Origin of the sequence: Butyrivibrio sp. NC2002 (assembly GCF_000702265.1) — a bacterium.
Lineage (GTDB): Bacteria > Bacillota > Clostridia > Lachnospirales > Lachnospiraceae > Butyrivibrio.
Map to the genome: position 1 here is coordinate 518,034 of NZ_KL370881.1, position 57,671 is coordinate 575,704.

The window sequence follows — 57,671 nt, forward strand, 5'->3', positions numbered from 1 at the left end:
GATAACATGGCATTCGGCCTTAAGCTTCGTAAGGTTCCGAAGGCTGAAATTGATAAGATGGTTAAAGATGCTGCTAAGATCCTTGATCTTACAAATCTCCTTGATCGTAAGCCTAAGGCTCTTTCAGGTGGACAGAGACAGCGTGTAGCTATGGGTCGTGCTATCGTTCGTAATCCTAAGGTATTCCTTATGGATGAGCCTCTTTCAAACCTTGATGCTAAGCTTCGTGTTCAGATGAGAACAGAGATTGCTAAGCTTCACCAGAGACTTGGTACCACAATCATCTACGTTACACATGACCAGACAGAGGCTATGACTCTTGGTACAAGAATCGTAGTTATGAAAGATGGTGTTGTTCAGCAGGTAGATACACCTCAGAACCTCTATGACAAGCCTTGCAACCTCTTCGTTGCAGGATTCATGGGATCACCTCAGATGAACTTCCTTGATGCAGAAGTTGAAGTATCAGGCGACAAGGCTAGCCTCAAGATCGCAGGTCAGTCAATCGAGCTTCCTCCGGCTAAGGCTAAGAAGGTTATCGAAGGTGGTTATGCTGGAAAGACAGTTACATTCGGTATCCGTCCTGAGGATGTTGATGATTCTGAGATGGTTGTTAGCACATCTAAGGCTGTATTTGAGTCAACAATCAACGTATACGAGCTTCTTGGTGCAGAAGTTTATCTGTACTTCGATCTTGCAGGCTTCCCTGTAACAGCACGAGTTGATTCTCGTACAACAGCTCGTCCCGGCGACAAGGTTAAGTTCGCATTCGACGTTGAGAAGATTCACATATTCGACAAAGAGACAGAGAAGGTTATCACAAACTAATCTGGAATTTGATAAAGAATTTAGAGCAGGTACAATCGCAAGGTTGTACCTGTTTTTATGATATAGGAATTTCGGAGAAATTTCCTATATCATAAAAAACGGGGCATGATGCCCCGCTATAAGACTGATCTTAGAATTCTCTTGAATCTACGTATTTCATATAGTTAATAACCATAAGTGCGATCTTGAATGTGAGAGCTTCATCGAAGGTTCTGATATCAAGACCTGTTGCTTTTTCGAGTTTCTCAATTCTGTAAACAAGAGTGTTACGATGTACGAAGAGTTGTCTTGAAGTCTCTGATACATTAAGGTTATTTTCAAAGAATTTATTTATTGTATTAAGTGTCTCTTCATCGAGGTTTTCGGGAATTTCTTTTCCTCCGAAAATTTCATCAATGAAGATTTTGCATAGGTTAATGGGAAGCTGATATATAAGTCTTCCTATTCCTAATGTGTTGTATGCATTTACATGGCGCTCAGCATAGAATATTTTTCCGACATCAAGTGCCATTTTTGCTTCTTTATAGGATTTGCTCAGATCTTTTAATTCGTTTACGATGGTTCCGTAAGCTACTCTTACATCGAGCATTGCCTCAGTATTCATCATAGAAGCGATAGAGGATGCAACTTCTTCGATTTCTGGATAGCCCTCGCCGGTCTTTAGAGATTTAACAAGGATCACACTTGTTTCATCAACAGCTGTGACATAATCTCCGTTTTGGCTTGAGAACATTCCGGAGAGAAGCTCTGAAGCGGTTGAATCTCTTTCTGCTTTGGTTTCAACGATGATAATTACTCTTGGAACTGTGACTTCAATTCGTAATTTTTTTGCTCTGTTATAGATGTCTATAAGGAGCAGATTATCGAGAAGAAGGTTCTGGAAAAAGTTATTTCTGTCATATCTTTCCTTATATGCAACTATAAGATTCTGAAGCTGACTTACGCAGATCTTTCCGACCATGTAGGCATCATCTGACTGACCGCTGGAGAGAAGAACGTACGCAGGATCGCCCTCATCAAGAATCTTTAATAGGTGGTTGTTGCCGATAACCTGAGAATCTACAGGCGAAGAAGCAAAATCAGCGATCATTCCGGCATCAAATGAAGTGATCTCTGAAGTGGATGCGACCACCTTTCCTTTTAAGTCATATACGCAAAGCTGAACTCTTGTAATAGCTGACAATTCATCTATGCTGTTTTGGATTATCTGTGATGTGATCATTTTCGCCTCCACCGGAATACTTGGAATTTATTAACGTGACTTCCTGAATGCAAATAGGAAAAGGCATTTAGGAATCCTGAGTTCTATATTATTGTAACACAATTTGGCAAGACAATAGGAAAAATGATGTCTTGTGCCTTATGCTGAATAAAAACGATCCTGTAAAGGATGCATGCGGCGAATCCAGGCACCCCTACAACACATGAGAAATTCCGCTTAGTGCTGCTTCGTTCCCGACCTGACACGGTTCGCAGGCTCTCATTGCGTAGGACCCGGGTCCGCACAGATGCATGCACCCGTTACAGGACCGTCAATTATTCATGATACTTAGAGATGACATCTTTGTCAACAGTCAATTGGTGCAGAAAGATCTTCATCCTTTATGGTGCGACCGACGAGATCCTTTAATGTAAAGCTGTCAACATAATCGTTAATAGCTTTATCGAGACCTTTCCAGAAGCTGATGGTGGGACATCTGTCAAGTGCAGGACAGATGATATCGTCTCCCTCCAAACATTCGACAGGGGCAAGATCTCCTTCTACAGCTCTTAAAATATCGCCAACCCTGTATTCTTCAGGCTTCTTCTTTAGTCTGTGACCACCGTTGTTGCCGCGCATACTCTTAATTAGCCCGGCTTTTCCCAGGTTTGTGACTATCTGTTCCAAATATTTTATCTTAAGATTCTGTCTTGCAGAAATATCTTTAAGTGCTATGTAATTGCCATCATCATGGAGAGCAAGGTCAATCATGACTCTAAGTGCATAACGCCCCTTTGTGGATATCTTCATTTATAAAAAACCTCTTTAAAAAACTAATACGCTTACGGATTATGGGGAAATTTACTTTTGCCCCATATATCATATATAATTCGTATTACAATATGATAACAAATAAGTACTTCAAATTCTAGTATTTGGGTAGGAATAGAAAATATGATAAGTTCAGACGAAAAATATATGAAGGCAGCCTTGAAGCAGGCGAGAAAGGCTATGGAGCTTGGAGAGGTGCCGATTGGCTGCGTTATAGTATATGAAGATAAAATAATAGGACGTGGCTATAATAGGAGAAACACGGATAAATCCGTACTCTGCCATGCTGAGATCACCGCAATAAAAAAAGCCTGCAAAAAAATCGGAGATTGGAGGCTTGAAGACTGCATACTCTATGTTACTCTTGAGCCGTGCCAAATGTGTGCGGGGGCAATAGTTCAGTCGAGAATACCAAAGGTTGTGATGGGGGCACTTAGCCCTAAATCAGGCTGTGGAGGATCGATTTTAAATATCCTTGAGAACCCTGAATTCAACCATCAGGTAGAGGTGGTAAAGGGAGTTCTGGAAGAAGAGAGCAGTCAGATACTTAAGGAGTTTTTTACCGGATTAAGAAAACGCAATAAGGCTGAAAAAGAAGAAAAGAAGAGGATGCTTGCAAAAAGTGAAGTGTGATTTATTGGACAACTGCATGATCTGCCCAAGAAAATGCGGTGTTAACAGAAATAAGAAAGAGCTTGGTTTTTGTGGCCAAACAGGTAAGATAACGGCAGCCAAGGCTTACCTTCATGCATGGGAGGAACCGTGCATATCCGGCAAAAACGGTTCAGGAACTGTGTTCTTTTCCGGCTGTAATCTGCAGTGCGTATTTTGTCAGAACAGGCAGATAGCTACAGGTGAAGTATCAAAGGAGATTACAAAAGAGCGCCTTAGCGAGATATTTCTGGAGCTTCAGGACAAAAAGGCTTCAAATATTAATCTGGTCACCCCGACTCACTTTGTTCCACTTATTATTCCTGCTATTGAAAGGGCCAGAAATGAGGGGCTAAAGATACCTGTGGTATATAATTCCAGCGGTTATGAGCTTGCAGAAACCTTGAAAAGTCTGGAGGGCCTTATTGATATATACCTTCCGGACTGCAAGTATTATTCAGATGAGATAGCGATAAGATATAGTAATGCTCCAAACTATTTCAATATAGCAATTGCAGCGATAGATGAGATGCTAAGGCAGGTTGGAGAACCTTTATTTGAGATAAAAAGAAGCACAGAGGACAAAAAGACTGAGGGTGGAGAAACCAGCGATAGTTTAAATGATAAAACAATAAGTGCTTCATTATACAATGAATTAATGGAAGATTGTGAGGATGACTATTTAGGACCTCTGATGAAAAAGGGGGTTATAATAAGACATCTGGTTTTACCGGGACAGATTAATGATTCGAAAAATGTTGTTGAAAGGCTTCTTGAAAGGTACAGGGACAAAGTATACCTTAGCATAATGAATCAGTTCACTCCATTTGGGGATTTGAGCAAATATCCCGAGCTTAAAAATAAAGTTGAAGAAAGTGATTACGAAGACCTTATAGATTTTGCGATAGATAATGGAATTGAGAATGGATTTTTTCAGGGAGAAGGTACAGATATGGCGAGTTTTATCCCTGCATTTGACTACAAAGGTTTGTAAGATCAAATGCAGGTTATAAAACGAAAAAGCTCTGAAAAGTCATACTTCTTTTGGAAGAGCGAAATCATCTCTTGTTCGGTACATGTTTCTGAACTCTGTTGGTGTGCAGCCCTTTATTATCTTAAACATCCTGATAAAAGATGACAGCGAAGGGAAACCGCAACAAAGCGATATATCCGTGATCGAGTTTCTGGGCTCCATGAGCAGGATTTCTGCCTTGGCGATCCTTTTCTGATTGACGTATTTATAGAATGATACACCGGTAAACTGCTTGAAACGGCGGGAGAAGTAAAACTTACTAAACCCGGCTTTTGCAGCAACATCGTCGAGATTAAGATCTTCTATGCAGTGTGCTTCAATATAATCACATACTTCAATAAATTTCTCGAAGTATTCATCCCCCTTTTGAAAAGTGGATACATCAAGTTCCGGACTTTCCTTTACGAAGTTTTTCCCGATTAAAGAGAGCATCTGCAAAAGCTTGCAATAGATATCAACTTCAGAGAAGGAACTGCTTTGTCCGTATATTTCATCTATCTCAAGGAAGAGGCTTTTTACCTTATCATGGATATGCGGATAGTTTTCGGGAGAGACCACTATAAAAGGACTCATAACATGTATGAGACTGTCCACATCATGCATAAAGCGAAGAGAAGCGGAATCAGGCTGGAAAATAATGCGCTTTCCCGTTTTGGGAGCAGTTATTGAGTGAATGCAGCCCGGACAGATTATTATGATATCGCCTTCCCTAAGATCTATCTTTTTTCCTGCACAATTTAAGTGATAAGCATTTTCTGTGGGCATTACGATCTCGATCGCAGCATGCCAGTGAGGAGGATAGTTTTCACATTCATCATTATCGTAGAGCTTAATTGATGTGCTCTGTCTGAAGTTTACAGTTTCAACTATGCCGTTAAGTGTTTCAATCATAACTTTTTCCTCTTAATAGTCAATAATTCTATAGTTGATAGCAATATTTTATAATAAAAAGATGCTGTTTGAATTATTAAAAGTTGCTATTATTGAGTTAAATATTGCGGATTAATTTTTCCTTATGATAATTAAAAATGGCGCAGCTACGGGAACGATAAAAAATATCAAGTAAACAAAGACAAAAAAATTTGTGGAAAATCACGGCAATAATTGATAGTTAATTAACAAGTATTAAAATGCTGTGGCAAAGGATATCATGTTATCTTTTTATCTGAAAAGTCAGTTTATATAAATTAGGAGATAGCGATGAGTAAAGAACGTGAGCCTTTAGTTACACATATTTTTACTGCTGATCCTTCAGCACATGTGTTTAACGGCAAAGTATATGTATATCCGTCTCATGATGTTCCGCACGACGGAGAGGACAATGACAATGGTGATGAGTATCAGATGGAAGACTATCACATACTGTCAATGGATAAGATTGGCGGTGAAGTGACAGACCATGGCGTAGCTCTTTCAATGCACGATGTGCCCTGGGTAAGAGATCAGATGTGGGCGCCGGATGCGGTATTTACAAATGATAAATACTACCTGGTATTTCCGGCCAGAGATAAGGAAGGAATGTTCAGACTCGGGGTTGCTGTAAGCGATAAGCCTGAAGGTCCTTTTACACCTGAAGAAAACTATATAGAGGGAAGTTTTAGTATAGATCCATGTTCATTCAAGGATGATGATGGAAAAGTATATGTATATTTCGGTGGTCTCTGGGGAGGTCAGCTTGAAAAGTATAGGACAGGTAAATTCGAAGAAAACGGAACAGAGCCCGAAAAGGATGAGCCGGCTGTATGTCCCAAATGTGCACTTATGAGCGCAGATATGAAGTCGTTTGCAAAAAAGCCTGTGGATATACAGATTGTTGATGAAGATGGAAAGCCACTTCTTGCAGGTGACGAAGAGAGAAGATATTTTGAAGGCCCATGGGTTCATAAATATAACGGCAAGTATTACTTCTCATATTCAACAGGAACTACTCATTATATCTGCTACGGAATATCAGATAATCCGTATGGACCGTTTACCTATAAGGGAAGGATACTTGAGCCTGTTATCGGTTGGACAACGCACCACTCCATAGTAGAGATTGAAGGAGAGTGGTACCTTTTCTATCACGACTGCGAACTTTCAGGTGGCATAAATCACAGAAGGTGTGTTAAATACACAAAGCTTAGCTATAATCCTGATGGAACAATTAAGACCATAAGGCCCTATGAAAAGTAAAAAAATAAAGAAACCTATTACAATTTAAAAATATGCGCAAATACCAACGAAGGCGATATTCCTCATAAGAATATCGCCTTTGTTTAGCTACTTTTTTAGTTTTTTATCTATGACGGATCAGTTTTCTACATCAGTCATGTCGAGATTGCCCATTTGATCAAGGAGCCTCATCTTGGTGTCGTATAGCCTTCTTGAGAGATCGACATGAACCTGATGAGGGTTAAAGAGTCGTCTTGTTTCCTCCCAAAGTGTGTTCTGCTCCTCTAAGCAGTATGAGCGAATATCCATGGTCTTGGGAGATGTGTAAACACACTCACCTTTTTTGAATATGGGAACCATGATCTCGCGGAGAGTATAACTTGAAGCGGGAAGCAGAGTCTTTTTCCAGGGTTCCTGGGGATCGAATAAAAGAAGCTGCTTATCATCTGTAAAGGTCTCATTCTCAAGACAGATCAGGTCAGCCTTGATCTTGCCGCTTGCCTTATCATAAACGCGGTAAATCTTTTTGTTTCCAGGGTTAGTGATTTTTTCAGTGTTTTCCGAAAGCTTTATTTTGGGGACAAAGGTTCCGTTATCATCCATAATTGCGGAGAGCTTATAAACGCCGCCAAATGACGGATTGTCCTTAGCTGTGATAAGATTCGTTCCAACACCCCATGATGTGATTGCTGCTCCCTGAGTTTTTAATGATGAAATAAGGTATTCATCAAGGTCATTTGATGCGGATATCACAGCATCTGTAAAGCCTGCGTCATCGAGCATTTTTCTTGCCTGCTTTGAGAGATATGCAAGGTCTCCGCTATCAAGACGGATTCCGTAAAATGACAAGTCAATACCTTCTTCCTTCATTTCCTTGAATACTCTTATAGCGTTCGGAACACCAGAGCCTAAGGTGTCATAAGTATCTACGAGAAGGATGCATGCGGAAGGATAAAGTTTTGCATAGGTTTTAAATGCAGTATATTCGTCAGGGAAACTCATGATCCAGCTGTGGGCATGAGTTCCTTTTACAGGAACATCAAAGAGCTGACCGCAGAGAACATTACTTGTTCCGATGCATCCGCCTATCACAGCAGCTCTTGCACCATAGGTTCCTGCATCAGGTCCCTGGGCACGTCTTAAGCCAAACTCCATTATTCCATCGCCTTCTGCTGCATAACAGATCCTTGCTGATTTTGTGGCAATAAGAGACTGGTGATTTATGATATTAAGGATGGCGGTTTCGATAAGCTGTGCCTCCATAATAGGAGCGATGACTTTTACAAGAGGCTCTCTGGGGAAAATAATAGTTCCTTCCGGAATAGAATAAATATCGCCGCTGAATTTAAAATCTCTTAAGTATTCGAGGAAATCTTCATCAAAAATGCCGACACTTCGAAGATAATCAATATCTTCTTCGTCAAAATGCAGCTCTTTTATGTACTTAATGAGCTGTTCAAGGCCGGCCATTATGGAATAACCGCCGCCGAACGGATTGTTTCTGAAAAATGCATCGAAAATAACTGTTTCATTCTGGGACTTGTTTTTGAAATAGCCCTGCATCATGGTAAGCTCGTACAGGTCTGTTAGAAGAGTTAGATTTTGTCTGTCCATTGAGATACCCCTGTCATTGTTTTTTCTTTTTAGTTATTATACAATATTTGCTGGTAACCTTTTTTGCGTTACTCACATTATTATAGAAGATTTACTGTATGTATACAAATAAAATCGGTTGGGAGTAGTATGAGCAACATTGACGATTTCATGGAAACGGGAAACAAGATATTAAGTGACGTCAGCAAGGCTGTGGACACAGGGGATTATTCAAGACTTGGCGATCAGATAAGGGTATCTGTACAGAGCGCGGTCAACAAGGCTAAAACCAATCCTTCTTACAATTTTCAGGGTAGAGCTTCTGCGCCAAGGACCACAACTTATGCAAGTGGCTTTAGCTTGAAAACTCCTTTTTTTGCCGGAAAAATAAGTAAGTCAGCAGGTGTGGGGAAAATAATAGGAGGACTCTTCGGAGCAATTCCTTTTGGAATGGGTGCTCTGACAGGTCTTATTCTTTTAATTATTGGTTTTGCAGGAGGTTTCGAATCTTTGGCGATAGCCGGAGCGATTGTTTTGCCGATTACAGGGCTTATAACGGCATTTTTTTCAACTCTTGTCAGCAAAGGCGCTAAGCAGAACAAATTGACCGGAAGCTATTATAAATACGGTAAAATACTTGGAAATTCCGAATACTTTAGCATTAGAGATCTCGCCCGTGTTGCAGGTGAAGACGAGAAGCTTGTCCTGGACAGAATAAAGGAAATGATGAAGCTCGGATTTTTCCCATTTATTAAGTTCGATAATGCAGAATCTACTGTAATGCTAACATGGAGAGCTTTTGATCAGTACGAACAGGCCGAAAGATCAAGGCTTGAAAGAGAAAGCGTGAATGTAGCTGCTTCTATGGAACAGCCTGTAAATAATGCAAGCACAAGCGGAATCCTTGAGGATGGAAAAAACTATCTTAAGACCATAAGAGCTATCAATGACCAGATTCCCGGAGATGAGATGTCAGATAAGCTCTACAAGCTTGAATCGATCATGAAAAAGATATTTACACAGGTTGAGAAAAAACCTGAGTGTGCTGATGATTTAAGAAAGTTTATGAACTATTATCTTCCGACTACAACAAAGCTGCTAAATGCATATGTTGATCTTGCAAAGCAGCCTGAAGCCGGAGAGAATATAACAAAGACAAAGAGAGAAATAGAAGATGCCATGGATGTTATAAATGCAGCTTTTGAAAATCTGCTGGATAGCCTTTTCCAGGATATGGCATGGGATATTTCTTCGGATATATCGGTAATGAAGACCATGATGGCGCAGGACGGTCTTACAGAGAGTGAGCTATTTAGTGCCAGTGCACAGGGAGCTGCTTATCAGGAAGCTCCGGCACAGGCGGTGGCACAAAGTACAGAGGAGAATGCGCAAGGTATAGAACTAAAGTTTTAATTATTATTTTGGGAGGATTAAGTAATGTCAGACGAATTTAAGGAATTTGAGGATTCAACACCCACTCTTTCATTTGGGGAGCCTGTCGCAAGTCAGGCAATGGAGGCTCCGGAGCCTGAGGTAAAGCAAGAGCCTGTAGATTCAGCAGAGGTTAAGCTTTCAGCAGAAGAACTTAAGCAGATAGATGCTTTTGTGGATCAGATCGATATAAAGAATACACAGGCTGTAATGAACTATGGCGCAGGAACACAGAAGAAGATGGCTGATTTTTCAGAGAAGGCCATGGAAAATGTGCGCACAAAAGACATGGGCGAGGTCGGTCAGATGATAGCAGGTCTCGTTACAGAGCTTAAGGACTTTGACATCGAAGAGGATGAAAAGGGAATAAAAGCACTGTTTAAGAAGAGTGCGAACAAAGTAACAGCAATGAAGGCCAAATACGCTAAGGTTGAGACAAATGTTGAAACCATTGCAAGCGAGCTTGAAAAGCATGAGCAGCGCCTTATGAAGGATGCAGCTATGCTTGATACAATGTACGATATGAACCTCAATTATTACAAAGAGCTTTCTATGTACATAATTGCCGGTAAGAAGAAGCTTGCCGAGGTTAGAGAAAATGATCTTGTGAAGGCACAGGAGAAGGCTGCTAGCAGTGGACTTACAGAGGATGCTCAAGCAGCAAAGGATCTTGCTGCTCTTTGCGACAGATTTGAGAAAAAGATCTATGATCTCGAACTTACAAGAACTATTGCTATGCAGACAGGCCCTCAGATCCGTATGGTACAGAGCGCTGATACAACAATGGCTGAAAAGATCCAGTCCACTATTGTTAACACAATTCCGCTTTGGAAGAATCAGATGGTCATTGCTATCGGAATAGAGCATTCAGCACAGGCAGCAAGAGCAGAGCGTGAGGTTAACGATATGACAAACTCACTTCTTAGAAAAAATGCTGACGCACTTAAGATAGCTTCTGTAGAAGCAGCAAAAGAATCTGAGCGCGGAATTGTTGATATGGAGACACTTAAGCATACAAACGAAACTCTTATTTCTACATTGGATGAAGTAATGAAGATCCAGACAGAAGGAAAAGAGAAGAGAAAAAATGCTGAGGCAGAGCTTTCTCAGATAGAAGGTCAGCTTCGCCAGAAACTCATGGAAGCAGCTAAAAACTGATATCCGTGATATTTTAGGGAACGTTTGGGCAAAATAGTTGGAGGTATTTTAGAAAGATGGATCAGAACATGAAAGACAAAGTCCTTGAAGGATTTGAGAAAATTTACGGCAAAAGAGATGATGTAAAGGCTTACTTTGCTCCCGGAAGAGTTAACCTTATCGGAGAGCATACTGATTACAATGGTGGTCATGTTTTTCCCTGCGCACTTACAATAGGAACATACGCAGCTTGCGCTAAGAGAGATGACAGAAAGCTTCGCTTTTATTCTATGAATTTTGATAATGCGGCTGTTGTGGAGGGATCACTTGATAATCTCGATCCTGAAAACAATCCCGGATGGACAGCATATCCCAAGGGAGTTGTATGGGCTTTTGAAAAGAAAGGCTTTAAACTTGATAAGGGATTTGATCTTGTGATTTACGGTAATATTCCCAATGGATCAGGTCTTTCATCATCAGCTTCTCTTGAAGTACTTACAGGATATATTTTAAGAGATTTATACGGATTTGATGTTACAAATCAGGATCTTGCTCTCATCGGACAGTATTCCGAGAACAACTACAACGGTTGCAACTGCGGAATAATGGATCAGTTCGCAGTAGCTATGGGTAAAGAAGATAACGCAATTTTCCTTGATACTGCTGATCTTTCATTTGACTATGCGCCTATCAGCCTTAAGGGATGCAAGATAGTTATCGCAAATACTAATAAGAAGCACAAGCTTACAGATTCTCAGTACAATGCAAGAAGAAGTGCTTGTGAAGAGGCTCTTGCTGAGCTCCAGAAGGTTGTTGATATAAAGGGACTTGGCGATTTATCTATTGAAGAATTTGAGGCACACAAAGATGCTATAAAAGATGATGACAGAAGAATAAAGGCAAAGCATGCTGTTTACGAGAATCAGCGCACAATAGAAGCGGTAAAAGCTCTTAAGGATGGAGATATCAAGAAGTTCGGAGAGCTTATGAATCAGTCACATGTTTCTCTTCGTGATGATTACGACGTTACAGGTGTTGAGCTTGATACACTTGCTGAGGAAGCATGGAAAATTCCCGGAGTTATTGGTTCAAGAATGACAGGCGGCGGATTCGGTGGCTGCACAGTTTCTATAGTAAAGGATGAAGCAATAGACGAATTCAAAGAAAAGGTTGGAAAAGCCTACAGAGAAAAGATCGGATATGATGCTACATTCTATATCGTAGAAATCGGCGGAGGCCCGACAGTACTGTAATTAAATAAATAAAAATAAGCCATCACTAAGGCATCTGCTTTGGTGATGGCTTTAGTAACGTTTTGGAAGGAGATACTATTTTATGGAAAAGATTCAGGAAGCTATTACAAAGCTTGTAGGATATGGTGTAAAGACTAATCTTGTGCCGAAAGAGGATATTATATATACGGTAAATAGCCTTATCATGACTCTTGGTCTTGATGAATATGAAGGAAGTAAAGAGGATATTATAAGCGAATCTGAAAAGATAGGTGATGACGAGATAGAAAGCGGAGAATTTCTTCAGAAGACTCTGGCTGATATCCTTGATTATGCCTGCGAAAAAGGTCTTACAGGTGGAGACAGTGTAACCTACAGAGATTTGTTTGATACTAAGATCATGGGAACACTTGTCGGAAGACCAGGTGAGATCATAAAGAAATTCAATGAGGAATATGCAAAGAGTCCTCTTGATGCGACCAATTTCTATTATGAATTTTCTAAAAACACGGATTATATCAGAAGATACCGCATATCAAAGGATGTTAAATGGGTATCTGCTACAGAATATGGTGATCTTGATATTACTATCAATCTCTCCAAACCCGAGAAGGATCCTAAGGCTATAGCGGCAGCAGGCAAGGCAAAGCAGAGCGGATATCCTAAGTGTCAGTTGTGTGTTGAGAATGAAGGTTATGCCGGAAGAATAAATCATCCAGCAAGAGAAAATCACCGTATAATACCTGTGACTATAAATGGAAGTCAGTGGGGATTTCAGTACTCTCCTTATGTTTACTATAACGAACACTGCATTGTGTTTAACTCACAGCATATTCCGATGAAAATAGAGCATGCAACATTCTGCAAGCTGTTTGATTTTGTTAAGCAGTTTCCTCATTATTTTGTAGGCTCAAATGCAGATCTTCCGATCGTAGGCGGTTCAATCTTAAGCCATGATCATTTCCAGGGCGGTCATTACACATTTGCAATGGCAAAAGCTAAGGTGGAGAGATCATTTACTGTTTCAGGCTTTGAAGATGTAAAGAGCGGAATCGTAAAGTGGCCTATGTCAGTTATTAGACTTTCAGGAAAAGATACAGACAGGATCATAGCTCTTGCTGACAGGATCCTTGAAAAATGGAGAGGCTATACAGACGAGGAAGCATTCATTTTTGCTGAGACTGACAACATACCTCACAACACTATCACACCTATTGCCAGAAAACGTGATGATGAGTACGAACTGGATCTTGTTCTTAGAAACAACATTACTACAGATGAGCATCCGCTTGGCGTATATCATCCTCATGCAAAGCTTCATCATATTAAGAAGGAAAACATAGGTCTTATTGAAGTAATGGGACTTGCCGTACTTCCTGCAAGACTTAAAGGTGAAATGGCCGACTTAAAAGAAGCCATATTAAAGGGTGAAGATATCCGGGCAAACGAGGAACTTGAGAAACATGCTGACTGGGTAGATGAGTTCTCAAAGAAATATGATAAGATCGACGCATCAAATATTGATAAGATCATAAATGACGAGATCGGCGAAGTATTCATGCATGTTCTTGAAGATGCCGGAGTTTACAAGAGAACACCTGAGGGACAGGCAGCATTTGACAGGTTTACAAACAGCCTCTCATGAAGTCTGATTTAAAGATTCAAGAATCTGGGATTTGCTAAGAGAGTTCAGGGATTCAGCGATGGGAACAAGAGCATCTATCTTTTTCTGCATCTCATCCTTGGACAATCCAAGCTTTGTCCTGTACATATCGCAGAGGAGTCTGTAGCTGGCCGTAACATCAGATCTTGTGGAAACTGAGAACTCAAGTATGGTTGTAGCTTCCTTATAAAAACCGGCATTATACAGCTCCTTTGCCCACTTCTGGAGAGTGGTTACAAGGACGGTATAGTTTTGATCGTAGTTTGAAAGTGACGTTATGTTGGCAGTGCCGTACTCAAGTTTGAGGTCAGTATTTGACATACCTGTGAAATTCACAATCTTTTTATCGGAAAGATTTTTTATGCTTTTTTCGCAGGAAAGAATTTCGTCGTTACCTTCAGTTACCCCAAAAGGAAGTCTATCCATTGGAATGTAGATGTAGTTAAGATTTTCGAGACTTTTTTTTCTGGTGCTGTTGGCTCTTCGCTCCCTTTCCCAGAATTCTTCCTCTGATTTCTGAGCCTTGGAATCGCTACGCCTTATGGCTAATTGAGTGATGAGAACCAAAATTATGAAACTTGTAAAAAAGGGTAAATTCATCTATAATATCCTTTCAGTAAATGAGGAGTATATTTTATGTTTAGGTTTTTTAATTCCGGTAAGAATAAAAAAATCATCTCAGCGATAATAATCATTGTGCTTATTCTTGCAATGGTGATTCCGCTTGCAAGTAGTGCACTTACTACTTTTTGATGATAACACAAACCGGCACAGCCATGAAGTGGCGAAATGGAGAAGTTTATGAAAAAATTTATATGGGCTGCGGTAGCTATTACGGCACTTTTTTTATTTGTGCCTTCTGTTAAAACACAGGCAGCCGGAGATGCTATTTTTAATGGCATTTTTATTGGTGATGTTGATGTATCCGGTATGACTAAGGAGGATGCAAAAGCTGCAGTAGACAGCTATGTGGAATCTCTTAAGTCAAAGCAGCTTACACTCAAGGGTAGAGATGCAGATCAGGCAGTTACTGTTTCAATTGCAGAGACAGGACTGGAATGGGCTAACACTGATGTTGTTGATGAGGCATATGCGCTTGGAAGAGAAGGGAATATTATCCAGAGATACAAGGCTAAGAGAGACCTTCAGAACAGCACCAAAAGATTTAACATAGAATATTCTTTTAATGATGAAGCAATTTATCAGGTTTTGGAAGTAAACTGTGCGCCTTTTAATGTAGAAAAGCAGAACTATTCTCTTACAAAAGAGGGCGGAAGCTTTGTGGTATCTGATGGAAGAGTAGGATATCTTCTTGATGAGAGAAAATCCTTAACTGTTATAAAGGACTATCTTCAGAATAGCTGGGACCACTCAGATTGCAGTATTGATGTGGTTATCGAAGAAGACCAGCCACTTGGAAGCTATGAGGATCTGAGCAAGGTTAAGGATGTCCTTGGAACTTATACTACAAGTTATAAGACGTCAGGTGCAGCAAGAAGTGCCAATGTGGCAAACGGATGCTCACTTATAAACGGAACTACACTTTATCCCGGTGAAGAGTTTTCAGTACTTGATACGATTACTCCTTTCACAGAGGCAAATGGTTATTTTCCTGCAGGTTCATATCTTAATGGTCTTGTTGTTGAGAGTGTTGGTGGCGGTATATGTCAGGTATCGACAACCCTGTACAATGCAGTACTTGGTGCAGAGCTTGAAGTAACAGAGAGACATAATCATTCAATGATCATAAGTTATGTAGAGCCTTCAATGGATGCTGCAATAGCAGAGTCCGGCGGAAAGAACTTTAAGTTTGTAAATAGCACCGACTATCCTATTTATATAGAAGGATATACAACTTCTGACAAGCATATTACATTTACAATTTACGGTGTTGAGACAAGAGATTCATCCCGTAAGGTAACTTATAAGAGCGAGGTTATTGAGACAACTCCCGCCGGAGCAGATCAGATTGTAACAGATCCCAGCCAGCCTATAGGAGTTATCAGTACACAGTCAGCACATATAGGATATAAGGCTCAGCTTTGGAAAATCGTTACTGAAAACGGAACCGAAGTTTCAAGAGAGGTTGTAAACAGCTCAAACTATAAGATGGTTCCGCGAATTGTTACTGTAGGTGTGGCAACAGGTGATCCTACGGCAGCAGCTCAGATTGGAGTTGCGGTTGCTACAGGTGACATAAATCAGATTTCAGCGGTGGCAAATGCCATAGCAGCTGTTCAGGCAGCAGCATCAACAGAGGGTGCAGACGTACAGGCAGCTCAGGAAGCGGCAGCTGCAGCTACTGCAGGAGCTCAGGCACAGCTTGATGCTCAGAATGCGGCAGCACAGGCGGCAGCGGAAGGAACACCGGCTGAAGCACCTGCCGAGGAGACTGTTCAGGAAGCACCGGTAGAGACACCGGCTGAAGAAGTGCCTCAGGAATAATAATGGAGCCCAAAAATGAGAATCGGTAAGATTTCAGAGAACGTACTTAAGCGTTCTGTTCTAAAAATAATAGAAAATAAAAAATCAAACAACGTAAGCGCAGCTGTAACAGCAGACTGCGCTTATTTTGCAAATGAAGACAGTTATGTGACTTCTTCTGTAAATACCTTTACTGAGGACTGCGAAGATGCAGCATATTTTGCCATGCATAGTGCGGCGAACAATCTGTATCTAAGCGGAGCAAGGCCTGTGATGGCCAGCCTGGGGATAGTTCTTGGAATAGACCATGATGAATCGGTATTAAAGCATATTATGAAGAATGCCAGACTTGCAGCGGATGAGCTTGGAATAACCATAGCAGGCGGACATACTGAGGTTTCGGATACTGTGACCAAACCGGTAATAACCGTATGTGTAACAGGAAGTAGTAGTAGAGAGCCCCAAAAGGCTGAAGCGAAATCCGGAGACTATATAATAATGACCAAATATGCAGGGATCATAGGAAGCTCAATACTTGCAAAAGAGTGCAGAGAAAAGCTGAGTGAAAGACTTCCCATGCACCTTATCGAAAAGGCGAGTGGATTTTCCAATATGGTTTCGGTAAAAAAAGATTATGAGATAGGAAGTATGTCCGGAGCAAGATGTTTTCATGATGTGTCAGGTGGCGGCATATTTGCAGCGTTATGGGAAATGTCGGTGATCACTTCAAAGGGGCTTGACGTAGATATAAAAAAGATTCCGTTAAAGCAGGAAACAATAGAGATAACCAATAACCTGATGATAAATCCGTATCAGCTATTGTCGGGTGGAAGCCTTTTGATGCTTACGGATGATCCTAAGAAAGTACTTGAGGCATATAAAAATGCCGGTATACCGGCAAGTGTGATCGGCAGAATTACAGATAATAATGATAAAATAATCAGAAATGAAGATGAGATAAGATTTCTGGATAAGCCTCAAATGGATGAAATTCATAAACTAGGGAATTTGCCAGCGTAAGATATTTGTATATTTCGTGGAATAAAACTTTGTAATTGTGATACAATAGACCAATATATTTACTTTTCATAAAGAGGAGGCCGGTAATGGTAAAAAGAGAGGAATTACTTCGCAGTATTGATAAAAACAGCCGTATAAGCATCAGTGAGCTGGCGGTTATGCTTGGAGAAAATGAGATTGATGTCGCGAATGAACTTAAGGCCCTGGAGGATGAAGGTATCATCTGTGGCTATCATACCATGATCGACTGGTCAAAAACTTCTATCGACAAAGTAATGGCGCTGATTGAAGTTAAGGTTACTCCTCAGAGAGGAATCGGATTTGATTCAATCGCAGAGAGAATTTATAAATATCCTGAGGTAACAAGCGTATATCTTATGTCAGGTGGTTTTGATCTTATGGTCATGCTCGAAGGAAAGACTCTTAAAGAAGTCGCGAGCTTTGTGACCAATAAGCTGTCACCACTTGATACAGTACTTAGTTGCTCTACGCATTTTATCCTGCAGAAATATAAGGAGCACGGAACTATACTGACAAAGAAATACGATGATACGAGGGAGATATTTACGCCATGAGAAATCCGCTAGCAGATAAAATTGTAGATATAAAGCCTTCAGGAATAAGAAAATTTTTTGATGTAGTCCAGACAATTGAAGGAGCTATATCATTGGGCGTTGGTGAGCCTGATTTTGATACACCCTGGCACATCAGAGATGAGGGCATTTATTCTCTTGAAAAGGGTAGAACCTTTTACACTTCCAACTCCGGTCTTAAAGAGCTTAAGGTGGAGATATGCAACTACACAAATAGAAAGCTTGGAGTAACTTATTCTCCTGATAATCAGGTACTGGTAACAGTAGGAGGTTCCGAGGCTATAGATCTAGCTCTCCGTGCGATGATAAATCCTGGGGATGAAGTACTTATACCGCAGCCAAGCTATGTTTCTTATGAACCCTGCGCTATTTTGGCAGGAGCAAAGCCTGTGATAATCGAGCTCAAAGAAGAAAATGAATTCAGGCTGACTGCAGAAGAAATTCTGGAACATGTAACTGATAAGACCAAGATTCTGGTACTTCCTTTCCCAAATAATCCTACGGGTGCGATCATGGAGAGAAAAGATCTTGAGTCTATCGCAAAAGTAATAATCGAGAAGGATCTGTTTGTTCTGTCAGATGAGATTTATAGTGAGCTTACATACACAGACAAGCATGTTTCTATTGTTGAGATTCCCGGGATGCTTGAGAGAACGATCATGATCAATGGCTTTTCAAAAGCATTTGCAATGACGGGATGGAGACTTGGTTATGCTTGCGGACCAAAAGAAATCATTGAGCAGATGGTAAAGATTCATCAGTTTGCAATAATGTGCGCTCCTACAACCAGCCAGTATGCTGCTGTTGAAGCACTGAAAAATGGTGATGATGATGTTGCCATGATGAGAGAAGAATATAATCACAGAAGAAGATTTCTTTTAAATGAGTTTAAAGACATGGGGCTCCCGTGCTTTGAACCATTCGGAGCTTTTTACATGTTCCCGTCAATTAAAAGATTTGGAATGAGTAGTGATGAATTTGCCACAAGACTATTACAGGAACAAAAGCTTGCTGTTGTTCCCGGAACAGCCTTTGGCGATTGTGGAGAAGGCTTCATCAGAATATCCTATGCCTACTCACTTGATGATCTTAAGAGAGCGATGGAACGCTTAAGAGCATTTACGACTCAACTCTAGTATCGAATAGATTACTTTCCATAAGTCTGTTATAACCTAGCCAGCCTACTTCGTTAGTGCTGGCTAGTATTTCTGTAAAGGTTTCCATTTTAGCATCAGTATTATCAGCAAGATGAAGTGCCAGAGCTTCGATGATAGCGGGCTGCTTGGGTGAACCATATTCAAATTTTCCGTGATGAGCTAAAATACAGTGCTGGAGCTCCTGCTTAAGAAGTGTAGGAAAACCGGGTATTCCCAATATTTTTTCAGAAACCATTTCACTGCCCATTACAATATGACCAAGGAACTGGCCTTCATCAGTGTAGTCATTTGTAGGGAAAAGAGACAGTTCTTTGGTTTTTCCTATGTCGTGGCAGATTGCTGCTGTTATAAGAAGGTCTCTGTTGAGAGCAGGATATGCTTTGCTGAAATAGTCACACATCTTGGTAACACTAAGAGTGTGCTCAAGGAGGCCACCGATAAATCCGTGATGAACAGATTTTGCGGCAGATGATTTTCTAAAAGCCGTAATAAATTTCTTATCATCTATAAAGAAGGCATTAAGGAGATCCTTGAGATATTTGTTTTCAACAGTTCCAATTAATGCAAGAAGCTCCTGATACATCGCATCATTATCTTTTGATGAAACAGGGAGGTAGAGTGACTGATCATACTCGCCTTCGTGGCACAGACGTGCTCTTTTTACATTGATCTGCAGAGCGTTGGCAAAAGATGTTACTTCTCCGAAAACGTCAATGTAATCAAGATCGGAAAAATCATCTATACCTTCACTGTTAGGATCCCAGACTTTTGCATCTATGGTTCCGGTCTTATCCTGAAGTGTTACAGAAAGATAGGTCTTTCCGTTCTTTGTAGTCGCCTGCTGTACATGTTTGCATAGATAGATGTCAGCAATTCTGTCGCCTGAGTTTAAGTCTTTAATAAATTTCATGTAAAACCTCAATTCTAATTGTATAAATAAGTTATGTAATGTTTATTCTGCGCCTTGTGTGGAAGAAGTTGGTGTAGCTTCTACGGCAATCTCTATATAACCTTCGGTTGCCTGCCTCATGAGTGTCATGGATGCGTCTTCTCCAACTGTAAGATCGGAAATCTTGGACACAAGTGCATCGTATCCTGTAATGCTCTCGCCGTTAAGTTCGGTGATTATATCACCACTTTGAATACCTGCAGCCATGGCGGGTGAATCCATGTCTGTGCGGGTGACATATGCACCTGATGGTATTTCCTGATTCTCCATTATGTAATCTGGAATAGTCTGACCGTGTATTCCCAGATAAGGCTTTTTGGTTTCGTTAGAGAGATCCTCTACTAAGGGGCGGAGCTCAGTTATCCCGATAGCACACAAAACGTTAGGAACATTCGATGAATTATAACTCATATCGATGAATCCAACAATAGAGCCTGACAGATTTATCAGCGCTCCGCTTGCGTCGGTACTGCCGTAAATGTCGGTCGTAAGGATCTTGTAATTGGAGTCGGCAAGATCGAGGGATGAATTGCTTGAAGTTACAAATCCATAGCAGATAGAATCCTGCGTTCCCGTCGGACTTCCTATAGCAATTACCGGTGTTCCAATAACCACTCCGGAATTAGAGCTTCCAAGTGATGCAGGAGCTATCTTTTCCTGGGTATCTTTAGAAACATCTTTTTTATTCACAGCGATGACGGAAAGTGAACTGATTGAATCCTTCGTTTTCAGGTATGCACTGCAGTTTGAACTGTCAGAAAAAGTAACCTGGATCGACTGGGCATCGGCTATAGCGGATGATGCTACCAGTATGAGGTATTCTGTGCCATTATCTGCAACTATAACACCTGAGGCGTTGCCTTTACTTTCATAAGGATCATTAAACCAGGTGGTGTCTGATGTTACACCGGTAACGGTGACAAGACCCTTCGATGCTTTTTGAGCGATTGTTTTTAGTGAAGAATACATTTCGATGTAGTCGCTTGAATCGAAGTGATAGGTTGTCATCTGCTGTTGTATGCGGCTTATCTCGCTTGATGCCATATCAATTGCTGCGCTGTATGCTTCAGCAGCTATAGCACTATCGTCTGCATACATATCTTCCGGCTGCATCTCGTCTGTAACTGTTTCCTCTGTCAAGGCAATCGGCGCGGGTGTTTCCTCCGGATACAGAGTATTATTAATAAGCGGGGATAAAAATACAAAGGTAAGGCAGGCAACCGCTCCGAAAATGACAGCAAGAGAAACGGTAATAAGTGTACTCCTTATAAGTTTCTTTTTATTTATGGGACGTTGCTTGATCTTTTCCCTCATAAAATTGGTATTTGCAATAGGACTGGTTCCTTCTTCATCCAGATTTTCGTGGTTTGTATTTATTTCCGGTTCCATATTCCCTCCATATCAAAGGTTAAAAAACATGTATTCATTTTAGCATAGCGAAGCCTTAAGTAAAATGCTATTATACAAAAGGCAAAGTGTATAACAAGAGGAAAAAAAGATGAATGAGAAAGTATTACATGTACTTGAATATGACAAAATAATAGATGAATTGACAAAGCATGCAACTTCAGAGCCGGGAAGGAAACTATGTAAAGAACTTCTTCCATCTTCAGATAAAAGAGAAATTGACAGAAACTTAAAGAAAACGGATGCAGCAATATCCAGAATCTTCAAAAAAGGATCGGTATCTTTCGGAAGTAACAGAGACCTGACAGGGTATTTAAGGGCTCTTAAAATAGAGAGCTCGCTTGATGCTGCACAGCTTTTAAATATTGCCTCTTTCCTTGATAATGTGGGAAGAGTAAAGGCCTATGGAAGAAATGACAAGGAAGAGGATGTACGTGATGTTCTCAGCGATTTTTTTGATGGACTTGAACCTTTGACACCTGTTGCGACGGAGATAAGAAGATGCATCATTTCAGAGGAAGAAATAGCATCGGATGCAAGCCCTGCTCTCAGAAGTATCAGAAGAGACATACAGATCACCGGAGACAGGATCCACGAACAGCTTGTGAAAATGGTCAACGGATCACTCAGGACTTACCTGCAGGAAGCAGTTATTACAATGCGCGGAGACAGGTATTGCATTCCTGTTAAGGCGGAATATAAGAATCAGGTAAACGGAATTGTTCACGACCAGTCCTCAACAGGGTCCACTCTTTTTATAGAGCCTGCAGTAGTAGTGGAAATGAACAATAAGATCAGAGAACTTGTAGCAAAAGAAAAAGCCGAGATAGAAGTGATCCTTTCTAATCTGTCTGCGGAAGTTGGAAGTTATCTGACGGCTCTTTCCGATAATTCCAAAATCATGACTGAGCTTGATTTTGTTTTTGCAAAAGCGCAGCTTGCACTTGAGCAGAATGCGACAATACCAGTTTTTAACGAAAACAGATACTTCAATATCATTAAGGGACGACATCCGCTTCTTGATAAGAAGAAAGCTGTTCCGATTGACGTTTATGCCGGTAAAGAGTTTGACATGATAATTATTACCGGACCTAATACGGGAGGAAAGACTGTTACACTAAAAACTGTGGGTCTTCTTACGCTGATGGGACAGGCAGGACTAGCAATTCCGGCAGGAGACAGATCGGAACTTGCTGTGTTTAAGGAAGTTTATGCTGACATTGGTGATGAGCAGAGCATAGAGCAGAGCCTTTCAACTTTTTCTTCACATATGACAAATACTGTGCATATTTTGGAAAATGCTGATGAGGATTCGCTTTGCCTGTTTGATGAACTTGGAGCAGGAACCGATCCGACAGAAGGTGCTGCCTTGGCGATTTCTATTTTGAATAACCTTCATGAGCGCGGGATAAGGACCATGGCTACAACTCATTACAGCGAACTTAAGGTTTATGCGCTTACAACAGAAGGAATTCAGAATGCAAGCTGCGAGTTTGATGTGGAATCCTTAAGACCTACATACAGACTTCTTATAGGTGTGCCCGGAAAAAGTAATGCTTTTGCTATTTCAAAGAGACTTGGTCTTTCGCAGGATATAATTGATGCTGCGGGCGAGCAGATAAGCCAGGAAAACCGGAAGTTTGAAGATCTTTTGACAGACCTTGAAACCAGCCGAATAACAATAGAAAACGAGCGCCTCGAAATCGAGAATTACAAAAAAGAAATAGAGAAATTAAAAGAAGAGCTTACCAAAAAACAGGATAAACTCGATGAATCAAGAGAAAGGATCCTGCGCGAAGCAAATGAGGAAGCAAGACAAATGCTTCAGGAAGCTAAAGATACTGTTGATGAAATGATAAGAACTGTCAGAAAGGCAGAAGCAGGAATCCCTATGAGGGATCTTGAAGAAGCAAGACAGAGTCTAAACAAGAAAATTTCCGATAAGAATCAGAAGCTTCAGATGAAGAACAAGAAGGATTCTGCTCCCAGAAAAACACTTAAGCCAAGCCAGATCAAGCTGGGGGATTCTGTGAGAATCATATCCATGGGACTTAAGGGGACGATCAGCTCAAAGCCTGATAAGGATGGGAATCTTATGGTTCAATGTGGTATTATGAAATCAAGAGCCAATATTAATGATCTGGAGCTTATAAAGGAAGAGAACGGAAAAGAACAGATGAAGAAGTTTTATGGAAACCATAAGATGGATTTATCTAAGGCAAGTCATATAAAAACTGAGATCAATCTAATAGGGCTTAACAGTCAGGACGCCATTGCTGAGCTTGATAAATATCTTGATAGTGCTTATGTGTCACACCTTCCAAGCGTAAGAGTTGTTCATGGAAAGGGATCAGGTATTTTGAGGCAGGCAGTACATAACCATTTAAAGTCTGCTCCTTATGTTAAATCATTTAAGCTGGGTGAATTTGGTGAAGGCGACAGTGGCGTTACGATTGTTACATTTATAAAATGAGGGAGGAACTTATGGTAGCAAAGCAAAGGATTTTAGTTGTTGACGATGACAGTAACATCGCAGAACTTATATCTTTATATCTGATCAAGGAGTGTTTTGAAACACTCATAGTAGGGGACGGAGAATCAGCGCTTCAGGCAGTTGATACTTTTGCACCTAATTTGATATTACTTGACCTTATGCTTCCGGGAATTGACGGATATCAGGTATGCAGAGAGGTAAGGACAAAGTCACAGATTCCGATCATCATGCTTTCTGCAAAGGGAGAGGTTTTTGATAAGGTTTTAGGGCTTGAAATGGGAGCTGATGACTATATAGAAAAACCCTTTGATTCAAAGGAGCTTGTAGCCAGAGTTAAAGCAGTACTTAGAAGATACAAGCCACAGGTTCCCGAGCAGGAAGAGTCGGATGATAAGGTTGTAAGGTATGAAGACCTTGAGATCAATATGACTAACTACTCAGTAAATTATCAGGGTTCAAGGATAGATATGCCACCAAAGGAACTGGAACTGCTTTATTTTCTTGCATCCTCTCCAAACAGAGTATTTACGAGGGAGCAGCTTCTTGATCAGATCTGGGGTTATGAATATGTAGGCGACACCAGAACAGTTGATGTACATATCAAGAGATTAAGGGAAAAAATAAAGGATCACGATACCTGGAGAATAGCTACTATATGGGGTATCGGATATAAATTTGAAGTTTCGGAATAAACGGAGATATTGTAATGAAGCGTACGCTTTATCTTAAATTTCTAATTGCATATCTGCTATTTGGCATATTCGGATTTATTATGGTTGCTACATTTGTTTCGAATATGACTTATGAACATTGCAGAAGAGATAAAGCTGAGAGCCTGTATGCTGAGGCCACGCAGATAGCCAATACATATGCTGCAGATCTGTATAACAGTGAAACCTCACTTGATGCAGTAAAACAGCAGCTAACGGCTTTGTCTAAATATATGGATGGTGCAAAGCTCTGGATAGTTAACCCGTCAGGTCGACTGGTTCTTGACTCTTCAAGGACAATTGATCCAAGTGAGGAAGTTGTAATTGAAGGATTTGACCCTACTGTGACAGCCGGAACCTATTACACTATAGGTAATTTTTGGAACAGTTTTAAAGAAGATCATTTGAGTGTCTTTGCACCGATCACAGCCAATTACAAAGTACAGGCTTATGTTGTAATACATATGCCTATAAGTGCGATCAGGCGTACAGCAGATGAATTCCTTAACATTTCATACCTGATGCTTATCGTAATGTTTCTGTTATCTCTGATAATCCTTATTTTCTTTACGGAACTTGTATATATTCCGCTTAAAAAGATAACTCAGGCTACTGAACAGTATGCAATGGGAAATATGGACTATGAGTTCTCTATTGAATCAGAGGATGAAATGGGATATCTTGCGGCATCTCTTTCATATATGGCAGGCGAAATTGCAAGGCAAGAGGATGATCAGAAAAAGTTTGTGGCTAACGTATCTCATGATTTCAGGTCGCCTCTTACATCTATAAAGGGCTACCTTGTAGCAATGCTTGATGGAACGATTCCTGTGGAAATGCATAATAAATACATTGGTATAGTATTAAATGAGACAAACAGGTTAACTAAACTTACCAATGGACTTCTTACGCTTAATAATTTAAATGCCAAAGGAATGCTTCTTGAGAGAACTGATTTTGACATCAATCAGGTAATAAGGAATACAGCTGCTTCATTTGAAATCACCTGCCTTGAAAAAACAATCGCTATTGAATTGGTACTTACAGATGATAAAATGCTTGTCAATGCAGATATGAGCAAAATACAACAGGTGTTATATAATCTGTTGGATAATGCGATCAAGTTCAGTCACCGTGATTCTGTAATAAAAATCGAAACCACAGAAAAAAAGAATAAAGTGTTTGTGTCAGTAAAGGATTCCGGAATAGGAATCCCTAAGGAAGACCAGAAGCTTGTCTGGGAGAGATTTTATAAATCGGATGCATCAAGAGGAAAAGATAAAAAGGGAACAGGACTTGGCCTTTCGATTGTAAAGGAAATCATAAAGGCTCATGGCGAGAATATAAATGTTATAAGCACTGTGGGAGTTGGTACCGAGTTTATTTTTTCAATTCCTAAGTCTGCTGCGATGGACAGGGACGAGGAAGAATAAGAAGATATTATAGAATAAAAGTTATTTTAAACAAGAGAAAGAGAGTTTTTCATGAATATAGTTTTACATCAGCCGGAGATTCCGCAGAACACAGGGAATATAGGCAGAACATGTGTGGCAACAGGTAGTAGTCTGCATCTTATAGAGCCACTAGGATTTGCACTTAAAGGAAAAGACTTAAAGCGGGCGGGAATGGATTATTGGGATAAATTAGATTACACCCGCTATACAAATTATGAGGAATTTAAAGAAAAACATCTGGGGGCAAAAGTATGGCTTGCTACGACTAAGGCTAAGCGATCATATACAGATGTTTCTTTTGGACCTGATGATTTTATCATGTTTGGAAAGGAAAGCGCTGGAATACCGGAGGAAATACTGGTGGATAATGAGCAGGACTGCATAAGGATTCCCATGGGACATGATATAAGGTCGCTTAATCTCTCTAATTCTGTAGCGATTGTTTTGTATGAAGCATTGAGACAGAATGGATTTCCGGGAATGGAAGAGGCTGGAGAACTTCACAGGCTGCATTGGAAAAATAAATAATTATTGTTATTAAAAGCAGGAGATGATATGACAAAGACACAAAGAAAGGGAAAATCATCATCCAAACGAAATGGCTCTGATACAGGTGCTTATAAAAAGGGTGATATTCTCACTGTGAAAATAGAAGATATAGGAAATGATGGGGAGGGTATTGGCAAGGTTGATGGCTATACCCTTTTTGTAAAGGATGCAGTAATAGGTGATCTGGTAAAGGTTTCTATTATGAAGAGCAAGAAAAACTATGCCTATGCCCATCTTGATGAAGTTATTGAGGCATCTGAGTATAGAATCGATCCTCCCTGCAAGGTGTCAAAAGCATGCGGTGGGTGTCAGCTCCAAAACGTATCTTATAAAAAACAACTGGAATTTAAACAGGCAAAAGTCAGAAATAATCTTATACGAATAGGTGGTTTTGAAGAGCCTTTTGTAAATGAGGTAATGAAAACGATTGTTGGCATGAATGGAAGTACTAACGATACATGTTTCAGATATCGCAACAAAGCTCAGTTTCCAATAGGTACTGATAAGTCCAGGAACCCTGTCGCCGGTTTTTATGCCGGAAGAACGCATGCTATCATTCCGGTGAGCGATTGCCTTTTGGGAGTTGAGGAAAACAAACTTGTTTTGGATGCTGTCCTTAATCACATGAAAAAATATAAGATTCCGGCATATGATGAAAGTACGGGAAAGGGTTGCTTTAGGCATGTCCTGATAAGAAAAGGATTTTCCAGTAAAGAGCTAATGGTATGCCTTGTAATAAACCAAGACAAAAGCAGAAAAAATAATGATAAGTGTTATGAATATATTCCAAAACAGTCAGAACTAGTAGAAGAGATTAAAAAAATTCCCGGAGTTAAAAGTATAACAGTCAACATCAACAATGAAAAAACGAATGTTATCCTCGGGAAGGAAGTATATACATTATTTGGAGGAGAAACAATTACTGATATTTTGTGCGGGAATATTTTTAAAATATCACCGCTTTCTTTCTACCAGGTAAATCCGGTCCAGACAGAGAAATTATATAATCTGGCTGTTTCTTATGCAGGTTTGACGGGTACGGAAACAGTATGGGATCTTTACTGCGGTATCGGAACAATAACACTTTCTATGGCAAAAAAGGCTAAGCAGGTATATGGAATTGAGGTTGTACCTCAGGCCATAGATAACGCAAGAGAGAATGCTATGCTCAATAAAATAACAAACGCAACGTTTTATGTGGGCAAGGCCGAAGAAGTTCTTCCTGATTTTTATGAAAAAAGGCTTGGTGACGAGGCAGCTTTAGCAGATGAAAATGCATCACACCCAGATGTTATTGTAGTAGATCCCCCAAGAAAGGGCTGTGATAAAGAGTGCCTCGATACGATGCTTAAGATGTCCCCCGACAGAATAGTATATGTAAGCTGTGACAGCGCTACTCTTTCAAGAGACCTCAGAATCCTTGTTGATGGTGGATATGAGTTAAAGGAGGTCACTCCTGTTGACATGTTTCCACATACGGTTCATGTGGAGACTGTGGTTCTGCTAACAAGGCAGAATACCTGACAATCCTTGAATTTACGCACTTTTGCGAGTTTTTCTCTTTCAATTATGTGGAGGAAAATCGCAAGGAAAAAACCCTGATTCAGAAAATTACCGTGGCGGTAGCTTTTGAACTGGAGACGGGGAACACAAAAAATCCGGATATAAAAGTGAATATGGATACCATCGAATGATGGCTTTAAATAGGGATATTGGCAAGAGATGCTGATATCCCTTTTTGCGTATAAAACATGGAAGGAGGGCTTACATATTATGACCTTTACAGCGATAGGTGCAGTTGGCGGGATATACTTCATAATCTCCCATGGAAAGATTTTAAAACCAGGGAGGATGGAAAGATGGTCAAAGTCAGATTGCAGGGCACGACCTGCGAGATCAAGCGTATGAAAAGGTGTATCGAAAGAAATAAGAGAATTAAGGTTATAAGCGTGTCTGACGCCTTCCCAAATAAGGGAACCAAGAAGTATTTCAGACAGTATATGGATGTAATGATTGATCCAAACAGCGAGAAAAAAACAGTTAACCAATAAAAAGGGAGGACGGAGATTATGTGCAAAGTGATATCTGTAGCCAATATTAAAGGCGGGGTAGCCAAAACAACTACTGCCGCAAATTTAGGAGTAGGACTTGTAAAAAAGGGGAAAAGAGTTCTTTTGGTAGATCTCGACCCACAAGGTTCGCTTTCATTGGGACTTGGGATTAGAAACAATAAGGAGCTTCCATATACGGTAAGCACAGTTATCCAGAAGGTTATCAATGAAATAGAAATCAGCGAGGGAGAGGGAATAATCCATAACGACGAGGGAGTAGACATACTTCCGAGTAATCATAGTCTCCGGACAGTTGAGCAGCAGCTGGATGAAGTGATGAGCAAGGAGCATATCCTTGAGGAGTACATCGACGGCATTCGTGATAGGTATGATTACATCATTATTGACTGCAATCCCGGTGTTGATAATCTTATTCTCAATGCCCTAACCTGCTGTGATAGCGTCCTGATTCCATCGCCGCCTGAATATCTGTGTGTAGAAGGTTTACAGGAAATCATTAGAACCATCGGGCAGGTAAAGAAAAGATTAAACCGAAAGATTGAGATTGAGGGAGTGCTTCTTACCATAGTAAATGGCAGGACAAATATTGCCAGGGACATCATGAATAAGATGGAAGAAGCTTATGGTCAGCATTTGAAGATTTTTCAGACTGTTATTCCAGAATCCGTTAAAGCGAAAGAAGCTGTTGCAAACGGCATAAGTGTTTATGAGCAGTCTCCAAAGAGCAGCGTGGCTGTTGCGTATGAGGCATTCGTCGAGGAGGTGCTGGATAATGAGTAAGAAAAGAGCTTCTGATAATATCAGCCTTACAGCGTTTGATGACCTTTTTGGGGCACCATCTGAGGGAGAACAGATAGTGGAGGTCGCTTTAAAGGAATTGCATGAATTCCAAAATCATCCATTTAGGGTTCTCGATGATGAAAAGATGTATGAAACAGTAGCAAGCGTTAAAGAGCAGGGAATAATAGTTCCCGGAATTGTAAGACCACGTAAAGAAGGCGGCTATGAGATAATTGCAGGCCACAGACGTAAACGTGCTGCAGAACTTGCAGGACTTAAGACTATGCCTGTATATATCAGAGAATACTCTGATGAACTTGCGACCCGTCTTATGGTTGATACGAATATCCAGCGTGAAGATATCCTTCCCAGTGAAAAAGCTCACGCTTACCGTATGAAATACGATCAGATAAAAAGTCCTGGTGTTAAAGGAAACTCTCTCGATGAGCTTGGAAATGCAGCTGGCGAGAGCGGGAAGACTGTTCAAAGGTATCTATGGCTTTCAAATCTGATAGATGGATTGATGGAACTTGTAGATACAAGAAAAATCGGAATGGCTCAGGGAATAGATTTATCTTTCCTGTCTGAGCAGGAGCAGATTTGGGTACTTAACGCAATAGGTGAGCTTAAATGCTCCATGAGCATGGCTCAGTCTGCACGAATTAAGGAACTATCAAAAAACGCTGAACTTACGGAGATAGCGATAAAACTTATATTAACCGAAACAAAGCCAAAGCCTAAGAAGTTTGTCTTAAAGGCTGAAAAGATTGCGGATTATTTTCCAGAAGATATGTCTGATGAAGATATAGAGGAGACAATTATCGGTCTTTTGGAAGAATGGAAATCAAAAAGGAATTAATACAGCGAGAGGAGGAGAACAGCGATGGGCTACAGGTCAAGCGGCAACCTGACGGTAGATGCCATGGGAAGCATAGCCATAAGCGGCAATGTTATACCCGAAGAATGGTATAAGCATATTCTGAAACCTACCACGGGAAAGCCTTATCTGTTGGCAATTACTATATTAGCTGATCTCGTATATTGGCATCGCCCTACTGAAGTCAGAGACGAAAGGACAGGCGAAGTAATTGGATGGAAAAAGAAGTTTCATGGGGAGATGCTCCAGAAGAGTTATCAGGAGTATGCAAATAAATTTGGTGAGTCAAAAAAGACAATCAAGCTTGCTTTTGATCAGCTTGTGGAGATTGGTGTCATCAAAAGATTTTTTTACAATATAGAATACTCCAACGGAAGAACTATTCCAAATCAAATGTTTATTGATCTGAATATATTGGTTTTGAAAGAAATCTCATATCCAAAGGAAGAAGGCGGCACTACTTCAAAGCAGGTTTCAAGAAAATTAGTGCCAAGTAATTGTAATGAAAGTGCCGAGAATGCTGATGAAATGGGCGTTCTGAATGATGCTGAAAAAACAGACGGGATATCAGGACAAAATGAGGAGGATATACTGACAAATTTGTCAGGATACCCTGCCGAAAATGTACCCATATCCCAGCCCGAAATTTCAGTATATGGTGACAGTAATGAAATGGAATCCTGCAATTATGAGGATGGATATCCCTCCGGGAACTTCCGGACAAATACAAATAATACTACAAATAATATTTACAAAGATCACATCATATCTATCACGCAGGAGACTCCTGTGCAGAGACAAAGGCGGGAAGAGATTGATGCGATAAGACAAAAAACAGAATTTTGGGATCAACTGATAAAAAGGCATATTAACTACGATTGGCATATGGAAAATGACGATGTTACCAGACGTGAAGATTATCATGAGTTATATTTGATCATGCACGATGTTATGTGTGGAGAGCACTCTGGACCAATGATTGTCAATAAAACACCGATGGATCCGGAAGAGGTGAAGCGCAGATATTTACAGCTTAATGATTCTCATCTTGAGTACGTTATAGACAGGCTTCACGATAATCCGAACCAGGACGGTATCAGGGATATCAGGTCATATATGATTACCTGTCTTTATAATGCCCCTGCGACTATTGGGCAGTATTATCAGCAGTGGGTAAACCATGATAATACAAATGGCGTATTTCTGAAAAACCGGAAGGAGAATGAAGGGTATGAGGATTAAGGAATGCTCAGTTATCTTTTTTAAAGAAATACTGATTCCGCTAATAGCGATAGCTGTAGTGCTATGCTTTGCATATCCGATATGCCATAAAGCAGAAGGTATGGACTATTTTCTGCTTTGGCTTATTGTAGGATTCCCCTTCGGAATCAGACGTATGATGCTATGGCTTATCCCGCATAATTATGGGATTTCCGGCAGTATTGGAATTATAGGACTTGACTGTATCATAGGTGGAATTATAGGAGGATTTGTTGTTATCTACATGATTGGGAGAAGCATAGTAGCTTTGGTCAGAATAATCATTACGATTGCATTTGGATAAAGCTTTGGACAAGTTGTCCAAAGGCTGCCATGGATGTAATCCGTAATATATGACAGTAAGCTCTGGACAAGTTGTCCAAAGGTTAAAGTTAAAAAATATATTTACAGCGATAGGGAGCAGTTTTTGACCTCAATGGAGGAAAGAAGCTGCTCCCTTTTTTGCGTTAAGGAGGTTTTTATGTCAAAGGATTTGAAAACGCTTGTAGAGAAAGAGCTGGAAAAGGGATCTACACCACTTGTGTTCGATAGCGTGATAGTTCCGCCGGAGGGCTTTCGTGAAATTGACAACAGAGAACGACTTCTGAATGTTCTTCAGTATCTTCTCAGGGTAAAGGAACACAGGAAGCTGATATGGAATGATACTCTCTCTGCCAACAATGTTTACATGGATGTATTCCTTGGAAAGAGAGATTTTCACAGAGCTGCGCTTATTACCGGAAGAGAAGAAATCTATCAGCATATCAACTGGTACGGAGGAAAACTGAAACCGGATTACAATGGCAAAACCGTAATAGAAACGGATATCTGTGCTTTTTCCATAGCAGAGGATGAATTGGAAAAATGCAGAAAGACCTACGAGGGAAAAGATGCCTATTCTTTCTATTTTGGAAAATATCAGATTCGCTCACTCTATGCGAATTGCCTTGAATACAGAAAGAATATGGCACGGGATGAGGATAAATCCCATGCGGCTGATGATGGTACACAGCAGGCGGCTTATGGAAAATATACAGAGCTTTTTAGGCTGAACGATGATGTGATACGTGATGTGCTGTTCCAGTGCCTTCTGTTGGATGACTTGAAGATCGAGGACGGTACGATATTTGCAAATCTTTACACCATTTATCTTTTGAATTAAAAGTCCTGCGGGACGGAAAGGAACTATATGAGAAAAATATATTTGCGGAGGCTGCTGGTGCCTCCCTGGCTGTAAACATTACCAGAGGATAAACGAAAGACAGGAGGATGATGATGCAGGAAGAAGTAACACAGAAATCTATTGCCCTTGTGATCAGAACCTCCAAACTGACCGCCGATGTGCTGAAGAAAGCTATGATTGCCTACTTAAATCATCTTAAGAATAAGCAGGCTAACTGGCATGGGAAGATTTCCGTAAAGAAGCTCATGGGCAAGGATCAGGGTGCGAACACCATGGAAATAACGGAGAACAACATCAAATCCTTTGAGCGTGTTGCGAAGAAGTACAACGTTGATTTTGCCGTGAAAAAAGACAAGACCGTGGATCCGCCAAAGTATGTTGTTTTCTTCAAGGGCAGGGATGCCGACGTGATTGCGATGGCATTCAAAGAATTTGTGCATGGAAACGAAAAGAAGCAGAACCGTGAATCCGTAAGGGATAGGCTGAACCGTTATAAGGAACTCTGGACTCAAACAATGAACAGGGAACGCGCCAGAGAAAAAACCAAGGATCGGGGACAGAGCCTATGAGTAAGGTAGTAGACGGAATCTTAAAGGATTTAAAGAACATACCCGAATCCTTGCGGAAAAAGATGAAAGGCACGGATAAGAATAAGCTGATCCGTATGAGCATTCCCTATGTTATCGTAGGATATTTCTGTGATAAGTCAGCATGGATGTTCAGACAGGTCGAGGGAGATTTATTTCCAAGACTTATGGATACGGCTTCAAGGCTGGGAGAAGCTTTTGCAAATCCTTTGCCGAGTTTCAATCCAATGGATCTGCTTTTTGGAGTAGCGTGTGGAGTTGGCTTTCGCCTGATCGTGTATTTCAAGGCGAAGAATGCCAAAAAGTTCAGACACGGAGTGGAGTATGGCAGCGCAAGATGGGGAAATGCCAAGGATATCGAGCCATATATGGATCCGGTATTCGAGAACAATATCATCTTAACAGCATCGGAGAGGCTGATGATGTCGGGCAGACCAAGCTCACCCAAGTATGCCAGGAATAAAAATATCCTGGTCATAGGTGGAAGTGGCAGCGGAAAGACCCGCTTTTTCGTGAAGCCGAATTTGATGCAGATGCATAGTTCCTATGTAGTTACCGACCCGAAAGGCACGGTTTTGGTTGAGTGCGGGAGGATGCTTAAAAAGGGCATTCCGCTCTTAGATGATAACGGTGCCGTGGTGAAGGATGACAAGGGAAAGACTGTCTATCAGCCATACAAAATTAAGGTCCTGAACACAATAAACTTTGCACGCTCCATGCACTATAACCCCTTCGCCTACATCCGTAGTGAGAAGGATATCTTAAAACTGGTAAACACGATCATAGTAAACACGAAGGGAGAGGGCCAGCAGTCCGGGGAAGATTTTTGGGTGAAAGCCGAGAAGCTGTTATATACGGCATACATTGGCTTTATCTGGTATGAGGCTCCGGAAAAGGAACAGAATTTCTCTATGCTGATTGACATGATCGACGCCAGTGAGGCAAGAGAGGATGATGAAAGCTTCAAAAACCCTGTGGATCTGCTCTTTGATGAGCTTGAAGCAGAGAAGCCGAATCACTTCGCCGTGCGCCAATATAAAAAATATAAATTGGCCGCCGGCAAGACAGCGAAAAGTATTTTGATTTCATGCGGTGCAAGGCTTGCTCCGTTTGATATCGCAGAGCTTCGGGAGCTTACCAGTTATGATGAACTGGAGCTTGATAAGCTGGGTACTGAGAGGACGGCATTGTTTGTAATTATCTCCGACACTGATGATACCTTCAACTTTATCGTCAGTATCATGTACACCCAGTTGTTTAACCTGCTTTGCGAAATTGCAGACAATGTTTATAACGGGAGACTGCCCATCCATGTGCGATGCCTGTTGGATGAGTTCGCAAATATCGGCCAGATCCCAAAGTTCGAGAAGCTGATAGCGACCATCAGATCGCGTGAAATATCGGCTTCTATTATTTTACAGTCGAAGTCCCAGCTCAAGGCTATTTATAAGGACAATGCGGACACCATCGAAGGCAACTGCGACACGACCCTGTTTTTGGGAGGCAAGGAAAAAACGACCTTGAAAGAAATGGCAGAAATCCTTGGTAAAGAAACCATTGACCTTTATAATACCTCGGACACAAGAGGTACAAGCCAGTCCTATGGTCTGAATTATCAGAAGACCGGGAAAGAACTCATGAGCCAGGATGAGATAGCAGTCATGGACGGTGGGAAATGTATCATGCAGCTGAGAGGCGTGAGACCTTTTTTCTCAGATAAATACGATATAACGCAGCATAAGCAGTACAAGAAGCTGTCCGATTATGACAAGAAAAATGAATTTGACATTGAAAAATATGTCAAGAACCTCTGTCATGCGGTGGTTAAGCCGGAGGACAAGATGGATGCGGCATTTGAATATGATGCCGAAACAGGAAAAATTGAACAGGTACAAGGCGAGAAGGAGGAGAAATCCCAAACCTGAGCCGGAGCCACACTTACAACTTCATAGGATGAAGCTAAACGGATCCTTGCGGATAAACCTGATGCGGATTCCACCCATAAAGGAAGCAGACGATGAGCGCCTACCAAGCAAACATCATCATCTGCCTCAAGCGGGAATGGCATAACCAAACCCTGCGTTCATTTTATCAGATATGTGCGATATCGCATATAAAAAGGATAGATGAAGCAGGGTATTTTTATGCCTTCCAAAAGTAACTATCAAAAATCAATTAACAAATTTGGAAGGAGGAAAAACTGGCTTAAAAAGTCAGTTTTAAACAAAATCATGGCATTTTTTACTAATAGCGTAACAGCCCTTAAAACCGTCGTAACCGCCATCGGCGCAGGTGTAGCCGTATGGGGAATCATCAACTTGCTGGAGGGCTATGGTAACGATAACCCTGGTGCTAAATCTCAGGGAATCAAGCAGCTGATGGCGGGCGGAGGTATCGTAATCATCGCCCAGACGGTGATCCCTCAGCTTACTTCTCTCTTTTCATAAGGAGAAAATCACGATAGATGAACACTATCGTTGAAAAGATTACCGAACTCATAAAGGAAATGCTGCAAGGTTGGGTAATGTCTAACCTCGAAGGAATGTTTACCGATGTGAATACAAAGGTAGGAACAATCGCCGGAGAGGTTAGCCAGACTCCCAGCGCATGGAACGCAGGTATTTTCAATATGATCAAAAACCTGTCAGATACGGTCATCATACCGATAGCCGGGATCATCATAACCTATGTGCTGTGTTACGAGCTGATAACGATGGTAATAGACAAGAACAACATGCATGAATTCGATACGAGCCTTTTCTTCAGATATCTTTTCAAGGCTTGCATAGCAGTAATGCTGCTTAGCAAGACCTCGGATATCGTTATGGCGATCTTCGATGTGGGTGGTCACATGGTAAGTGAGGCTGCCAGTGCCATCACGGGTTCCACTTCGCTTGATGTGGGAGCCACGATTCAGTCAATGTTTTCGTCACAGCTGTCAACCATGGAGATAGGCGAGCTGATAGGTCTTGGCATAGAAACGATGTTCTGCAGCTTTTGTATGAAGATCATGTCCGTTTTGATCACCGTCATATTATACGGGCGCATGATTGAAATCTATCTTTATGTTTCGGTAGCGCCGATGCCTTTTGCAACCCTTGTGAACAGGGAGTGGGGAAGCATCGGGTCAAACTATATCAAAGGATGCATAGCACTGGCTTTCCAGGGATTTTTCATTATGGTTTGCGTGGCAATCTACGCAGTCCTTGTAAATGCTGTGGCAGTGGCTTCAAATCTGCACTCGGCACTTTGGCAGGTAATGGCTTATACCGTTGTCCTGTGCTTCTCCCTGTTTAAGACCGGATCACTTGCGAAGAGCATCCTTCACGCGTCGTAGAACGGAGGTGACTAAAAACATGGCAATCGCAGTTGATGTGGCAAAGGACCCGAAGGCGATCAAGTCGAAATTCATCGGGAATTTCACAAAGCGTCAGGTTATTTGCTTTGGAGCGGCTGCCGTGGTGGGAGTACCATTTTATCTTCTGACAAGAAAGGTAATCGGGACGGACGTGGCTGCCCTCATGATGGTGGCAGTCATGCTCCCGTTCTTCTTTATAGCAATGTATGAAAAGGACGGAGTGCCTGCGGAGCAGTATTTGAAGCAGGTTATTGAGATGAAATTCATCCGGCCCGGGATAAGAAGGTACAAGGTGGAAAACCTCTACGAGCAGTTAAGAGAAAGAGAATCTATGGAAAAGGAGGTGGAAGCTCTTGAATGCAAGCAAAAAAAGTGGAAAGAAGAGCGTTACGGCAAAGTCTCAGAAAAGCACAAAGAATCCGAAGAATAATAAGCTGCAGACAAAGGCAGGAAAATCAATCTTTGAGAGATTCACGGGACTTACGCTTGCGGAGTTCTTAAAGCTGAAAAAGCTTAAGAAAACGCTCTCCGGAGATAATGGTCAGTCCGGCAAGCAGATTTCCACACAGCAGACCATAACTTTTGACAAGATGTACCAGGATGGCATCTGCAAGGTTAGAAAGAATTATTACACTAAGATGATCGAGTTTTATGATCTGAACTATGTGCTTCTGGATGAGGAAGAGAGGGCGGATATACTGGGGTTGTATTCACAGCTCATAAACTATTTTGATCCGACCATCAGCTTTCAGATCTTCCTCTTTAACAGGCATGTGAATGAGGAGACGCTGGCGGCACAGTTTGAGATCTCTCCCCAGGGAGATAAGTTCGACGATATTCGTGAGGAGTTTTCGGATATGTTAAAGAGCCTGTCTGCAAAGGGGAATAACGGAGTCATCAAGAGCAAATATATCATTTTCGGCATTGAAGCGGAGAATATCAAGGAAGCAAGACAGAGGTTTATAAGCCTTGAGGCAGATATCATAAAGAACCTCAAAAACCTTGGTACCAATGCGAAGTGTCTCGACGGAAAGGAACGATTAAGAGTCCTGTATGAGTTTTTCAATCAGGACAAGATGGAACCTTTCCATTTTTCATTTAAGGAAATGGCAGAGTCCGGCAACACGGTAAAGGATTATATCGCACCGCAGGGCTTTGAGTTCCGTTTCCCCGGCAGATATAAGATGGGGCATATGTTTGGAGCTACGAAGTATCTTGACATCATATCCCCGAAGCTCAATGACGAGCTGCTTAAGAGGCTCTTGGATATAGACAGCAATATCTCTATATCCATCCATATGAGGACCATTGAGCCAACAGAAGCTATCAAGCTCTTAAAAAGAGCACTGTCGGATGTTCAGAAAACAAAGATCGACGAGCAGAAAAAAGCGGTTCGTGCCGGATATGACATGGACATTCTTCCTACGGATATCGTTTTGTATGAAAAGAATACTATGGAGCTTTTGGATGATCTGAATACCAGCAATCAGAAGCTCATCTGGACAACGATCCTGATTTCGAGCTTTGGTAGAAACAAGAAGGAACTGGAAAGCGTGTCACAGAGAGTATCGGGTATCATTCAGCAGGCAAACTGTAGGCTTATCGACCTTCAGTACAAGCAGGAGGTGGCCATGAATGCCGCAGCTCCCATCGGTATCAATGAAACGAAAGAGGGCAGGCATCTGATCACAAAGAACCTGGCGATCCTTGTACCGTTCAATACGCAGGAGCTTTTCCAGTCGGGACAGTCTTTGTATTACGGGCTGAATGCCCTTTCCAACAACATGATTATGGCAGACCGTAAGAAGCTTCGTACACCGAACGGCGTAATCTTAGGTACGCCCGGTTCCGGCAAATCATTTTCTGCAAAGCGAGAGATCCTTGGAAGTTTCCTTGTATCAAGGGATGACATTTTGATCTGTGATCCAGAGGGTGAGTATTACCCGCTTGTAAAGGCACTTGGCGGTGAGGTGGTTAAGCTTGCGACCAATTCAAAGGATTATCTGAATCCTATGGATATACAGCTTTCCCATAAGAATGACAGGGAGGCACTTAAGCTTAAGTCAGACTTTTTGATCACGCTCTGTGATGCAATCGCAGGCGGGGAAACAGGTCTTGCCAATGATGAAAAAGGTATCATCGACCGCTGTATCGAGGGTATTTATGATGAGTATTTCAAAGACCCGAGACCGGAGAATATGCCGATATTGGAAGATCTCTACAATGCTCTCGTAAAGTATGAGCCGGACAAAGCGGTATCGGAGGAGCTTGCCATTGATGCAAAGCAGAAAGCGGTTCGTATCGCAAACAGCCTTGTTTTATATGTGCATGGTTCTCAGAACTATTTCAATCACAGGACAAACGTGGATTCTCAGAACCGTATTGTCTGCTTTGATATCAGAGACCTTGGAAAGCAGCTGAAAGAACTTGGAATGCTGATAGTGCAGGATGCGGTATGGAACAGGGTTTCCCGTAACCGTGAGCGCAGGGTGGCTACCCGTTACTACTGTGACGAGTTTCACTTGCTTTTAAGAGATAAGCAGACAGCGCAGTATTCAGTGGAGATCTGGAAGCGTTTCAGAAAGTGGGGCGGTATTCCCACAGGTTTGACGCAGAACGTGGGAGACTTCCTTCGTTCGGAGGAAATCGAGGGTATCCTTGGTAACTCGGACTTTGTTTATCTCCTTAACCAGAACGCAAAGGATCAGGTGATCCTGGCAGATAAGCTAGGACTTTCTGAGAAGCAGCTCCAGTATGTAACAAACTCTGAATCCGGATGCGGACTCATTCTTTTTAATGATGTGGTCATTCCGTTTGCGGACAGGTATCCGACAGACACCAAGACGTATGCGATCATGAACACTCGTCCACAGGAGGAAGAGGAACATACTGCTGACAAGGGAGATGATGCAGATGGCGAAGAAAAAGAATAATACGGCAAGGAAGGCAGTATCGGACATAACCGGGGCAAAACCCGAGGGATTTGATGCGAAAGCCGATGCCGGAGATTTTAAGAAAGCACGGGCGGGTCCTACGGGATCCGCTGATGGAAGAGGTAAGGGCAGTGCCGTAAAAAGTAAGGCTGTAAGCGAAGCACAGGAGATGTTTAATGCTACGCCTGCAAATACGGTTTCCCAGGCAGAAGAAAAGAGCAGAAAGGTCAATCAGGAATTCTTTAAAAAACATGAGAATGAAGATGATAAAAATACCGAGTATGCTTCTCAGCGTGAAGAAACAAGGGCACTCCGTAAGCACAGGCAGCATGAGAGCCGTGTAAGGGTAAAGGACAGCTTTATACAGTCAGATGGAGATTTCCATGGAAAGACCGACTTTGTGGAAGAGGCAGGAGCCGAGACAGCAAAGAGCCATAAGCTTGAGATGCTTGAAAAGAAAGTGGAAAAAGCTGGTGCCAAAACCCAGAAGGCGAGAAAGAAGCTGCCACAGCGTAAGGAGTACAGGCTGGTGCGGCATTTCGATGAAAAGACCGGGAAAGTAACTTATGAGCTTCAGACCAATAAGGTACTTAAGAAGCCGAAGAGTGATAATCCCATAACTGCCGCAAACCGCAGGGCGATGATGGAAGCGCAGGGACTGGTGCATGACAAGATATCGGAGGATGAAAAGGATAACTCCGGTGTTGAAGCTGCCCACAGGACAGAAGAGGCCGGTGAAGCCGTTATCGTTCATGCGAGAAATATAAAGCACGGCGTACAGGCAAAGCGAAGCAATAAGGTAGCGGCTCTTGAAAAGAAGCAGTTCAAGGCGGAGGTGAACTTCAGATATCAAAAGTATTTGGAAGAAAACCCGGAGGTCAAAAAGAAAGCCATACAGAAGCGTCTTCAGAAGCAGCGTATCAAGCGTGAGTATGCCAAGGCACTTAAGAAAGGAACGACTGAGGCAAAGCAGGCTGCCGGATATGCAAAAAAAGCGGCAACAACAACCACAAACATGGCTAGAAAAGTAGCAGAGTTCGCAAGGAAGCATATCGGAGCGATAGCGACAATAGGCTTGTTCGGACTCTTTTTTATGCTTATAGCCGCAGGTATATCAAGTTGTTCTGCCATACTTAACGGTGGCTTGTCAGCTACTATGGCAGGAAGCTATCAGAGTCAGCCAGCTCAGCTTGATGCATCGGATGAAGCCATGACTTCAATGGAAATGGCATTGCAGAACACCATAGACAGCATCGAGGAAGATTATCCCGATTATGATGAGTACAACTATAACCTGGAAGAAATCGGGCATAACCCTTTTACGCTGATCAATTACCTGTCAGCCATAAAGGTTGATGTGGTGGCAGCGGACTGTGAGGCGGAGATCGAATCGCTTTTTGATGAGATGTATGAGCTGACCCTTACACCAAGGGAAGAGACACGAACCCGCACGGTAACTGTTACGAATGAGGAAACCGGTGAAGAGGAAGAAGTGGAAGAGGAATATACCGTTACGATCCTTGATGTGGAGCTTACAAGAAAGCCTTTGGAGGATATCGTTTCGGAGCGTCTTACCGGGAATGATGATGCGAGCGTGTTATATGCGGCATATCAGCAGACCAACGGTGCATTACAGCAGTTTTACACGCCTCTTGATACGGACTGGTACAGCCTTATAAAGAGCTATTACGGTTATAGGAAGAATCCCATTACCGGAGAGAATCAGTTCCACAGGGGCATTGATATCGCAGTACCGGAAGGGACAGAGGTTTATGCCGGGCATGACGGAACAGTTACCACGGCAGCCTATGACGATGATTACGGGAATTATATCGTGATCACGGACTCAAAAGGCTTTACTACGAAGTATGCGCATCTTGAAAGTATGAATGTCAGCGCAGGGCAGACAGTAAGGCATGGAGAGATTATAGGCAAGACCGGAAGTACGGGAGCCGTAACGGGAAGCCACTTACATCTGGAGTGCTTATCAGATGGAGAGTATTATAATCCGCTTTTCTATTTTGAAAACGGTAACGGATCCATTTATGGCACGACAGATCCTATCGGTGGCAGTGGCGATGTAGCTGCACTTATAGCAGAAGCGGAGAACTATCTCGGATACCCTTATGTATGGGGCGGTAGTAGTCCTTCAACGAGCTTCGACTGTTCGGGCTTTGTGTGCTATGTGGTGACTCACAGCGGATATTACAATCTGCCACGTACCACAGCGCAGGGCATCTATAACCAGTGCCAGCATATCAGCGCATCAGAAGCGAGAGCCGGGGATATTATCTTTTTCACAGGTACATACAATTCCGGCAATCCGGTAACCCATGTTGGTATCTATGCCGGCAATGGTCAGATGATCCATGCAGGCGATCCCATCAAATACTCTTCCATTAACACACCATACTGGCAGAGCCATTTCTACGCATTTGGCAGATTGCCGGGACATTAAGGAGGCAAGATGAAAAGAGAAACAATCAAGAAAAACCGTATTCATGCCGCCGAGAAGAAAGAGTATTACACCGAACGTGAGAAATACTGGGCAAGACTCGAACAGGAAGCGGATGATGCGGAAGCGATGAAGATCATTAGAAAGAAACATATAACACCGGAGCAGCTGGCACTGTTTAACAGCCTTTCTGAAAAAGAGGTTGCGGACATGATAGCTGCAAGGGATAAGGAAGTAAAACAGACCCCGCCCGATGAAGGCGGGGCCTTTCATGCAGAAAATGAAAAGGAGACAAACGAAAATGCAAAGAAAGTTATCAGTTAGGATTATTGCATCGCTGATCTTATCGGTGATGCTATTTGCACTGCCGGTCGGGGCATTCATTGCGAACAGTTCCACGGCGGTATCGGTATATGCCGAAGAGAGCGTGACAGGTAATGAAGCAGGAACTACAGATGATTCGTCATCAAGTGATGATGCTTCAGATAGAGGTTCTACAGATGAAGGAACAGATACAACAGTTGAAAATCCTTCGAGCGGGGATAATTCCGATGCCGAGGATACTTCCAACACAGGAGACAGCGCCTCCGAAAATGAATCCGGGGATGGTGAGGACGGTGGTGAGACTGGAGAAGATGATCCCACACCGACTCCTGAACCTACACCTGAGCCGGAACCTGAGTGTATCTGTGACCACAAGTGCAGCCAGTATGATTACAACAAGGACTGCCCTGTATGTAGTCAGAACTATAAGGACTGCGCATATAAGGAGCCGAGCGTAAAGATTACGATCAATACTCCTTCGGGATGGTACTCAAGCGGTACATCTGCAAAGGTCACTTTTAAGGTCGAAGATATCCTTGATACAGGGAACTTTGCCATAAAGTCCGTGAAAGCAAAGATCGGACAGAATGGCAGCTACAACGATGTAACAGAGGATATGTTCCTTGAGATTTCCGAGAACTGCACCGTATATGTGCTTGTGACGGATGCTAATGATAAGAGCTATGAGAGAAGCCGTTCCATCAAGTGCTTTGATACAAGCAAGCCTACGCTGAATGCGGCGGTATCGGACGGACTTCTCACTATCCAGGCATCCGATAATGACTCCGGCGTAAAGGTTATCTATGTGAACGGATATGAGTTTACTGATGTTACGAACGGAACCGTAAATATCAGGCTTTCCCAGTTCGATGCAGGCTATGAGTATTTCACGATCACAGCCATGGATAATGCCGGGAATGTATCGGAGGTTTATAAGACAAAGAATCCTTACTACAAGGATCCTAACTCTGATGATGACAGTAATCCGGCAGAACAGCTTCCTGCAAGTGCGGAGGCTACGAAGCCTTCCAGTGCGACCGCAACGGTTACAGATCACACAAAGACTGACAGTAATGGAAATACGACAAGCACTACAAGTACCTCAACCAGCACCAATACATCTCCCGAGGCGCAGAAAAAAGCCGAGTTTGCCAAGGCTGATGCAGAGGAGGCTGCTTTATCAGATGGAGAGAACGGCGAGGATATGAACCTTGGAAAAGAGTTTTATACCATCGAAGCTGCAAGCGGCAAGGTCTTTTATCTGATCATTGATCGTGACGGACAGGAGGAGATGGTTTATTTCCTGACAGAGATCACGGAGAATGACCTGCTTAATGTAACAACAGATAATTCGGAGACTCTGCCTAAGAACTCAGCGGCTCTTGAATCGCAGATCCCTGTGACGGAGAGCGCATTGCCTAATAACAATACGGATATCGACGATACCCACGAAGTTGAGACTCCTACTGAGACACCGAAGGAACCACAGGAGACTGAACCGGAAGAGCCTGCCGAAGAGGAGCCGGAAGAGCCTGTTAAGAGCAATCCGATTTTGGGATATATCATCATGGCTATCTTTGGCGGCGGTGTGATCGGGGCTGCATATTATTTCAAGGTAGTTAAGAAAAAGCAGGACGGCGATTTTGTCGAGGATGAAGATGAAGAAGCCGAAGAGGAAGTATATGCAGACGATGCGGATGAGCAGGAAAAGGATCCTAATGACGCCTGGTTTGATAATGCCGATGATGCGGCAGATTATCCTGAACCTACAGAAGAACAGAAAGACAGACCTGCTCCTACGGCGGAGGATATGGAAGATGCAACAATAGCTGATACGGAAGAGGAGAGCGCAGCAGATGTATCAGAAAAAGATGAATAAACACATTTACGGCGGAGAGGATAACCTCTCCGTCATCTTTTGAAAGGAGAAATGAGTTTTATGGAACAGACAGCAGAAAAAAAGAAGATGGATGAGATCACCATCAAGTTTGGCAAGGGATGTGTCGGAGAGCCTTTTACGGGTAAGGACGGCAAGGAGTATAAGCAGATCCTTATTCCTAACAAGGATGAAAATGATCATAGTCCCTGGGCAACATTTGTAGCAAGGTCAAATGCGGTGCATGAGGATCAGTATGGTAAGGGCATGTGGATGAAGCTACCTGCTGATGGCCATACCACAGTACGCAAGGATCACTGCGTCGGTGAGGGCGCAGATGGAAAAAAGATCTGGGAGACTGAAAAGACCAAGGTATCCAACAGAGATCTGAAGGGCATGGTGGAGTTTTATAAGTCCAGAGGCAAGGAACAGGAGGAAAAGCCGAGAGAATCTCTTAAGGACAGGCTTTCCGAGAAAAAGGCGGAAGTATCACAGCAGAAGCACGATGCTCCTCAGAAGACTGCCACCAAGTCAAAGGAAGCTTCTTTATAAGGAGGCTGCTATGGGATACAAGTTAGTGGTTACTGAAAAGCCCAGTGTGGCCAGAGCCTATGCGGATGCACTGGGCGTAAAGAATGCACAGGACGGTTATATCGAGGGAAACGGTTATATCATTTCATGGTGCGTAGGACATCTTATCGAGCTGGCACAGCCGGATTCTTATGATCCTGCACTAAAGAAATGGTCGTATAATTCGCTCCCGATCATGCCGGGGAACTGGCAGTATGAGATCAAAAAGGATACAAAAGCCCAGTTTAAGGTACTTAAGAAGCTCATGCACGATAAAGGTGTGGATGAGACTATCTGTGCTACCGATGCCGGACGAGAGGGCGAGCTTATATTCAGACTTGTATATGAGCAGGCAGGCTGTGATAAACCCATCAAGCGTTTATGGCTTTCATCCATGGAAGAGAGTGCCATAAGGGAAGGCTTTGCCAATCTGAAACCCGGATATATGTACAACGACCTGTATCAGAGTGCTTTATGCAGACAACAGGCTGACTGGCTTGTGGGTATCAATGGTACAAGGCTTTTCACGGTGCTTTATAACAGACTTTTGAAAGTCGGAAGGGTGCAGACTCCTACACTTGCAATGCTTGTGGACAGAGACGAAGCAATCCGAACCTTTAAGAAAGAGCCGTTTTATACCTGCCATATAGATGTAAATGGCATGGAAGCGGTATCCGATAAGTTCAAGACCGAAGATGAGGCAATGTCCGTAGAGGGATGTGCCGTATTTAACCCGGTGCGTATTACGAAGGTGGAGGAAGAGGAAAAGAGTATCGCACAGCCGAGACTTTATGACCTTACCACCCTGCAGAGGGATGCCAATCGTATCTTTGGATTTACGGCAAAGCAGACCTTGGATTATACCCAGAGCCTTTATGAAAAGCGTCTTTGTACTTATCCGAGGACGGACAGCCAGTTTTTATCCGATGATATGGGACAGACTGCGGAAGATGTGATCGGAGCGGTGTTTAAAAGCATATTAAAGATTCCGCAGGATTATTCGCCGGATATCGGCAGAGTCTTAAACAGTAAAAAGGTCACAGACCACCATGCCATCATTCCCACGATGGAAATAGGCAAACAAAATATGGATGCACTTGCAGAGGGAGAGAAGAAGATTCTTTACCTCATTTCATATCGTGTTCTGTGTGCTACATCCGGGAGGCACATTTATAAGGGTGTAAAGGTGGAACTTGACTGTGATGGGTTTAAGTTTCATGCAAGCGGAAAGACGGTCATATCCGAAGGCTTTAAGAAGTATGAAAAGATGCTCAGGAACCGCTTTAAGGTAAAGACTGATGCGGAAGATGAAGAAAAGCCTATTCCAGTAATAAGGGAAGGACAGTCATTCCGTGATGTGAATCCGAGAGTGGTGGAGGGCTTCACGCAGCCACCAAAAGCTTTTACGGAAGACACGCTCCTTAAGTATATGGAGACTGCCGGTGCTTCGGAAATGGACGATGATGTAGAGCGTAAGGGTCTCGGCACACCTGCCACCAGAGCGGATATCATCGAGAAGCTGGTAAAAGACGGTTTTGTCAAAAGAGATAAGAAAAAGCTGGTTCCCACGGATGATGGAATCAAGCTCATAACCATCCTGCCTGATGCGGTGAAATCTCCGCAGATGACGGCGGACTGGGAAAACGCACTTGTCCTTGTCTCCAAGGGTGAGATGAGTGCGGATGCCTTTATTAAGGGCATTAAGGACATGGTAACTGATTTGATAAAAACATACAGTAGCGTAAGCGAGGAGGAAAAGAAGATGTTTGGTTCAGAAGAAGCAATCGGAAAATGCCCTAAGTGTGGCGGAGATGTTGTTGTCGGCAAGTATGGAGCATACTGCACCGAGAAGTGCGGCATGAGCCTTGGCTATGCCATGGGAAGAAAGCTTGACGAGGAGCAGATCAAGAAGCTTCTTGCAGGAGAAAAGATCTTTATGAAAGGTCTTAAGAGCAAGAAGGGCAAGAGCTACGATGCTTTTCTTAAGCCTGAAGGTGTGGAGGCGTATGACTACACCAATAAGGATGGCGAAGAGAGGAGCGGTTTCCAGTTCAAGTTTTCCATGGAGTTTCCGGAGCGTAAGAAGAAGGGAGAGTGAGCAACATGAAGAAAGCAGTAAAGGTATTACTGGGCATTGCGGCGGCAGGAACCATTGTTTCCGCCGTCGTTTATGCAGTAAAGAAGTACAAGGACAGAAAAAACAAGGATTTCTGTGATGATTATTTTAACTATATGGAGGAGGTTACAGAAGATGCAGAATAACAACGTGATCGCAACAGAGGTTGCAGAAAAGCAGAGGACAAGCGGCAAAGCCCGCTTCACAGCCTATATGCAGGGCATGAAGAAGTTGGAGCGTAAGGCACAGATGCAGAAGGAAGCTATGATGAAGGGAGGAACAAATGCATGAATTACGAAGAGTTTAAGCAGGAAGTGGCAGACCGTATCAAGGAGTTTCTGCCTGAGAAGTATGAAAATGCGGATGTTTCCATTCAGACCGTTGTAAAGAACAATGATCAGAAGCTGGATGGTCTTATGGTAAAGCTTGAGGACAGCAATATCGCTCCCAACATTTACCTTAACCAGTTTTATGAGCAGCATGAGGACGGCAGACCTATGGATGATATCCTGGCTGCAATCGCAGATGTCCGCACTCAGCATGAGATGTCACAGGATTTCGATGTTAGCAGGCTTACGGATTTTGACAGCGTGAAGGATCGTATCACCTGCCGTCTTATCAATGCAGAGCAGAATGCGGAGTATCTTGCAGATAAGCCTCATACCATGGTGGATGACCTGGCTGTTACATACCATATCGCAATCGGCAAAGAAGAGAGCGGCAATATGTCTGCTCCTATCACCAACAGGCTCATGGAAGGATACGGTGTGGATGTAGAACAGCTTCATCAGATTGCCCTCGATAACATGGACACACTTACTCCGGCAACCTTTAAGAGCATGACGGAGACCATGGTTGATATGATGCTTCCCGATATGATGCGAAGCGGAATGTCTGAGGAAGAGGCAAGGGAGGCCATCGCCGGTATGATCCCGCCTACACCTGATGAGATGATGTATGTACTTTCCAATGAGGATAAGCTTAACGGTGCGGCAGTTCTCCTTAACGATAAGGTCATGGATGATATCACCGAGAAGCTGGGTCAGGACTACTTCATTTTACCTTCGAGTGTGCATGAGGTGCTGATCGTACCTAAGAATGACCAGATGGATCTTAAGACACTGGAGAGCATGGTGCAGGATGTGAATGCCACACAGGTAGCACCGGAGGAAAGACTCTCCGATCACGTATATGCCTATGACGCAAAGGAGCATGAGCTTTTCCGTGCTGACAAGGCAGAGGAGAGAGCTGCGGCAAAGGAAACCGAGGCTTCAAAAGAAACTGCTGTAGTAAAGACTGCGGCAAAAGAGGAAAAGAAGCAGGAGCGTCCTTCCCTTAAGGAAAGACTTGCTCAGAAGAAAGACATTGTTGCCAAGAATGAGGCAACCAGGGAGCCTCGTCAGATGAATAAGGACAGAGGACAGGCTTTGGCATAAGGATTTTTGTTTTGGAACGGGAGAGGGGCAGCGATGTCCTTCTCCCATAATCTTTATAAGGAGAAACAGGCTATGGCAAGAAAATATGATGAGATCAAATGGCTTGCACAGGCTACGGCACAGGATTTATCGGCAGATATGGAAAAGTGGAAAGGATTCCTTACCACTGCCGGAAGGCTATACCGGTATCCTTTCATGGATCAGCTGCTTATCTATGCCCAGAGACCGGATGCCACAGCATGTGCAGAGCTTGAAACATGGAATCAGAAGATGAACTGCTGGGTCAACCGTGGGTCCAAGGGTATCGCTCTTTTGGATGAAAGCAGCGGCAGACCAAGACTTCGGTATGTATTTGATGTGTCAAATGTGCATCCCGGATGGAATGTTGGAAGACTCCCGTACATATGGCAGGTCAGGGAACGGAATGAACAGACAGTTCTCAACAGACTTGAAAACATATATGGAAAAACGGATGAAAGCAGACCTTTCGGAGATAGGCTGGTGGAGCTGGCACATCGTATTGCGGATGATTATTACAGGGATGTAATGCCTGATCTGCAGGACCGGGTGGATGGAAGCTTTCTGCATGGATATGATGAACTGAATCTTGAACTGCGCTTGCAAGAGACCATGAGAGATTCCATCGCATATACGCTTCTTACAAGGTGCGGTGTGGATACAGAACTTTATGATTTTGATTTTCGTTATCTGCATGAGTTCAGCGATGTGAAAACGCTGTCGGTACTTGGAAATGCAGTATCGGAAATGACTGAGCCGGTACTCATGGAAATCGGAAGAGCGGTAACGGTACAGGAACGTCATATCGCCAGATATGGCGAAGTAGAAAGACAAACGGAGAATATATCACAAGCCGTAGAAAAAAGCCAAAATTCGCTTGCAAATGAGGCTCAGAATGAATATAATGCTTTAAAGCGTGAAAGCGAGCGGCAAGGTGATATTTCCACCGATGATTATGAAAAAGGCGAAAGCGCTAATATTTCAGAACAAGGAGGAAATGACCATGGAACTGACTTACATGCAGAGCGGGGATTATCTGATCCCGAACCTGATCGCGAACAGCGAGCCGGAGGAACCCTTAACGAAGTACGGACTGATGCGGAGGAACTTCTTAAAGGAACACAGGAGAGGAACCTACAGCGGGATGATGTTAGAGGGGAATCTGAAGGAGCACTGCCTGATGATTCAGAAGCAGGCAGAGGAGAGGATGGATCTGTTGACATCCCAGATGGCGAAGTCCCAGGGAGTGAACGAAGCCCTGAAAGCATCAGACCAGATGAAGTGGGTGGGTCTGATGAACAACATCCGGGCATCGGCGGAGGAGATAGTTTTATCGGAGCTGATCTACAGCTAAACCCTCCGGATGCAGAACCCGAACAACTGAATATGTTTGACCTGTTCCCATCATTTGCGGAACAGGTGGGAACGATAGCAGCAGCGGAAGCAAGCGTGAAAACGAAGGCTCCCGCTGTTTTTATGCTAAAAGACGACCAGCTTCTTGATGTGATCAGATCCGGTGGTGGCAAAGAGAATAACCGTAAGCGTATCTATGCAAAGTACCAGGCAGGAAAAGATGCTGCGGAAATGACTGATTTCATAAAGAATGAGATCGGAACTACCGGTAAGGGCTTTGAATTTGACGGGCAGAGGGTATCTGTTTGGTTTAATGAAAATGGTATGAGCATCGCACCGGGCAATTCCGCTCAGGTGGACTTTGCCACTACCTATAGTTGGAGCCTTGTGGAAGAGTTCACCCGTCAGATGGTGGAAAACGGCTCATATATGTCGAGAAATGAAGCCTTTCTTGTGGACAGCACCGAACGGGCGAGGGTGGCTGATCAGATTTATTTCTTTTTCCGTGACGGCATTGATGATATGCCTGATTCTCTTTCTATCCAAGGAAGTAATTATCCCGACAGCCAGGCACATATCGTAGAGCTGCTATCTACCCATGAGGGAAGAGAGCTGCTTGCAGAGGAAATCGGCAGGGCTGCGGACAGGATAGAGAGCGGAGAGCTTCAACTTCGGTGGCGATATGTAAAAGAGCCGGAGTATCTGCTTTCAGAGATTGCCGACCTCGATGCTGAGCGTAGGGAGTTTCCTCTTGCAGATGAGGTAAATGTAAGGCTTGAAAACTTCATTACCCAGGATGAGATTGACAGCAGGCTCACCCATGGAAGCGGTGTATCGCAGGGACTTTTCCGTATCTATGATTATTTTAAGGAAGGGCATGACAGCAAAGATAATGTAGCGTTCCTTAAGAGCGAATACGGTACTGGTGGTCAGTCAGATGCACTGATTGGAAATGATAAGAGTTGGGAAGACCATGATGCAAAGGGCATTCAGCTTGACAAAGGCAGTATCATGGAGCCTTATACATCCGTGCTTCTTAACTGGAATGTGGTGGAAAAGCGTATCCGTGAACTGATTGCAGAGGATAAGTACCTGTCTCCAAAGGCAAAGGAAGCCTATGCAGAGTATAAAAAGGAGCAGGAAAAGGAAGCTCTTGCTGATGAGCAGGAAAAACTTGTTGATGCCATTGAAGCCGGGGATGCACAGGAAGAGCCTGAAAGCAAAGAGGCGGATCATAATCCCGAATTCGGTCCGCCTGTCGGACGGGGAGAGAATAGCCTTTGGTCGATAGTCCATGAAGCGGATGATGAAAATGATAATCCCCAGGAGTGGGCAACAAAGCTCCCTTCCGGTCAGTATGTATGGATAGACCGTGAGGAAGATGGTTCATATGGGATTCATCCGGTTGCTGATTCTCTTGCTGCTCCTACGGAGACCTTCAGGACTCTTGAAGAGGCGCAGGAGTATGTTGACGAGACCATGCGGGGAGAAGTGCTTAAAGAGCAGGCTTTAGAGCAGGAATCTTCAACATATACAATCTATCAGATATCGGATGAAGCTGAGGACAGACGGGATATCATCTTTGAAAATCTGGAGCACCTGCAGAACAGAGGACTGTCTGTTGATGCGGCAAACTATGAGGCAGTATATTCCGGAGAACTGGAGGAAAGCGCTACTCTCGATGACCTGTATGAGAAGTTTAACATAGACCATCCGGCAGATTACAAGGGACGCTCCATGTCCGTATCGGATGTGGTGGTATTGCATCAGAATGGTGAGGACAAGGCATATTTCGTGGATTCATTTGGATTTTCGGAAGTGCCGGAGTTTCTTCGGGAAAAAGAAGCAGTCCTTACTCCGGAGCAGGAGCAGGCAAAGGAGCTTATCAATGAGTTCTGCTACAGGGAGTATGATCATGATGCAGATTTCTCGGATTTTTCCAATGTGGAGATAGCTTATACCGACCTTATAGATGAAGCAGATGGAAAAGAGTACCCGATACAGGCTTCTGTAGACCTTGAGCATAACAGCATCCGCCTTGCGATTGACGGGCAGATCATTTCTCAGAATGAATATGATACCCTTACTGACCTTATAGAAAATGAGCTTAAGTACCTTGATTTTGACGAGCTTACCTATGTATCAGAAGAGGACTGGGAGAAGTTCCATAACATGGAGCTTACCGCAGAGGATATACAGAACATTTCCTATATTGGAGCGGAGTACAGCAATTTCGGGCATACTGCGGAGTATGAGCTTGAAGCCGATATCCGGGGAGAACATCAGAAGATCCGGTATGAGGTCACAAGGCATGACGGGGATGAAGAGAGCTTTTCCATCCATACTGAAAGTAACGATATTTATGACAGGCTTTCTGAACCGGAGCTACGCAAGCTGGAAGAGAAACTGTCAGATGAAGTAAGGGTCGGGCAGTATGAAAAGAAGATTGAAAAAGCTGATAGCCTTGATGCAGTTAAGAACATCCAGTATGAGTTTATGGATGATGAGAGCTTTCCAAGGAGGCTTGTCGGAAGGTTCTGGGAATCCTATAACGCAAGGGAAGCGGAACTGTCTGAAGACGCAAGAGCTGCGGCAAAGAATTTCCGCATTACAGATGATGACCTGGGAAAAGGCAGCGCAAAGGAAAAGTTCCGTGACAATATCAGGGCGATTACAACTTTGAAGCAGATCGAGGACGAACACAGGACAGCCACGCCGGAGGAACAGCAGATTTTATCACAGTACGTCGGCTGGGGTGGTCTTGCAGATGCCTTTGATGAAACCAAGAGTAACTGGTCTGCGGAATATCAGGAATTAAAGAGCATTTTGACACCGGAGGAATATAATTCCGCAAGAGAGAGTACCCTAAATGCCCACTTTACAAGCCCCGTAATCATAAGAAATATCTATGAAGCACTGGGACAGATGGGATTTGAAAAGGGAAATATACTTGAGCCTGCCATGGGTGTAGGTAATTTCTTCGGTATGCTGCCAGAGGAGATGCAGGACAGCAAGCTATACGGAGTGGAGCTGGATGATTTGACAGGCCGCATCGCAAAGCAACTCTATCCGCAGGCAGATGTGCGTATCAGCGGATATGAAAAGACCGATTTTCAGAATGATTTCTTTGATGTTGCTGTGGGAAATGTGCCGTTCGGGAATTATAAGGTAAGTGACAAGCCTTATGATAAGCTGAATTTCCAGATCCATGATTATTTCTTTGCAAAGACACTGGATAAGGTAAGACCGGGCGGTATCGTGGCATTTGTTACAAGCAAGGGAACCATGGACAAGCAAAGCCCGCAGGTGAGAAAGTACCTTGCTCAGAGGGCAGAACTGCTCGGAGCGGTGAGATTACCTAATACAGCTTTTAAGGAGAATGCCGGTACAGAAGTCACGTCCGACATTCTTTTTTTCCAGAAAAGGGACAGGCTTATGGATATCGAGCCGGACTGGGTACACCTCGGCATGGATGCAAACGGTATAGCCATGAACCAGTATTTTGCCGACCATCCGGAGATGATCGTAGGGAAAATGGAGATGGTATCGGGACCCTTTGGTATGGAGAGTACCTGTGTACCGGATGAGAGCAGACCATTTGAGGAGCAGCTTCGTGAGGCAATCAGCAATATTCATGCAGAATATGAAGCGGTGGAGCTTTCAGCGGACGAGCTTGGAAAGTCTGACCTTGAAGTAATCCCAGCAGATCCGAATGTGAAGAATTACAGCTTTTGTATGGTGGATGATCATGTGTATTATCGTGAGAATTCCGTCATGAAGCCTGCCGATGTGTCAGATACCATGGAAGACCGCATCAAAGGTATGATCGCTATCCGTGACTGTACGCAGGAACTAATTCAGATGCAGATGGAGGATTATCCCGACTCAGCCATTACGGACAAACAGGCAGAACTGAACGGATTATATGATAAGTTCTCCGATAAATACGGGCTTATCAGTTCTCAGACCAATAAGAGAGCCTTTAATCAGGATTCTTCATACTGCCTGCTCTGTTCTTTGGAGAAGCTGGATGATGAGGGGAAGTTTCTTGGAAAAGCGGATATGTTCACGAAGCGTACCATCAAACACGCAGAGGTGGTGACAAGTGTTGATACCGCAAGCGAGGCATTGGCGGTCTCCCTGGCTGAAAAAGCCAAGGTAGACCTTGACTATATGGCAGAGCTTACGGGAAAGGAAAAAGAAGCCATAACTGAGGAGCTTGCAGGAGTTATCTTCCGGAATCCGCTGACCGACCAGTGGGAGACAGCGGATGAATACCTGTCCGGTAATGTCCGTGAGAAGCTTTCCATAGCAAAGAACTATGCGGAAAATCACCCTGAGTATCAGGTGAATGTGGTGCATCTTGAACAGGTAATGCCGAAAGACCTTGAAGCATCGGATATAGAAGTCCGTCTTGGGGCAACATGGGTTGACCCGAAGTATATCGAGGACTTCATGCGTGAGACTTTCCAGACACCGGGATATCTTTTTGACCGGAATGTCATGGGCATACAGTATTCGGATGTGACCGGGCTTTGGAATGTAAAGGGTAAGAATGCAGACTATGGCAATACCCTTGCCAACATGACCTTTGGTACCGGCAGGGCGAATGCCTATAAGATACTGGAGGACAGTCTGAACCTTAAGGATGTGCGTATCTATGATACTATCGTGGAGGATGGCAAGGAAAAGAGGGTGCTGAATAAGAAGGAGACCACCCTTGCTGCACAGAAGCAGGAGGCAATCCGTGAAGCTTTTAAGGACTGGATTTTTAAGGATCCGGAGCGGAGAGCTGATCTTGTAAAGGTTTATAATGAGCGTTTCAATTCCACAAGACCAAGGGAATATGACGGCTCACATTTGCAGTTTCCGGGTATGACACCGGATATAGAGCTTAAGCCGCATCAGAAGAATGCGGTAGCTCATGTGCTGTATGGAGATAACACGCTCCTTGCACACTGTGTAGGTGCTGGCAAGACCTTCGAAATGACTGCGGCAGCTATGGAACTTAAAAGGCTTGGGCTTGCTCAGAAGTCGCTGTTTGTAGTACCAAACCACCTGACAGAGCAGTGGGCATCAGATTTCCTGCGTCTGTATCCCGGAGCGAATATCCTTGCGGCTACGAAAAAGGACTTTGAGCCTGCAAATCGCAAGAAGTTCTGCTCCCGTATAGCAACAGGCGATTATGATGCCGTGATCATCGGCCATACGCAGTTTGAAAAGATCCCGTTGTCACAGGAAAGGCAGGTGGCGATACTGGAGCGGCAGATAGATGAGATCACGGAGGCTATAGCACAGGCAAAGGCTGACAGGGGTGAGCGATATACCATCAAGCAGATGGAAAAATCCAAGAAGCAGCTCATGACAAGGCTTGATAAATTAAATGATCAGAGCCGTAAGGATAATGTTGTAACCTTTGAACAGCTTGGCGTAGACAGGCTTTTTGTGGACGAGTCGCATTCGTACAAGAATTTGTTCTTATATACGAAAATGCGGAATGTGGCAGGTATTGCACAGACTGAAGCTCAGAAGTCACAGGATATGTTTAACAAGTGTCAGTACCTCGATGAACTGACTGGTGGTAAGGGCGTGACCTTTGCAACCGGAACACCGATCAGCAACAGCATGACGGAGCTATATACCAATATGAGATATTTACAGTATGGTACGCTTCAGAAGCTGGGACTGGGACAGTTCGATGCATGGGCGGCTAACTTCGGTGATACACAGACGGCGATAGAGCTTGCACCGGAGGGAACCGGATACAGGGCAAAGACAAGGTTTGCAAAGTTCTTTAACCTGCCTGAGTTGATCGCACTCTTTAAGGAGAGTGCCGATATACAGACACCAGATATGTTAAAACTCCCTGTGCCGGAGGCAGAGTATGAAAATGTGACATTAAAGCCGTCCGAAGCGCAGAAGGAAATGGTGGCATCTCTGGCAGACAGAGCAGAGCGGGTGCGTAACCGTATGGTGGATTCATCCGTCGATAATATGCTTAAAATTACTAACGATGGGCGTAAGCTGGCACTGGATCAGCGTCTTATGAACGATATGCTACCGGATGATGAAAACAGTAAGTCCAGTGTTTGCGTGGAGAAAGCTTTTGAGATTTGGGAGGAGACAAAAGATAAGCGGTCAGCCCAGCTCATTTTTTGCGATTTGAGTACACCTAAAGGAGACGGAACCTTCAATGTATATGAGGATATCAGGGACAAGCTGATAGCAAAAGGAGTACCACCGGAAGAGATAGCTTTTATCCATGATGCGAATACCGAGACGAGGAAAGCGGAGCTGTTTGGCAAAGTAAGAAGCGGACAGGTCCGTTTTTTATTGGGATCAACGCAGAAGATGGGAGCCGGTACCAATGTGCAGGACAGGCTGATAGCACTTCATCACTTGGATGTGCCATGGAGACCCTCTGACATTGAACAGCAGGAAGGTCGTATCTTACGACAGGGCAATACTAATCCAAAGGTAAAGATCTTCCGCTATGTTACAGAGGGTACGTTTGATGCGTACTCGTGGCAGCTCATCGAGAACAAGCAGAAGTTCATCGGGCAGATCATGACCAGTAAATCTCCAGTCAGAAGCTGTGAGGATATTGACGAGGCGGCACTTACCTATGCGGAGGTCAAGGCTCTTGCTACGGGAAATCCTTATATCAAAGAAAAGATGGATCTCGACATCCAGGTATCAAAGCTGAAGCTCATGAAAGCGAACCATACCAGTCAGAAATACCGACTGGAGGATAATATCGCAAAGAACTACCCACAGCAGATATCAGCACTGAAGGAGCGTATCGCCGGAATGAAGGCAGATATTGCAACATACAATGCCAGCAAGCCTGCGGATAAGGATGTCTTTACCATGACGGTAGCCGGAAAGACCTATGATGACAGGAAGGAAGCCGGAACAGCAATCATCGGTATCTGCAAGGAGATGAAGCAGGCCAATGTGGCTGTGCCAATCGGTGAGTACCTTGGCATGAAGATGAATATAACCTTTGATTCATTTTTCAGGAAGTTTACGCTGAACATGAAAGGAAAACTCAGCCATGAAGTGGAGATTGGCTCTGACCCGTCCGGTAACATTACCCGTATCGGTAATGCCATGGAATCCATGACAAAACAGCTTGAGGATGCGATTGCGAAGCATGCCAATGTGGAACAGCAGCTTGAAACCGCAAAGATTGAGGTGGAAAAGCCATTCCCACAGGAGAAGGAGCTTAACGATAAGCTGACAAGGCTTGCAGAACTGAACAGCCTGCTTGATATGGATGAAAAAGGCGAGGATGCAGTTGATCTTGATGAAGATGCTCCAAAGCCGGAGAAAGAAACAGCAGAACAGACCGAGACGGTAATGCCGGCACAGGAGGCTACCAAAGAGGCAGGTCACATATCGGAGGATAAGGCTGAAATAAGCGAAAAAGCTGAGGAGGCTGATATATCAGAAACAGAGGATATGGGGAACCCTGCAACAAAACCGGAGACAAAAGAGGAAAGACCGTCCCTTGTCGCAAGGCTTAATGAGAAGAAGGCGGTTGTAGCTGCCATGGATCAGAAAGCACCTGCGGTAGCAAAGAAAAAAGAAGAGGTTATAGCATAAGATCAAAGGGCTTCGGGGATTATCTCCGGAGCCTTTTAGAAAGGAGCTGAAATGGCAAAAGACGAAACAAAAGGCGAAAGCCTTAACGATGCCGCTGTCATAAGCGCATTTAAGGATAAGACCAAAGAGAAGTTCCATGAGCTTGACGGCATGGATCCTGAAACGATAGAAGCTAATGTTAAAACAATAGTGCAGGGCATAGTGAATGATTATGGGATGGATGTAATCATTGAGGATGTCGTTGTATCCGGCAGTCGTTGCAGGGGTATGGAGGAGAAAGGAGCTGACCTTGATGTGGTGTTGTATTACAGCGGCTCGGTGAGGGAGGACGATCTGTTTAACACTCTTAATCAG

General features: G+C 43.1%; 46 protein-coding genes and 1 other RNA gene (2 of these 47 cut by a window edge). 39 read left to right on the top strand and 8 right to left on the bottom strand.

Annotated elements, in window-relative coordinates:
- Positions 1–828 carry the 3' portion of an ABC transporter ATP-binding protein gene (locus T543_RS13270; RefSeq protein WP_035769221.1) on the top strand. It extends 282 nt beyond the left edge of the window, so 828 of the gene's 1,110 nt are visible here — the last part of the coding sequence; the start codon falls outside the window, past its left edge; its stop codon occupies positions 826–828.
- A 130-nt stretch (positions 829–958) separates the two neighbouring features.
- Here the strand turns inward: T543_RS13270 and T543_RS13275 are convergent, their stop codons facing one another.
- The 3 genes from T543_RS13275 to T543_RS13280 form a co-directional block, all read right to left on the bottom strand.
- Complete coding sequence (locus T543_RS13275) at positions 959–2,050, bottom strand: PucR family transcriptional regulator (RefSeq protein WP_035769230.1); 1,092 nt, start codon at positions 2,048–2,050, stop codon at positions 959–961.
- Between the two features lie 178 nt (positions 2,051–2,228).
- Positions 2,229–2,328, bottom strand: an RNA gene (gene ffs / locus T543_RS15700) — signal recognition particle sRNA small type.
- A 67-nt stretch (positions 2,329–2,395) separates the two neighbouring features.
- Positions 2,396–2,839 (bottom strand): RrF2 family transcriptional regulator, encoded by a 444-nt coding sequence (locus T543_RS13280; RefSeq protein ID WP_035769232.1) that lies wholly within the window; start codon positions 2,837–2,839, stop codon positions 2,396–2,398.
- A 144-nt stretch (positions 2,840–2,983) separates the two neighbouring features.
- Between T543_RS13280 and tadA the strand changes: the two genes are divergently transcribed.
- Both tadA and T543_RS13290 read left to right on the top strand, forming a co-directional pair.
- Positions 2,984–3,493 carry a tRNA adenosine(34) deaminase TadA gene (gene tadA, locus T543_RS13285; protein WP_197023970.1) on the top strand — a complete coding sequence of 170 codons (510 nt, stop codon included), beginning with the start codon at positions 2,984–2,986 and terminating at the stop codon, positions 3,491–3,493.
- Entirely contained in the window at positions 3,483–4,505 is a 1,023-nt protein-coding gene (locus T543_RS13290; protein ID WP_330370004.1) for a radical SAM protein, read from the top strand. Before tadA ends, T543_RS13290 begins: the two co-directional genes overlap by 11 nt.
- A 39-nt stretch (positions 4,506–4,544) precedes the next feature.
- Here the strand turns inward: T543_RS13290 and T543_RS13295 are convergent, their stop codons facing one another.
- The gene (locus T543_RS13295) at positions 4,545–5,435 is read right to left on the bottom strand and encodes an AraC family transcriptional regulator (protein ID WP_035769233.1); all 891 of its coding nucleotides are present in this window, start codon (positions 5,433–5,435) and stop codon (positions 4,545–4,547) included.
- 309 nt (positions 5,436–5,744) lie between these two features.
- On the opposite strand from T543_RS13295, the gene T543_RS13300 reads away from it, so the two are divergent.
- Positions 5,745–6,719: a glycoside hydrolase family 43 protein gene (locus tag T543_RS13300; protein WP_035769234.1), complete on the top strand. Its 975-nt coding sequence runs from the start codon at positions 5,745–5,747 to the stop codon at positions 6,717–6,719.
- Positions 6,720–6,836: 117 nt separating this feature from the next.
- Here the strand turns inward: T543_RS13300 and T543_RS13305 are convergent, their stop codons facing one another.
- On the bottom strand, positions 6,837–8,312 hold the full coding sequence (locus T543_RS13305) for a nicotinate phosphoribosyltransferase (protein WP_035769236.1): 1,476 nt from the start codon (positions 8,310–8,312) through the stop codon (positions 6,837–6,839).
- A gap of 129 nt (positions 8,313–8,441) precedes the next feature.
- Between T543_RS13305 and T543_RS13310 the strand changes: the two genes are divergently transcribed.
- The 4 genes from T543_RS13310 to galT all read left to right on the top strand — a co-directional run bounded on the left by T543_RS13310 (position 8,442) and on the right by galT (position 13,736).
- Complete coding sequence (locus T543_RS13310) at positions 8,442–9,704, top strand: 5-bromo-4-chloroindolyl phosphate hydrolysis family protein (RefSeq protein WP_051638782.1); 1,263 nt, start codon at positions 8,442–8,444, stop codon at positions 9,702–9,704.
- Positions 9,705–9,728: 24 nt separating this feature from the next.
- Positions 9,729–10,880, top strand: coding sequence for a toxic anion resistance protein (locus T543_RS13315; RefSeq protein ID WP_035769239.1), 1,152 nt, complete (start codon positions 9,729–9,731; stop codon positions 10,878–10,880).
- Positions 10,881–10,948: 68 nt separating this feature from the next.
- The gene (locus T543_RS13320) at positions 10,949–12,112 is read left to right on the top strand and encodes a galactokinase (RefSeq protein ID WP_035769593.1); all 1,164 of its coding nucleotides are present in this window, start codon (positions 10,949–10,951) and stop codon (positions 12,110–12,112) included.
- Between the two features lie 82 nt (positions 12,113–12,194).
- Positions 12,195–13,736 (top strand): UDP-glucose--hexose-1-phosphate uridylyltransferase, encoded by a 1,542-nt coding sequence (gene galT / locus T543_RS13325; RefSeq protein WP_035769242.1) that lies wholly within the window; start codon positions 12,195–12,197, stop codon positions 13,734–13,736.
- Here the strand turns inward: galT and T543_RS13330 are convergent.
- Positions 13,731–14,354: a hypothetical protein gene (locus tag T543_RS13330; RefSeq protein ID WP_035769245.1), complete on the bottom strand. Its 624-nt coding sequence runs from the start codon at positions 14,352–14,354 to the stop codon at positions 13,731–13,733. The genes galT and T543_RS13330 overlap by 6 nt on opposite strands.
- Before the next feature lie 201 nt (positions 14,355–14,555).
- Here T543_RS13330 and T543_RS13335 point away from each other — a divergent pair, with 201 nt between their 5' ends.
- The 4 genes from T543_RS13335 to T543_RS13350 all read left to right on the top strand — a co-directional run bounded on the left by T543_RS13335 (position 14,556) and on the right by T543_RS13350 (position 18,927).
- Entirely contained in the window at positions 14,556–16,199 is a 1,644-nt protein-coding gene (locus tag T543_RS13335) for a VanW family protein (protein ID WP_081830076.1), read from the top strand.
- Between the two features lie 15 nt (positions 16,200–16,214).
- Positions 16,215–17,198, top strand: a complete 984-nt coding sequence (locus tag T543_RS13340; protein ID WP_035769248.1) for an AIR synthase related protein — start codon at positions 16,215–16,217, stop codon at positions 17,196–17,198.
- Positions 17,199–17,284: 86 nt separating this feature from the next.
- Positions 17,285–17,773 (top strand): Lrp/AsnC family transcriptional regulator, encoded by a 489-nt coding sequence (locus tag T543_RS13345; protein WP_035769251.1) that lies wholly within the window; start codon positions 17,285–17,287, stop codon positions 17,771–17,773.
- Positions 17,770–18,927 (top strand): aminotransferase class I/II-fold pyridoxal phosphate-dependent enzyme, encoded by a 1,158-nt coding sequence (locus T543_RS13350; RefSeq protein ID WP_035769254.1) that lies wholly within the window; start codon positions 17,770–17,772, stop codon positions 18,925–18,927. The genes T543_RS13345 and T543_RS13350 overlap by 4 nt, the downstream gene beginning before the upstream one ends.
- Here T543_RS13350 and T543_RS13355 read toward each other — a convergent pair.
- A complete protein-coding gene (locus T543_RS13355) occupies positions 18,911–19,858 on the bottom strand; it encodes a 3'-5' exoribonuclease YhaM family protein (protein WP_035769257.1) in 948 nt (315 codons plus the stop codon). The genes T543_RS13350 and T543_RS13355 overlap by 17 nt on opposite strands.
- Positions 19,859–19,900: 42 nt before the next feature.
- Positions 19,901–21,286 carry a S1C family serine protease gene (locus T543_RS13360; protein ID WP_051638783.1) on the bottom strand — a complete coding sequence of 462 codons (1,386 nt, stop codon included), beginning with the start codon at positions 21,284–21,286 and terminating at the stop codon, positions 19,901–19,903.
- Between the two features lie 109 nt (positions 21,287–21,395).
- On the opposite strand from T543_RS13360, the gene T543_RS13365 reads away from it, so the two are divergent.
- The 27 genes from T543_RS13365 to T543_RS13485 form a co-directional block, all read left to right on the top strand.
- On the top strand, positions 21,396–23,777 hold the full coding sequence (locus T543_RS13365) for an endonuclease MutS2 (RefSeq protein ID WP_035769260.1): 2,382 nt from the start codon (positions 21,396–21,398) through the stop codon (positions 23,775–23,777).
- Between the two features lie 11 nt (positions 23,778–23,788).
- A complete protein-coding gene (locus tag T543_RS13370; protein ID WP_035769263.1) occupies positions 23,789–24,490 on the top strand; it encodes a response regulator transcription factor in 702 nt (233 codons plus the stop codon).
- 14 nt (positions 24,491–24,504) lie between these two features.
- Positions 24,505–25,941 carry a sensor histidine kinase gene (locus tag T543_RS13375; protein ID WP_035769266.1) on the top strand — a complete coding sequence of 479 codons (1,437 nt, stop codon included), beginning with the start codon at positions 24,505–24,507 and terminating at the stop codon, positions 25,939–25,941.
- A gap of 51 nt (positions 25,942–25,992) precedes the next feature.
- Positions 25,993–26,490 (top strand): tRNA (cytidine(34)-2'-O)-methyltransferase, encoded by a 498-nt coding sequence (locus T543_RS13380; protein WP_035769268.1) that lies wholly within the window; start codon positions 25,993–25,995, stop codon positions 26,488–26,490.
- A gap of 27 nt (positions 26,491–26,517) precedes the next feature.
- Positions 26,518–28,035: a 23S rRNA (uracil(1939)-C(5))-methyltransferase RlmD gene (gene rlmD, locus T543_RS13385; protein WP_081830077.1), complete on the top strand. Its 1,518-nt coding sequence runs from the start codon at positions 26,518–26,520 to the stop codon at positions 28,033–28,035.
- Positions 28,036–28,370: 335 nt separating this feature from the next.
- On the top strand, positions 28,371–28,562 hold the full coding sequence (locus T543_RS13390; RefSeq protein WP_035769602.1) for a hypothetical protein: 192 nt from the start codon (positions 28,371–28,373) through the stop codon (positions 28,560–28,562).
- Positions 28,563–28,580: 18 nt separating this feature from the next.
- Positions 28,581–29,363, top strand: a complete 783-nt coding sequence (locus T543_RS13395) for a ParA family protein (RefSeq protein WP_027215732.1) — start codon at positions 28,581–28,583, stop codon at positions 29,361–29,363.
- Positions 29,356–30,222 carry a ParB/RepB/Spo0J family partition protein gene (locus T543_RS13400; protein WP_027215731.1) on the top strand — a complete coding sequence of 289 codons (867 nt, stop codon included), beginning with the start codon at positions 29,356–29,358 and terminating at the stop codon, positions 30,220–30,222. Before T543_RS13395 ends, T543_RS13400 begins: the two co-directional genes overlap by 8 nt.
- 24 nt (positions 30,223–30,246) lie before the next feature.
- Positions 30,247–31,482, top strand: a complete 1,236-nt coding sequence (locus T543_RS15435; protein ID WP_051212538.1) for a DUF6017 domain-containing protein — start codon at positions 30,247–30,249, stop codon at positions 31,480–31,482.
- On the top strand, positions 31,472–31,804 hold the full coding sequence (locus tag T543_RS13410; RefSeq protein WP_034486897.1) for a DUF6050 family protein: 333 nt from the start codon (positions 31,472–31,474) through the stop codon (positions 31,802–31,804). The genes T543_RS15435 and T543_RS13410 overlap by 11 nt, the downstream gene beginning before the upstream one ends.
- A gap of 177 nt (positions 31,805–31,981) precedes the next feature.
- The gene (locus T543_RS13415) at positions 31,982–32,662 is read left to right on the top strand and encodes a hypothetical protein (protein WP_027215729.1); all 681 of its coding nucleotides are present in this window, start codon (positions 31,982–31,984) and stop codon (positions 32,660–32,662) included.
- Positions 32,663–32,775: 113 nt separating this feature from the next.
- A complete protein-coding gene (locus tag T543_RS13420; RefSeq protein ID WP_027215728.1) occupies positions 32,776–33,252 on the top strand; it encodes a PcfB family protein in 477 nt (158 codons plus the stop codon).
- A gap of 185 nt (positions 33,253–33,437) precedes the next feature.
- The gene (locus T543_RS13425; RefSeq protein ID WP_416386384.1) at positions 33,438–35,195 is read left to right on the top strand and encodes a VirD4-like conjugal transfer protein, CD1115 family; all 1,758 of its coding nucleotides are present in this window, start codon (positions 33,438–33,440) and stop codon (positions 35,193–35,195) included.
- 306 nt (positions 35,196–35,501) lie between these two features.
- Positions 35,502–35,717, top strand: coding sequence for a Maff2 family mobile element protein (locus T543_RS13430; RefSeq protein ID WP_027215726.1), 216 nt, complete (start codon positions 35,502–35,504; stop codon positions 35,715–35,717).
- 17 nt (positions 35,718–35,734) lie between these two features.
- A complete protein-coding gene (locus T543_RS13435) occupies positions 35,735–36,607 on the top strand; it encodes a VirB6/TrbL-like conjugal transfer protein, CD1112 family (protein ID WP_026667050.1) in 873 nt (290 codons plus the stop codon).
- Positions 36,608–36,626: 19 nt separating this feature from the next.
- A complete protein-coding gene (locus T543_RS13440; protein ID WP_027215725.1) occupies positions 36,627–37,058 on the top strand; it encodes a PrgI family protein in 432 nt (143 codons plus the stop codon).
- Positions 36,982–39,561 carry a VirB4-like conjugal transfer ATPase, CD1110 family gene (locus T543_RS13445; RefSeq protein ID WP_051638784.1) on the top strand — a complete coding sequence of 860 codons (2,580 nt, stop codon included), beginning with the start codon at positions 36,982–36,984 and terminating at the stop codon, positions 39,559–39,561. The genes T543_RS13440 and T543_RS13445 overlap by 77 nt, the downstream gene beginning before the upstream one ends.
- A complete protein-coding gene (locus T543_RS13450) occupies positions 39,542–42,019 on the top strand; it encodes a CD1108 family mobile element protein (protein ID WP_034486935.1) in 2,478 nt (825 codons plus the stop codon). The genes T543_RS13445 and T543_RS13450 overlap by 20 nt, the downstream gene beginning before the upstream one ends.
- Before the next feature lie 9 nt (positions 42,020–42,028).
- Positions 42,029–42,340 (top strand): hypothetical protein, encoded by a 312-nt coding sequence (locus tag T543_RS13455; RefSeq protein WP_034486893.1) that lies wholly within the window; start codon positions 42,029–42,031, stop codon positions 42,338–42,340.
- The gene (locus T543_RS13460) at positions 42,318–44,219 is read left to right on the top strand and encodes a CD1107 family mobile element protein (RefSeq protein WP_080655251.1); all 1,902 of its coding nucleotides are present in this window, start codon (positions 42,318–42,320) and stop codon (positions 44,217–44,219) included. Before T543_RS13455 ends, T543_RS13460 begins: the two co-directional genes overlap by 23 nt.
- A 60-nt stretch (positions 44,220–44,279) precedes the next feature.
- The gene (locus tag T543_RS13465; RefSeq protein WP_026667053.1) at positions 44,280–44,768 is read left to right on the top strand and encodes a hypothetical protein; all 489 of its coding nucleotides are present in this window, start codon (positions 44,280–44,282) and stop codon (positions 44,766–44,768) included.
- Positions 44,769–44,778: 10 nt separating this feature from the next.
- Positions 44,779–46,884 (top strand): DNA topoisomerase 3, encoded by a 2,106-nt coding sequence (locus T543_RS13470; RefSeq protein WP_026667054.1) that lies wholly within the window; start codon positions 44,779–44,781, stop codon positions 46,882–46,884.
- 5 nt (positions 46,885–46,889) lie between these two features.
- Positions 46,890–47,048, top strand: coding sequence for a hypothetical protein (locus tag T543_RS15935; protein ID WP_155244368.1), 159 nt, complete (start codon positions 46,890–46,892; stop codon positions 47,046–47,048).
- The gene (locus T543_RS15940; RefSeq protein ID WP_155244367.1) at positions 47,038–47,193 is read left to right on the top strand and encodes a hypothetical protein; all 156 of its coding nucleotides are present in this window, start codon (positions 47,038–47,040) and stop codon (positions 47,191–47,193) included. Before T543_RS15935 ends, T543_RS15940 begins: the two co-directional genes overlap by 11 nt.
- Positions 47,190–48,338, top strand: a complete 1,149-nt coding sequence (locus T543_RS13475) for a DUF5688 family protein (protein ID WP_051212532.1) — start codon at positions 47,190–47,192, stop codon at positions 48,336–48,338. Before T543_RS15940 ends, T543_RS13475 begins: the two co-directional genes overlap by 4 nt.
- Positions 48,339–48,410: 72 nt before the next feature.
- Positions 48,411–57,317, top strand: a complete 8,907-nt coding sequence (locus tag T543_RS13480; protein ID WP_035769272.1) for a YodL domain-containing protein — start codon at positions 48,411–48,413, stop codon at positions 57,315–57,317.
- 51 nt (positions 57,318–57,368) lie between these two features.
- On the top strand, positions 57,369–57,671 hold the start of the coding sequence (locus tag T543_RS13485; protein ID WP_026667056.1) for a hypothetical protein. Its footprint extends 1,077 nt past the window's final position; the window shows 303 of its 1,380 coding nt (coding positions 1–303); it begins with the start codon at positions 57,369–57,371; its stop codon lies off the right edge, out of view.

What these genes read in the sequence shown, in the direction of transcription:
- galT (WP_035769242.1), top strand. Translation starts at nt 12,195, where the DNA reads ATGGAAAAGATTCAGGAAGCTATTACAAAGCTTGTAGGATATGGTGTA.
- T543_RS13400 (WP_027215731.1), top strand. Translation starts at nt 29,356, where the DNA reads ATGAGTAAGAAAAGAGCTTCTGATAATATCAGCCTTACAGCGTTTGAT.
- T543_RS13425 (WP_416386384.1), top strand. Translation starts at nt 33,438, where the DNA reads ATGGATACGGCTTCAAGGCTGGGAGAAGCTTTTGCAAATCCTTTGCCG.
- T543_RS13360 (WP_051638783.1), bottom strand. Translation starts at nt 21,286, where the DNA reads ATGGAACCGGAAATAAATACAAACCACGAAAATCTGGATGAAGAAGGA.
- T543_RS13435 (WP_026667050.1), top strand. Translation starts at nt 35,735, where the DNA reads ATGAACACTATCGTTGAAAAGATTACCGAACTCATAAAGGAAATGCTG.
- T543_RS13370 (WP_035769263.1), top strand. Translation starts at nt 23,789, where the DNA reads ATGGTAGCAAAGCAAAGGATTTTAGTTGTTGACGATGACAGTAACATC.
- T543_RS13335 (WP_081830076.1), top strand. Translation starts at nt 14,556, where the DNA reads ATGAAAAAATTTATATGGGCTGCGGTAGCTATTACGGCACTTTTTTTA.
- T543_RS13460 (WP_080655251.1), top strand. Translation starts at nt 42,318, where the DNA reads ATGCAAAGAAAGTTATCAGTTAGGATTATTGCATCGCTGATCTTATCG.
- T543_RS15435 (WP_051212538.1), top strand. Translation starts at nt 30,247, where the DNA reads ATGGGCTACAGGTCAAGCGGCAACCTGACGGTAGATGCCATGGGAAGC.
- T543_RS13350 (WP_035769254.1), top strand. Translation starts at nt 17,770, where the DNA reads ATGAGAAATCCGCTAGCAGATAAAATTGTAGATATAAAGCCTTCAGGA.
- T543_RS13465 (WP_026667053.1), top strand. Translation starts at nt 44,280, where the DNA reads ATGGAACAGACAGCAGAAAAAAAGAAGATGGATGAGATCACCATCAAG.
- T543_RS15940 (WP_155244367.1), top strand. Translation starts at nt 47,038, where the DNA reads ATGCAGAATAACAACGTGATCGCAACAGAGGTTGCAGAAAAGCAGAGG.
- T543_RS13475 (WP_051212532.1), top strand. Translation starts at nt 47,190, where the DNA reads ATGAATTACGAAGAGTTTAAGCAGGAAGTGGCAGACCGTATCAAGGAG.
- T543_RS13355 (WP_035769257.1), bottom strand. Translation starts at nt 19,858, where the DNA reads ATGAAATTTATTAAAGACTTAAACTCAGGCGACAGAATTGCTGACATC.
- T543_RS13305 (WP_035769236.1), bottom strand. Translation starts at nt 8,312, where the DNA reads ATGGACAGACAAAATCTAACTCTTCTAACAGACCTGTACGAGCTTACC.
- T543_RS13395 (WP_027215732.1), top strand. Translation starts at nt 28,581, where the DNA reads ATGTGCAAAGTGATATCTGTAGCCAATATTAAAGGCGGGGTAGCCAAA.
- T543_RS13390 (WP_035769602.1), top strand. Translation starts at nt 28,371, where the DNA reads ATGGTCAAAGTCAGATTGCAGGGCACGACCTGCGAGATCAAGCGTATG.
- tadA (WP_197023970.1), top strand. Translation starts at nt 2,984, where the DNA reads ATGATAAGTTCAGACGAAAAATATATGAAGGCAGCCTTGAAGCAGGCG.
- rlmD (WP_081830077.1), top strand. Translation starts at nt 26,518, where the DNA reads ATGACAAAGACACAAAGAAAGGGAAAATCATCATCCAAACGAAATGGC.
- T543_RS13310 (WP_051638782.1), top strand. Translation starts at nt 8,442, where the DNA reads ATGAGCAACATTGACGATTTCATGGAAACGGGAAACAAGATATTAAGT.
- T543_RS13380 (WP_035769268.1), top strand. Translation starts at nt 25,993, where the DNA reads ATGAATATAGTTTTACATCAGCCGGAGATTCCGCAGAACACAGGGAAT.
- T543_RS13420 (WP_027215728.1), top strand. Translation starts at nt 32,776, where the DNA reads ATGCAGGAAGAAGTAACACAGAAATCTATTGCCCTTGTGATCAGAACC.
- T543_RS13480 (WP_035769272.1), top strand. Translation starts at nt 48,411, where the DNA reads ATGGCAAGAAAATATGATGAGATCAAATGGCTTGCACAGGCTACGGCA.
- T543_RS13320 (WP_035769593.1), top strand. Translation starts at nt 10,949, where the DNA reads ATGAAAGACAAAGTCCTTGAAGGATTTGAGAAAATTTACGGCAAAAGA.
- T543_RS13415 (WP_027215729.1), top strand. Translation starts at nt 31,982, where the DNA reads ATGTCAAAGGATTTGAAAACGCTTGTAGAGAAAGAGCTGGAAAAGGGA.
- T543_RS13470 (WP_026667054.1), top strand. Translation starts at nt 44,779, where the DNA reads ATGGGATACAAGTTAGTGGTTACTGAAAAGCCCAGTGTGGCCAGAGCC.
- T543_RS13275 (WP_035769230.1), bottom strand. Translation starts at nt 2,050, where the DNA reads ATGATCACATCACAGATAATCCAAAACAGCATAGATGAATTGTCAGCT.
- T543_RS13455 (WP_034486893.1), top strand. Translation starts at nt 42,029, where the DNA reads ATGAAAAGAGAAACAATCAAGAAAAACCGTATTCATGCCGCCGAGAAG.
- T543_RS13300 (WP_035769234.1), top strand. Translation starts at nt 5,745, where the DNA reads ATGAGTAAAGAACGTGAGCCTTTAGTTACACATATTTTTACTGCTGAT.
- T543_RS13410 (WP_034486897.1), top strand. Translation starts at nt 31,472, where the DNA reads ATGAGGATTAAGGAATGCTCAGTTATCTTTTTTAAAGAAATACTGATT.
- T543_RS13375 (WP_035769266.1), top strand. Translation starts at nt 24,505, where the DNA reads ATGAAGCGTACGCTTTATCTTAAATTTCTAATTGCATATCTGCTATTT.
- T543_RS13440 (WP_027215725.1), top strand. Translation starts at nt 36,627, where the DNA reads ATGGCAATCGCAGTTGATGTGGCAAAGGACCCGAAGGCGATCAAGTCG.
- T543_RS15935 (WP_155244368.1), top strand. Translation starts at nt 46,890, where the DNA reads ATGAAGAAAGCAGTAAAGGTATTACTGGGCATTGCGGCGGCAGGAACC.
- T543_RS13340 (WP_035769248.1), top strand. Translation starts at nt 16,215, where the DNA reads ATGAGAATCGGTAAGATTTCAGAGAACGTACTTAAGCGTTCTGTTCTA.
- T543_RS13330 (WP_035769245.1), bottom strand. Translation starts at nt 14,354, where the DNA reads ATGAATTTACCCTTTTTTACAAGTTTCATAATTTTGGTTCTCATCACT.
- T543_RS13280 (WP_035769232.1), bottom strand. Translation starts at nt 2,839, where the DNA reads ATGAAGATATCCACAAAGGGGCGTTATGCACTTAGAGTCATGATTGAC.
- T543_RS13295 (WP_035769233.1), bottom strand. Translation starts at nt 5,435, where the DNA reads ATGATTGAAACACTTAACGGCATAGTTGAAACTGTAAACTTCAGACAG.
- T543_RS13430 (WP_027215726.1), top strand. Translation starts at nt 35,502, where the DNA reads ATGGCATTTTTTACTAATAGCGTAACAGCCCTTAAAACCGTCGTAACC.
- T543_RS13365 (WP_035769260.1), top strand. Translation starts at nt 21,396, where the DNA reads ATGAATGAGAAAGTATTACATGTACTTGAATATGACAAAATAATAGAT.
- T543_RS13450 (WP_034486935.1), top strand. Translation starts at nt 39,542, where the DNA reads ATGGCGAAGAAAAAGAATAATACGGCAAGGAAGGCAGTATCGGACATA.
- T543_RS13345 (WP_035769251.1), top strand. Translation starts at nt 17,285, where the DNA reads ATGGTAAAAAGAGAGGAATTACTTCGCAGTATTGATAAAAACAGCCGT.
- T543_RS13315 (WP_035769239.1), top strand. Translation starts at nt 9,729, where the DNA reads ATGTCAGACGAATTTAAGGAATTTGAGGATTCAACACCCACTCTTTCA.